This window comes from Corynebacterium sp. AOP40-4SA-5 (assembly GCF_052377355.1).
Taxonomy (GTDB): Bacteria; Actinomycetota; Actinomycetes; order Mycobacteriales; family Mycobacteriaceae; genus Corynebacterium.
In genome coordinates this window covers 1-57671 of record NZ_JBQSWS010000002.1, presented here as the reverse complement: position 1 = coordinate 57671, position 57671 = coordinate 1, and the positions used below count along the sequence as shown (strand labels likewise).

The 57671-nt window shown below is 70.1% G+C and carries 43 protein-coding genes, 1 tRNA gene and 1 other RNA gene (1 of these 45 running past the window's edge); 26 read left to right on the top strand and 19 right to left on the bottom strand.

Features of this window, described 5'->3' with window-relative positions; genetic code table 11:
- The 3 genes in view from ACT3S3_RS01350 to ACT3S3_RS01340 are tightly spaced (at most 48 nt apart) and all read right to left on the bottom strand, a layout consistent with a single transcriptional unit that may run on beyond the window.
- On the bottom strand, positions 1-131 hold the beginning of the coding sequence (locus tag ACT3S3_RS01350) for an ABC1 kinase family protein (RefSeq protein ID WP_301441755.1). Its footprint begins 1561 nt before the window's first position; 131 of the gene's 1692 nt are visible here — the first part of the coding sequence; its start codon is at positions 129-131; its stop codon lies off the left edge, out of view.
- Positions 115-744, bottom strand: coding sequence for a PadR family transcriptional regulator (locus ACT3S3_RS01345; protein WP_301441756.1), 630 nt, complete (start codon positions 742-744; stop codon positions 115-117). Before ACT3S3_RS01345 ends, ACT3S3_RS01350 begins: the two co-directional genes overlap by 17 nt.
- A 48-nt stretch (positions 745-792) precedes the next feature.
- Positions 793-1707 carry a hypothetical protein gene (locus ACT3S3_RS01340; protein WP_301441757.1) on the bottom strand — a complete coding sequence of 305 codons (915 nt, stop codon included), beginning with the start codon at positions 1705-1707 and terminating at the stop codon, positions 793-795.
- Positions 1708-1797: 90 nt separating this feature from the next.
- Between ACT3S3_RS01340 and gluQRS the strand changes: the two genes are divergently transcribed.
- Positions 1798-2709 (top strand): tRNA glutamyl-Q(34) synthetase GluQRS, encoded by a 912-nt coding sequence (gluQRS, locus tag ACT3S3_RS01335; protein WP_301441758.1) that lies wholly within the window; start codon positions 1798-1800, stop codon positions 2707-2709.
- 81 nt (positions 2710-2790) lie between these two features.
- Positions 2791-3438 carry a hypothetical protein gene (locus ACT3S3_RS01330; protein WP_301441759.1) on the top strand — a complete coding sequence of 216 codons (648 nt, stop codon included), beginning with the start codon at positions 2791-2793 and terminating at the stop codon, positions 3436-3438.
- Between the two features lie 18 nt (positions 3439-3456).
- Here ACT3S3_RS01330 and ACT3S3_RS01325 read toward each other — a convergent pair whose 3' ends face one another.
- Positions 3457-4266 carry a crotonase/enoyl-CoA hydratase family protein gene (locus tag ACT3S3_RS01325; protein ID WP_301441760.1) on the bottom strand — a complete coding sequence of 270 codons (810 nt, stop codon included), beginning with the start codon at positions 4264-4266 and terminating at the stop codon, positions 3457-3459.
- A gap of 50 nt (positions 4267-4316) precedes the next feature.
- Positions 4317-5294, bottom strand: a complete 978-nt coding sequence (locus tag ACT3S3_RS01320; protein WP_301441761.1) for an ABC transporter substrate-binding protein — start codon at positions 5292-5294, stop codon at positions 4317-4319.
- Between the two features lie 337 nt (positions 5295-5631).
- Between ACT3S3_RS01320 and ACT3S3_RS01315 the strand changes: the two genes are divergently transcribed.
- The 5 genes from ACT3S3_RS01315 to ACT3S3_RS01295 all read left to right on the top strand — a co-directional run bounded on the left by ACT3S3_RS01315 (position 5632) and on the right by ACT3S3_RS01295 (position 10234).
- Positions 5632-6165, top strand: a complete 534-nt coding sequence (locus ACT3S3_RS01315; protein WP_301441762.1) for a helix-turn-helix transcriptional regulator — start codon at positions 5632-5634, stop codon at positions 6163-6165.
- A 100-nt stretch (positions 6166-6265) separates the two neighbouring features.
- Positions 6266-7330: an iron-siderophore ABC transporter substrate-binding protein gene (locus ACT3S3_RS01310; protein WP_301441763.1), complete on the top strand. Its 1065-nt coding sequence runs from the start codon at positions 6266-6268 to the stop codon at positions 7328-7330.
- Positions 7331-7344: 14 nt separating this feature from the next.
- The gene (locus ACT3S3_RS01305) at positions 7345-8394 is read left to right on the top strand and encodes a FecCD family ABC transporter permease (protein ID WP_441579805.1); all 1050 of its coding nucleotides are present in this window, start codon (positions 7345-7347) and stop codon (positions 8392-8394) included.
- Complete coding sequence (locus ACT3S3_RS01300; RefSeq protein WP_301441765.1) at positions 8391-9437, top strand: FecCD family ABC transporter permease; 1047 nt, start codon at positions 8391-8393, stop codon at positions 9435-9437. Before ACT3S3_RS01305 ends, ACT3S3_RS01300 begins: the two co-directional genes overlap by 4 nt.
- A complete protein-coding gene (locus ACT3S3_RS01295; RefSeq protein WP_301441766.1) occupies positions 9434-10234 on the top strand; it encodes an ABC transporter ATP-binding protein in 801 nt (266 codons plus the stop codon). The genes ACT3S3_RS01300 and ACT3S3_RS01295 overlap by 4 nt, the downstream gene beginning before the upstream one ends.
- Position 10235: 1 nt before the next feature.
- On the opposite strand, the gene ACT3S3_RS01290 is transcribed toward ACT3S3_RS01295, so the two are convergent.
- Positions 10236-11381, bottom strand: coding sequence for an LLM class flavin-dependent oxidoreductase (locus ACT3S3_RS01290; RefSeq protein ID WP_441579804.1), 1146 nt, complete (start codon positions 11379-11381; stop codon positions 10236-10238).
- 134 nt (positions 11382-11515) lie between these two features.
- Between ACT3S3_RS01290 and ACT3S3_RS01285 the strand changes: the two genes are divergently transcribed.
- Together ACT3S3_RS01285 and ACT3S3_RS01280 are read left to right on the top strand one after the other, a co-directional pair.
- A complete protein-coding gene (locus ACT3S3_RS01285; protein WP_441579803.1) occupies positions 11516-11956 on the top strand; it encodes a universal stress protein in 441 nt (146 codons plus the stop codon).
- 32 nt (positions 11957-11988) lie between these two features.
- Entirely contained in the window at positions 11989-14058 is a 2070-nt protein-coding gene (locus ACT3S3_RS01280; protein WP_444626025.1) for an NAD(+) synthase, read from the top strand.
- 32 nt (positions 14059-14090) lie between these two features.
- Here ACT3S3_RS01280 and ACT3S3_RS01275 read toward each other — a convergent pair whose 3' ends face one another.
- Together ACT3S3_RS01275 and ACT3S3_RS01270 are read right to left on the bottom strand one after the other, a co-directional pair.
- Complete coding sequence (locus tag ACT3S3_RS01275) at positions 14091-15386, bottom strand: D-serine ammonia-lyase (RefSeq protein ID WP_441579802.1); 1296 nt, start codon at positions 15384-15386, stop codon at positions 14091-14093.
- Positions 15387-15425: 39 nt separating this feature from the next.
- Positions 15426-16340 (bottom strand): carbohydrate kinase family protein, encoded by a 915-nt coding sequence (locus tag ACT3S3_RS01270; RefSeq protein WP_444626024.1) that lies wholly within the window; start codon positions 16338-16340, stop codon positions 15426-15428.
- 121 nt (positions 16341-16461) lie between these two features.
- Here ACT3S3_RS01270 and ACT3S3_RS01265 point away from each other — a divergent pair, with 121 nt between their 5' ends.
- On the top strand, positions 16462-17241 hold the full coding sequence (locus ACT3S3_RS01265) for a TSUP family transporter (protein ID WP_301441771.1): 780 nt from the start codon (positions 16462-16464) through the stop codon (positions 17239-17241).
- A gap of 63 nt (positions 17242-17304) precedes the next feature.
- On the opposite strand, the gene ACT3S3_RS01260 is transcribed toward ACT3S3_RS01265, so the two are convergent.
- A tRNA-Ser gene (locus ACT3S3_RS01260) sits at positions 17305-17393 on the bottom strand.
- 147 nt (positions 17394-17540) lie between these two features.
- On the opposite strand from ACT3S3_RS01260, the gene ffs reads away from it, so the two are divergent.
- The 3 genes from ffs to ACT3S3_RS01245 all read left to right on the top strand — a co-directional run bounded on the left by ffs (position 17541) and on the right by ACT3S3_RS01245 (position 19761).
- Positions 17541-17637, top strand: an RNA gene (gene ffs / locus ACT3S3_RS01255) — signal recognition particle sRNA small type.
- Between the two features lie 183 nt (positions 17638-17820).
- Positions 17821-19131, top strand: a complete 1311-nt coding sequence (locus ACT3S3_RS01250; protein WP_301441772.1) for an aminotransferase class I/II-fold pyridoxal phosphate-dependent enzyme — start codon at positions 17821-17823, stop codon at positions 19129-19131.
- A 3-nt stretch (positions 19132-19134) separates the two neighbouring features.
- A complete protein-coding gene (locus tag ACT3S3_RS01245; protein ID WP_301441773.1) occupies positions 19135-19761 on the top strand; it encodes a hypothetical protein in 627 nt (208 codons plus the stop codon).
- A gap of 88 nt (positions 19762-19849) precedes the next feature.
- On the opposite strand, the gene ACT3S3_RS01240 is transcribed toward ACT3S3_RS01245, so the two are convergent.
- Positions 19850-21139 carry an HNH endonuclease signature motif containing protein gene (locus ACT3S3_RS01240; RefSeq protein ID WP_301441774.1) on the bottom strand — a complete coding sequence of 430 codons (1290 nt, stop codon included), beginning with the start codon at positions 21137-21139 and terminating at the stop codon, positions 19850-19852.
- A 208-nt stretch (positions 21140-21347) separates the two neighbouring features.
- On the opposite strand from ACT3S3_RS01240, the gene ACT3S3_RS01235 reads away from it, so the two are divergent.
- From ACT3S3_RS01235 to acpS, 9 genes are all read left to right on the top strand, one after another.
- On the top strand, positions 21348-23933 hold the full coding sequence (locus tag ACT3S3_RS01235) for a DNA polymerase III subunit gamma and tau (protein ID WP_444626022.1): 2586 nt from the start codon (positions 21348-21350) through the stop codon (positions 23931-23933).
- An 8-nt stretch (positions 23934-23941) separates the two neighbouring features.
- Positions 23942-24865 (top strand): aldo/keto reductase, encoded by a 924-nt coding sequence (locus ACT3S3_RS01230; protein WP_301441776.1) that lies wholly within the window; start codon positions 23942-23944, stop codon positions 24863-24865.
- A gap of 88 nt (positions 24866-24953) precedes the next feature.
- Positions 24954-25268: a YbaB/EbfC family nucleoid-associated protein gene (locus ACT3S3_RS01225; RefSeq protein WP_301441777.1), complete on the top strand. Its 315-nt coding sequence runs from the start codon at positions 24954-24956 to the stop codon at positions 25266-25268.
- Positions 25269-25280: 12 nt separating this feature from the next.
- On the top strand, positions 25281-25925 hold the full coding sequence (recR, locus tag ACT3S3_RS01220) for a recombination mediator RecR (protein WP_301441778.1): 645 nt from the start codon (positions 25281-25283) through the stop codon (positions 25923-25925).
- Positions 25926-26022: 97 nt separating this feature from the next.
- The gene (locus ACT3S3_RS01215; protein ID WP_301441779.1) at positions 26023-26409 is read left to right on the top strand and encodes a DoxX family protein; all 387 of its coding nucleotides are present in this window, start codon (positions 26023-26025) and stop codon (positions 26407-26409) included.
- Between the two features lie 379 nt (positions 26410-26788).
- Positions 26789-28663 carry an acetyl/propionyl/methylcrotonyl-CoA carboxylase subunit alpha gene (locus ACT3S3_RS01210; protein ID WP_301442873.1) on the top strand — a complete coding sequence of 625 codons (1875 nt, stop codon included), beginning with the start codon at positions 26789-26791 and terminating at the stop codon, positions 28661-28663.
- On the top strand, positions 28660-30228 hold the full coding sequence (locus ACT3S3_RS01205; RefSeq protein ID WP_301442872.1) for an acyl-CoA carboxylase subunit beta: 1569 nt from the start codon (positions 28660-28662) through the stop codon (positions 30226-30228). The genes ACT3S3_RS01210 and ACT3S3_RS01205 overlap by 4 nt, the downstream gene beginning before the upstream one ends.
- Positions 30229-30263: 35 nt before the next feature.
- Positions 30264-39539 carry a fatty acid synthase subunit beta domain-containing protein gene (locus tag ACT3S3_RS01200; protein ID WP_444626020.1) on the top strand — a complete coding sequence of 3092 codons (9276 nt, stop codon included), beginning with the start codon at positions 30264-30266 and terminating at the stop codon, positions 39537-39539.
- Between the two features lie 17 nt (positions 39540-39556).
- On the top strand, positions 39557-40000 hold the full coding sequence (acpS, locus tag ACT3S3_RS01195) for a holo-ACP synthase AcpS (protein WP_441579517.1): 444 nt from the start codon (positions 39557-39559) through the stop codon (positions 39998-40000).
- 770 nt (positions 40001-40770) lie between these two features.
- Here acpS and ACT3S3_RS01190 read toward each other — a convergent pair.
- The 6 genes from ACT3S3_RS01190 to leuA form a co-directional block, all read right to left on the bottom strand.
- Entirely contained in the window at positions 40771-41472 is a 702-nt protein-coding gene (locus ACT3S3_RS01190) for a GntR family transcriptional regulator (RefSeq protein ID WP_301443698.1), read from the bottom strand.
- Between the two features lie 23 nt (positions 41473-41495).
- Positions 41496-42320 (bottom strand): type 1 glutamine amidotransferase, encoded by an 825-nt coding sequence (locus ACT3S3_RS01185; protein WP_301443699.1) that lies wholly within the window; start codon positions 42318-42320, stop codon positions 41496-41498.
- A complete protein-coding gene (locus ACT3S3_RS01180) occupies positions 42317-43579 on the bottom strand; it encodes a MurT ligase domain-containing protein (RefSeq protein WP_301443700.1) in 1263 nt (420 codons plus the stop codon). Before ACT3S3_RS01180 ends, ACT3S3_RS01185 begins: the two co-directional genes overlap by 4 nt.
- An 8-nt stretch (positions 43580-43587) precedes the next feature.
- Positions 43588-45414, bottom strand: a complete 1827-nt coding sequence (locus tag ACT3S3_RS01175; protein WP_441588265.1) for a DNA polymerase III subunit epsilon — start codon at positions 45412-45414, stop codon at positions 43588-43590.
- A gap of 78 nt (positions 45415-45492) precedes the next feature.
- Complete coding sequence (locus tag ACT3S3_RS01170; protein ID WP_301444205.1) at positions 45493-46392, bottom strand: cation diffusion facilitator family transporter; 900 nt, start codon at positions 46390-46392, stop codon at positions 45493-45495.
- A gap of 202 nt (positions 46393-46594) precedes the next feature.
- Positions 46595-48448 (bottom strand): 2-isopropylmalate synthase, encoded by a 1854-nt coding sequence (leuA, locus tag ACT3S3_RS01165; RefSeq protein ID WP_441582499.1) that lies wholly within the window; start codon positions 48446-48448, stop codon positions 46595-46597.
- A gap of 249 nt (positions 48449-48697) precedes the next feature.
- On the opposite strand from leuA, the gene ACT3S3_RS01160 reads away from it, so the two are divergent.
- Positions 48698-49966 (top strand): hypothetical protein, encoded by a 1269-nt coding sequence (locus tag ACT3S3_RS01160; protein WP_301443147.1) that lies wholly within the window; start codon positions 48698-48700, stop codon positions 49964-49966.
- Positions 49967-49969: 3 nt separating this feature from the next.
- On the opposite strand, the gene ACT3S3_RS01155 is transcribed toward ACT3S3_RS01160, so the two are convergent.
- From ACT3S3_RS01155 to fepB, 3 genes are all read right to left on the bottom strand, one after another.
- Positions 49970-50764, bottom strand: coding sequence for a trimeric intracellular cation channel family protein (locus tag ACT3S3_RS01155; protein WP_301443146.1), 795 nt, complete (start codon positions 50762-50764; stop codon positions 49970-49972).
- Positions 50765-50788: 24 nt separating this feature from the next.
- Positions 50789-51643, bottom strand: a complete 855-nt coding sequence (locus ACT3S3_RS01150; protein ID WP_301443150.1) for a DMT family transporter — start codon at positions 51641-51643, stop codon at positions 50789-50791.
- 83 nt (positions 51644-51726) lie between these two features.
- Positions 51727-52800 (bottom strand): Fe2+-enterobactin ABC transporter substrate-binding protein, encoded by a 1074-nt coding sequence (gene fepB / locus ACT3S3_RS01145; protein ID WP_444626019.1) that lies wholly within the window; start codon positions 52798-52800, stop codon positions 51727-51729.
- A 79-nt stretch (positions 52801-52879) separates the two neighbouring features.
- Here fepB and ACT3S3_RS01140 point away from each other — a divergent pair, with 79 nt between their 5' ends.
- From ACT3S3_RS01140 to ACT3S3_RS01130, 3 genes are all read left to right on the top strand, one after another.
- A complete protein-coding gene (locus ACT3S3_RS01140) occupies positions 52880-54955 on the top strand; it encodes an SIP domain-containing protein (protein WP_444626017.1) in 2076 nt (691 codons plus the stop codon).
- A 106-nt stretch (positions 54956-55061) separates the two neighbouring features.
- Positions 55062-56336 carry an aspartate kinase gene (locus tag ACT3S3_RS01135; RefSeq protein ID WP_301443149.1) on the top strand — a complete coding sequence of 425 codons (1275 nt, stop codon included), beginning with the start codon at positions 55062-55064 and terminating at the stop codon, positions 56334-56336.
- A gap of 19 nt (positions 56337-56355) precedes the next feature.
- Positions 56356-57396, top strand: a complete 1041-nt coding sequence (locus tag ACT3S3_RS01130; protein WP_441579730.1) for an aspartate-semialdehyde dehydrogenase — start codon at positions 56356-56358, stop codon at positions 57394-57396.
- The last annotated feature ends 275 nt before the right edge of the window (positions 57397-57671 follow it).

Sequence of the window (57671 nt, the reverse complement as noted above, 5' to 3'; positions counted from 1 at the left end):
TTGCGCTGGCTGAACCTGCGCAGCCCCAGACGCGGCAGCACCAGCTCGAACCACCACATCACCACCATCAGCCGCAGGCCGAAGGTGGTGATGCGCCGGTAACGGCGGCGCAGGTCAGGCGTCTGCGGCACCGTCGGCTTCTTCGGTTTCTTCGGCGAGGATGCCGTAGATCCGGCGGCGCGCCTCGTCCAGCAACGCCGTCGCCCGACGCCGCTGGTCCTCGCTCCCGCCGATACCGACCTGGTGGACCGCCTGGCCCAACTTCACGCCGGCCTTCGGCAGCTCACCCCGGCCCTCGAACAGGCGGGACAGCCCGTCCCACGGGGCGACGGCATCCGCGTCGGTATCGCCGGCGGCCGCGGCCTCGTCGCGTCCTTCCTGGGTCAGGGTGAACGTGCGGCGCCCGTCGGTCTCCGCCACGGTCGCCAGCCCGTCGTCGACGAGCAACTGCAGCTCCGGGTAGATCTCGGCGGCACCGGGGGCCTCGGACGAGTCGTCCTGCGCGGCGATCTCGCGGACGATCTGCCCGCCGTGACGCGGGCCGTCGGCGAGCACGCCCAGCACCAGGGCGTGGACGCTGACCCGCGGCCGCTCCGAACGGGAGGGGCCAGTGGGCCGCGACTGTCGTGATTCGCGGGGGTCCTGCAGCGGGAACGGGAGGTACCCGCGCATGGTGTCGAGCATGGTCCACAGCGCGTCCGGGTCCGGTGCGCCGTCGAATCGGTTGTGGTGGGTGTATCCCATGTCAGCGCCTCCAAGCGCCTGGTGACGAATAGGTGGACCCCACCAACGCTACCCGCGGTTGGCGCGCAGCACCTCGACCGCGCGCACCGTCGCATGACCACGCCACTCCAGGGCGGCGGCCGGGGAATAGCTGGCGAAGTCCACCGGCCACCCGCCGTCGGCGCACTGCGCGCCGGCCAGGCGTTCCAGGTCGGCCTCGACGGCCGCGGCGTCCAGCAGCCTACGCACCGGGCGTCCCGGGAACGGGGCGAAGTCCAGTAGATTCAGCGATTCGTCGCTGGCACCCTCCGCAACAACCGGAACTTTCCCGTCGGCGGGCACGAACCGGGACAACCGGTCGAGCAGGGCGGGGGAGTCCGGGTACTCGGCCACGTCGAGAGCGTCGAGCAACTGCAGGGAGAAGGAGAGGACGTAGGCGAACGGGGGGTCCTGCATGTCGGCGAGGGCGTCGATCGCCTCGAGGCAGTACCGCGTCGCCGTGCGCAGCCACGGGTGGCCGCTCACCCTCGCGTCCGTGCGGGCGAGCAGGTGCGCCTGCGCAGCCACCGCCGCGGTGATCTGCACCGACGACTCCTGCGGGTCCGCCTGCGCCCAGAACGGCGCGCAACCGGTCGGGTCGGCGACGGGTAGAGCGAACGGCAGACCACCGTCGGCCAGGGTGACCGACGCCAGCCAGTCCAGCAGTGCCTCCAGGTGCGGGGAGCGCGCCGGGGCGCAGCTGACCAGCGCCTCCAGTGCGTGCAGGGCCCCGACGGGCTGGCTTTCCGGGGCGCGCAGGTCCGGTTCCAGGCCCCAGCCGTAGCCGCCGTCGTCGTTGCGGTAGGCCTCCAGCGCGCCGAGCACGGCCGTGTGGCCGGTGCCGGTGGTCAGCACCTCGAAGCGTCGGCGGTCGAGGGCGCGGGCATGGGCGGCCATGAAGGTGGTGGCTGCAGTGGCGGCTGAGGCAGAAGCGTCGGGGCTCATGCCGCCCCAGCATGGCACAGCGCGTGGCAACCCCACCGGCTGGTCGCACCGACCAGTGGGGTTGCGACTGCCCGCGATATCCTGGGCGTCATGAACGTCCCCGCCACCAACGGCCGCTACGCCCCCAGCCCCAGCGGCGACCTGCACCTCGGCAACCTGCGCACCGCGGTGCTCGCAGAAGCGTGGGCGCGCTCCACCGGCCGCGGCTTCGTCCTGCGCATCGACGACATCGACGCCGCACGTTCCTCGGAGATCTCCGCCGACCGGCAGCTCGAGGACCTCGAGGCCGTGGGCGTGACCTTGGACGGGGCGGTGGCGCGCCAGTCGGAGTCGGTGGACCGCTACGACGTCGCCCTGGAACGCCTGCAGGATGACGGCCTGGTCTACGAGTGCTACTGCTCGCGCAAGGACATCCGCGAGGCCGCCCGCGCCCCGCACGCTGTCCCCGGCCACTACCCGGGAACCTGCCGTGACCTGCAGGACGACGAGCGGGCAGGACGCCGCGACGCCCTCGCCGCCGAAGGTCGGGTGCCTTCCTTGCGGCTGCGCGCGCAGGTCGGGCAGTGGACGGTGCGCGAGGCCTTCGCCGTCGACGGCGGCACCTACACCGGCGACGTCGACGACATGGTGCTGCGCCGTGGCGGGGTCGGGCAGGACGCCGGCTTCGCCTACAACCTCGCCGTCGTCGTGGACGACACCCTCGCCGGGGTGGACCAGGTGGTGCGCGGCGACGACCTGCTCAGTTCCGCGCCACGCCAGGGGTACCTGGCGCATCTGCTGGAACTTCCCGAGGTGGAGTACGTGCACGTGCCGCTGGTGCTGGGGCCTTCGGGTGAACGGCTGGCCAAGCGCGACGGTGCGGTCACGCTGCGCGAGATGCCGGGCGACACGCTGGAAGAGAAAGGCCGGGCGGCCCGGGAGTGGATCGAGACGTCGATCGGGGCGGCGGCGCTGGACGATCCGCGGTTGCTGTCACATGAGGCGGTGGTGTGGGTCAACTGACAGGGGCGGTGACATTAGGTAACCCTTTACGCCGTGCATACACAGGGATAGTGTGAGGACATGCGCTCATACACTCCACGTGTGGACAAGGATGAGTCGTTGGTGGCGGCTTTCAGTGATGAGAGGCACTCAGCAAGACTCCGGGTGTTCAGCCCCGCCGAGATCGCCGACGATAGGTTTGTCTCCTGGGGAGAGCTGGCGGGTAGAGCAGGATATGTCCTGCATCCCGGCTCCACATGGCGGGAGATGTCGGACCGAATCGGGCCAGGAGAGTCCTCGAAATACCACCCGGCCAGTGGTGGCTGTGACGAAATCAGCCTGGAAACTCTCCTGCATATACTGACCGGGGCGCTGCCGGATTTGCGTGCGTCCACGGAGGTCACCTTCGCCATGTGGCCGGGTTATGCGGGGGAGGTAGAGAATGTCGAGTCGGTCCGGGTTTTCGACTTCACGGCACCGCTGCCCTTTGGCCGTTTCGGGGGATTGGCAGTTGTACAGGCTCCGCTGGATTGGCTGCTCACCTTCGGCTCCGATCGGCCTGGACGGCCCCACATGCCGATCTACGTGTGGCCGCAGGACGGGACCTTCCTGATCAGTTGTCCCATCTACTCCAACTCCCTGTTCATCAGCGCAGATGAGGAACTTGCCTGGAAACTCGAGGAATCCGCTCTGGACGTGGTCCGGCTGGACAGCCACAGTCCGCTGAATTGTCACGACGACCTGGACTGACCCCGACGGCGCGGAGTCTCAGCGCACCGATCGTCCCCGGAACACCGGGGCAGCCTTCTTCGCCGCCGCCTTCTGCGCGACCTGGGTATTCTTTGCCACGAGTAGGCGGAACTGCCGGGCACGCTCCAGCCAGAAGGTGGCGCGCGGGCCGCGGGTCCAGGTCTCGTCGACGAGTTTCTTGGCGTAGGCCACGGAGTCCGGTGAGCGCGTGGCGACGAGTTCGGCCAGCGTCTCAGCGTCGGCGACGGGATCCTCGGAGATCTCGCTGGCCAGCCCGTGGTCGACGGCGGCGGCGCCGTCGAAAACCTCGCCGGTCATGGTGAGGCGCTTGAGCAGGTCCGCCGGAAGCTGCTGCTTGAGGGTCTGCATGCCGGACATGTCCGGGATCAGCCCCCACTTGGCCTCGAGGATGCTCCACTGCGCATCGGCGGTGGTGATGCGCCAGTCGGCGGCCATCGCGAGCTGCAGTCCGCCGCCGAAGCAGTGGCCGTGCACGGCGGCGATGACCGGCACAGGCAGACGCCGGAATCCCCAGCACGCCTCCTGGAACTGGTTGGTGCCGCGCCACGGCCGGGGCAGGAAGGACGCGACGAGCGCCGGCGGTTTCGCCATCGCCGAGGCGAAGTCGAGGCCGGCGCTGAAGGCGCGTCCCTCCCCGGAGATCACCACGGCGCGGATCGTACGGTCGGCGCGGATGCGCCGGGTGATGGCCACCAGTTCGTCGAGGACGCCCAGGGTCAGCGAGTTCAGCTTGTCCGGACGGTTCAGGCGGACGTGGGCGATCCGGGCAGGTCCGTCGGTCACGGTGAGGGTGGGGAGGTCGGTCATGGTGCCAACGCTAGAGGACGCGCCGGGCCGGTGTGAGTGGTTCAGCCGGTTCAGCTCCGGACCTGGTCCACCGCGGCGAAGGTGTCGTCCAGTTCGTCGAGGGACCAGGGCACCGACGCCACCGTCGGCTGGCTCAGCGCCATCGCCGAGGTGGCGTCCGGCAGGTAGGCGGACCCGTTCTCGACGGCGGTGAGCTGGTCCCACCCCTCGAGGTCGGAGGGATCGATCCCGATCGCCCACATCGCCAGGAAGTCCGTGTTCAGCAGGCTGATGTTCTCTTCGGCGATGAAGGCGCGTGCACCGTCGTTGCTGGCGGCCAGGATGTCCTCGGGCAGGCTCATACCCAGGTCGGTGAGGAAGCCGTTGGCGGGGTCCTTGTCGTCGGTGACCACGGCGAGGCCCTGCTCACTGATCTGTCCGAAGGCGGCGGAGGCGCCGTCGAGTCCGGGGTGGGCGTCCTTCGTCTCGTCGAATCGAGCGTCGACCTCCTCGACCAGCCCCGCGGCCTCGTCGGACTTGTCGAGGATCTCCCCGGCCAGCTCGGTGACGGTGCGCCAGTCGTCGGACTGGGTGTTGTCGCCGACCACGGCGACGGTGGGGGCGATGGCGTTGAGCTTGTCGTAGGTCGCCTGGTCGGGGACGTAGCTGACGAAGATCACGTCCGGTTCCACCGCGGCGATCTCCTCGCTCTGGTCGGCGGTGCCCTCCGCGCTCGCGGTGTAGGTCTTGACCGTGCCGGAGTCGCCAGTTGCCCAGGGCCTGTCGTCGTAGCCGTCCATGCGGTACTCCACGTCGACGGGGTCCCCGAGGGCGCTGAAGGCGTCCGTCCAGGCAGGGGAGAAGCTCACCACCGTCTCCGGGGTGGTGGGGACGTCGGTGGTGCCCATGGAGTGGGTGACGGACACGGTGTCCGGGGCGTCGTCGGATCCGGAGGAGTCGTCCCCGTCTGAACAGGAGGTCAGGGCGGCGGCGAGGAAGAGGACGGCGGTGGCGGCGCAGCGGCGTCGAACAACGGGGGAGGCGTTCATGAGAGCGAAGCCTATACTAACTTTCGTCCACGGGGAATGTTTCCGGGGGAACCCGTGGCGGCCCCCACGTGTCATGGTGTTGTGGCCCTGTTCAGTATTCACTAAGTTAATGGCACTATGGGAACGTTGGAGGAGAACCGGAGCCTCCCGGTGTACCGGGCGGGGGAGTTGAGTTTCGGCGTTCGCGCGTTCGGGCGCGACGAGGTCCTCGACCGCGACACCACCTGGGGTGAGCACGCCCACCCCACCCACGAGCTGCTGTGGCACGACTCCGGGTCCGGTGTGGTGCGGGTGGGCGACCGTCTGTGGACGGTCGCCGGGGCCGTGGCAGCGTACCGTGCACTTCACCGTGGACACCCCGTCGCTGGGCTCGGGTCCGGTGGCGGTGGAGCTCACGCCGCTGCTGGGCCTGCTGATCGACCGCCTCGGTACCGGCGGGATCGGTGAGGAGTCCCGTGAGCTGACCGAGCGGATGATCCTGGACGTCCTGCGTCCGTCGGTGCACGAACTCGTCCTCGCCGTCCCGCGGGCGGGGTTGATCAGCCCCATCGTGGAGACGGTGCGCGACGACCCCGCCGACCAGACCACGTTGACCGCGTGGGCGTCGCGGATCGGGGTGAGCAGCAGGACGGTGACCCGGACCTTCGAGGCGGAGACGGGGCTGGGGTTCAGCCGGTGGGTGGCGATGGCGCGGGTGAAGCACGCCGTGGCGTTGCTCGGTGTCGGCCACGAGGTCTCCGAGGTCGCCGAACGGGTGGGGTACCGCTCGGCGAGTGCCTTCATCACCGCCTTCCGGCGGGCGACGGGCGTCACCCCGGGGCAGTTCCGGGCACCGGCGCTCGTGTCCGATCCGAGCAACCAGCTGTCCTGAATGCGTGGTTGCGGGCAGGTCAGGCTCGGGATATTGTGTACAGGCATGCCTAATTTCCGGCATCCCTGACGTTTCATCCCCCGCGAAAGGCCCGTGACCCATGACCCGCACCCTGCGCGTCCCCCTTTCCCAGCTCAGTTCGCTGCGGACCCTGCTCATCGCCCTCGTGGCGGTCCTCGGCCTGGTGCTGACCGCCTGCTCCTCCGACGGTGGTGACGACAGTGACGGCAACGGCGGTGGCTCCGGTGACACGATCACCGTCGAGCACGCCTTCGGCACGACCGAGATCGACGGCACGCCCGAGCGCGTCGCCACCGTCCAGTTCGAGAACCAGGAGGTTCCCCTGGCCCTCGGCGTGGTGCCGGTCGGCATGGCCAAGGCCAACTTCGGCGGCTCCGACGTGCTGCCCTGGGTGCAGGAGAAGCTCGACGAGCTCGGCGCCACCGGCGACGAGACCCCCGTCCTGTTCGACGAGACCGACGGCATCGACTTCGAGGCCGTCTCCGACACCGCGCCGGACGTGATCCTCGCCGGCTACTCCGGCATCACCGAGGAGGATTACGAGAAGCTCTCCGAGATCGCCCCGACCGTGCCCTTCCCGGCGGACCAGGTCGCCTGGGGTACCACCTGGCGCGAGAACATCGAGATCGAGTCGAAGGCCATCGGCAAGGAGGATGAGGGCCAGGACCTCATCGCCGACCTCGAGGAGCAGATCGCCGCGGCCGCCGACGAGCGCCCGGAGATCAAGGGCAAGAAGACGATGTTCCTCACCCACGTCGATCCGACCGACCTGAGCCAGGTCAGCTTCTACACCACCCACGACGCGCGCCCGAAGTTCTTCGAGGACCTGGGCATGGAGGCCCCGGATTCGATCCGCGAGTTCTCCGAGGACAACCCGGACTTCAGCGGCACGATCAGTGCCGAGCAGGCGGATGTCTTCGACGACGTGGAGATCATCGTCACCTACGGTGACCAGGAGATGCTCGACACGATGAAGGACGACCCGATCCTCGGCCAGATCCCCGCCATCCAGAACGACGCCGTCGTGCTGCTCGGCAACGACGAGCTCGGCACCGCCGCGATGCCCACCCCGCTGGGCGTGCCCTACATCCTCGACGACTACGTCGCCGCCCTGGCCGACGCCGCCGCCAAGGGCGAGGACTAAGGCTCCGCACGGTAATGACGAGCACGACCAGTACGAACACAGCCGAGACCACGGCTGAGCGCCTGCGCCGTTCGACGACGCTGCGCACCCTCTGGCTGGTCGTGGCGGTGGTCGTGCTGCTCGTCGTCATGGCGGTCTCCACCGCCGTGGGCTCGCGCGACGTGGGGCTGGCCGACATCCTCGCCGCCTACGGGGGCTCCGCCGACGGATTCGACCAGGCCTCCGTCGCCAAACGCATCCCCCGCACCGTCCTGGCCGTCGTCGCCGGGGCGGCGCTCGGCGTCACCGGCGCGGTGATGCAGGGCGTCACCCGCAACCCGTTGGCCGACCCCGGCATCCTCGGGGTCAACACCGGTGCGGCGCTGGCCGTCGTCATGGGCATGGCGTTCCTGGGCCTGACCACCACCAACCAGTACATCTGGCTGGCGATGGCGGGTGCGGCGGTGACCGCCGTGGTCGTCTACGTCATCGGCTCACTGGGCCACGGCGGGGCCACCCCGCTGAAACTCGCGCTCGCCGGCTCCGCCACGGCGGCGGCGTTGACGTCCTTCATCAGCGCGATCATGCTCACCCGCGCCGACCTCGTCGACCTCGCCCGCGACTGGCAAGTCGGCGGCGTCGGCGGCGGCACGTGGGACTCCATCCGGCTCGTCGCCCCCTTCCTGGTCGTGGGTTTCCTGGTCTGCCTGCTGTCCGCACGCGGGTTGAACTCCCTCGCCCTCGGCGACGAACTGGCCGCCGGGCTGGGCGAGCGGGTGGCCTTGACCAGGGCGTGCGCCGCCCTGGGGGCGGTGGTGCTGTGCGGTGCGGTGACGGCGGTGACCGGGCCCATCGGGTTCGTCGGCCTCGTCGTCCCGCACGCCTGCCGGCTGCTCGTCGGCGTGGACCACCGGTGGCTGATCCCCTTCGCCGCGGTGTCCGGCGCGGTGCTGCTCGTCGCCGCGGACATCCTGGGACGCATCGTCGCCCGCCCGTCCGAACTGGAGGTCGGCATCCTCACCGCCCTGATCGGTGCGCCCGTGTTCATCGCCATCGTCCGACGTCAGAAGGTGCGTGCGCTATGAGTGTAACCAGCACAATTCAGGCCGTCGCGGCGGAACGACGCGGCCGCCACCGGCGGTGGTGGACGCTCGTGGCCGTGCTCGTGACCCTCGTCGTGGCGTCCTACCTGGCGTCCTTGAGTTACGGGCACACCGTGTACCCGCTCGGCGACGTGTGGCGCGTGGCCACCGGGGAGACCGTGCCCGGGGCGAGTTTCACCGTGGGACGCCTGCGCCTGCCGCGCGCGTCGCTGGCGGTGGTCTGCGGCCTGGCCTTCGGCCTCGGCGGTGTGGTCTTCCAGACGATGCTGCGCAACCCCCTGGCCAGCCCGGACATCATCGGCATCAGTTCGGGAGCATCCGCCGCGGCGGTTTTCGCCATCCTCAGCCTGTCGCTGAGCCGGGCCGGCGTGTCCGCCTTCGCCATCGCCGCCGGGCTCGGTGTAGCGCTGCTCGTCTTCGCCCTGGCGTGGAAGGGCGGGGTGGCCGGCACCCGGCTGATCCTGGTCGGCATCGGGGTCTCGGCGATCCTCACCAGCCTCACCAACTGGCAGCTCTCCGGGGCACAGACGTGGGACACCCAGACGGCGATGCGCTGGCTCACCGGCAGCCTCAACAACGCCGTGTGGAACGACGTCCGTCTCGTCCTGCTCGCCCTGGTCGTGCTGGTGCCGGTGCTGCTGGCGCAGTGGCGCAACCTCTCGGTCACCCAGCTCGGCGACGAGACCGCCGGCGCCCTCGGCGTACGAGTCACCCTGACGCGGCTGGTCCTCGTCGTCGCGGCGGTGGGGCTGATCGCCTTCGCCACCGCCGCGGCCGGGCCGATCGCCTTCGTCGCCTTCCTGTCCGGGCCCATCGCCGCACGGCTCGTGGGGCCGGGCACGAACCTGCTCATCCCCGCCGCCCTCGTCGGCGCGTTGCTGGTGCTCATCGCCGACTTCGCCGGCCAGTGGGCCTTCGACGCCCGCTACCCGGTGGGTGTCGTCACCGGTGTGCTCGGCGCGCCGTACCTGATCTACCTCATCATCCGCACCAACCGGCGCAACGCCACTGGAGGCGCACTGTGACTCGTGAACACTCCCTCGCCGTCGAGGACCTGAACCTGGGCTACGGGGACCGCGCGGTGATCCGCGGCATCGACCTCAGCGTGCTGCCCGGCAGGGTCACCGGCATCATCGGTGCCAACGCGTGCGGCAAGTCCACGCTGCTGAAGTCCATGTCCCGGCTGCTCAAGCCCACGTCGGGCCACGTCCTGCTGGACGGCAGGGACGTGCACTCGCGTCCGGCCAAGGAGCTCGCGCGCACCCTGGGGCTGCTGCCGCAGTCGCCGATCGCCCCGGAGGGCATCACCGTGGCCGACCTGGTGGGACGCGGACGCCACCCGCACCAGGGCATCATGTCGCGCTGGTCGGCCGCCGACGACGAGGCCGTGGCCTTCGCCCTGGACACCACCGGCACCGCCGCGCTGGCCGACCGGGCCGTCGACGAACTCTCCGGCGGGCAGCGCCAACGCGTGTGGATCGCCATGGCGCTCGCACAGCAGACCGACCTGATGCTGCTGGACGAGCCGACGACCTTCCTCGACATGGCCCACCAGGTCGAGGTGCTGGACCTGCTCACCGACCTGAACGAGGCGTCCGGCATCACCATCGTGATGGTGCTGCACGACCTCAACCTCGCCGCCCGTTACTGCGACCAGGTCGTGATGATCGCCGACGGGGGAGTGGAGGCCGTGGGAGCGCCGGCGGAGATCTTCACCGAGGCCCGCGTGGAGAAGGTGTTCGGGCTGCACTCGCGCATCATCGACGACCCGGTGTCCGGCACGCCGCTGGTGCTGCCGATCGGACGGCACCGGGTGCTGTGAGCTAACCGGTCGCACCCGTGTTCATCCCCAGGTTCATCCCCAGGTTCGCCCGCAACGTGGAGTGCGTGGGGAGCCCCGACGGGGACGGTCGGGCGCCGAGGGACACGAGCTCCGGCACGACCTCGTCGCACAGGAACCGGAGGTCCTCGGGGATGAGCCGGGGCATCAGGATGAACCCGTCCAGGCCCGTCTCCTCGACGATGCGCACCAGGTGCCCGGCGACGTCCCGGCCGGACGGCGCACGCCCGCCGGTGGTGGGGGTGTGGAAGTGCAGTCCCGCCGGGCCCGGCTCGCCAGGGGAGCCGAACTCGGGGAACCCGGCGGCGGAGACGAAGTAGCCCGGCATGAGCCGCGGGGCGTCCTGCCCGGTACGTCCCTCCTCCCCGGCGAAGGTGCGCAGGGTTCCGACGGCCCGGCGGGCGTCGTCGGCGTCCCTGAGTGCGGTGAACACCACGTCGGCGTCGCGCGCCGCGGTGCGCAGGAAACCGTCGGACGCCCCGGCCATCACCACCGGCGGGTGGTCCTGCACTGACCGGTGCAGGGTGAGCGGGCCGGCGACGTCGAAGTACTCGCCGTGGTGGTCGACGGGGCGCACCGTACCGGGGCGCGTCCACCGCCGGGCGTCGGCGTCGGCGACCACCGCGTCGGCGTCCCAGGACGTCCACAGCCGTTTCACGAGGGACACCGCCTCGGCGTGGCGGGCCTTCATCCCCTCACGCGTGTCCTCCGGGCGGTGCGCGAAGTTCGGCTGCTCCAGGCCCGGGTGCGAGGACACCGCGTTCCAGCCGGCGCGTCCCCCGGACAGGTGGTCGAGGCTGAGGATCTGGCGGGCCAGCGGGAAGGGCTCGTACCAGGTGGTGGACAGGGTGGGGACCAGGCCGATGCGGGAGGTGACGGCGGCGAGGTAGCTGAGCAGGGTGAGCGGCTCGAACCAGCTGTCCACCATCGACGGGTCGGCACGCCCGGGCGGGGCGGCGTTGGCGACGTGCTTGTCGGGCAGGAAGAGGAAGTCCATGCCGGCAGCCTCGCAGTCACGGGCGAGCCCGGCGTACAGCGTGGGGTCCATGGCGCGGGAGGTGAACTCCGGGGACTCCGGCCAGGCGTTCTGGAGCTGCCACGGGCTTGCGGGGAGGACGCCGAGGTACATGGGGGTGAGCCTAGCATTACCTCATGCCGTTGGGTCGCCCTCCGGCCCGCGCACACACGGCCTATGATGGTTCACGACGCGAAGTACACCGGCAGGAACGGGAGATCAAGATGGTCAAGGTAATGGTCACAGGCGTGGACTCGAGCGAGACGGCGCTGCGGGCCGCACGGAAGGCCGCCGAGCTGGCGGAGGGGTTCGGTGCGGAGCTGCACGTCGTCACCGCCTACGCGGCGAACGACTCCTACAGTATCGAGACCGAGGGCGGCAGCGACGGCAGCAGCCCCGCGGCGTCCTCCACGACCTCGGACGGTCTGGCGACCAACGCCCGCAGCAGCGCGGACGCCGTCGCCGCCGAACTGCGCGCGGCGCACCCGGAACTCACCGTCGTGGCGTCCGCCGGGGTGGGCTCCCCGGCGGAGGTGCTCGTCGGCAAGGCCGAGGCGCTGGACGCCGACCTGATCGTGGTGGGAAACAAGCGCGTCCAGGGGCTCGCGCGGATCCTGGGCAGCGTGGCGCGCAAGGTCACCGCCGAGGCGGGCTGCAACGTCTACATCGTCAACACCGTGCACCGATAGAAGGGCCGGCACCCGCCTGGCACACTGGACGCATGCCTGAACAGCAGCCCACCGCAGGGGCCTACGCGCACGGGTTCGCCCGCGTCGCCGCCGCCACCGTCCCGGTCGCCGTCGCCGACCCTGCCACGAACGCCCGCACCATCCTCGACACCGCCCGTGACCTGCACGGGCGTGATGTCGCCGTCGCCGTGTTCCCCGAGCTCAGCCTCACCGGCTACGCCATCGAGGACCTGGTGATGCAGGACGTCCTCCTCGACGCCGTCACCGACGCGCTCGCCGACATCGTCGCCGCGTCCGCCGACCTCCTCCCCGTGCTGGTCGTCGGCGCGCCGCTGGTGCACGGCAACCGGCTGTACAACTGCGCCGTGGTCGTCCACCGTGGCCGCATCCTCGGTGTGACCCCGAAGTCCTACCTGCCGACGTACCGGGAGTTCTACGAGCGCCGCTGGTACGCGCCGGGCGACGACGTGCGCGCGGCGAGCATCAGCATCGGCGGGCAGGACGTCCCCTTCGGCTCCGACCTGCTCTTCGAGGCGTCCGACGTGCCCGGGCTCACGCTGCACGCGGAGATCTGCGAGGACATGTGGGTGCCGGTGCCGCCGTCGTCGCTGGCGGCGCTGCAGGGGGCGACGGTGCTGCTGAACCTGTCGGGCAGCCCGATCACGGTGCAGCGCGCCGACGACCGTCACCTGCTGGCGAAGTCGGCGTCGGCACGCAACCTGGCGGTGTACGTGTACGCCGCCGCCGGTCAGGGCGAGTCCACCAACGACGTCTCGTGGGACGGTCTGACGATGGTCCACGAGCGCGGCGTGCTGCTCGAGGAGACGGAGCGTTTCCCCGACGGCCCGCGCGTCAGCGTCGCCGACGTGGACGTCGCCGGGCTACGCGCCGCGCGCCTGCGCCAGGGCACCTTCGACGACAACCGCCGGAGCGTGCAGGACGCCGTGGGCACGCGGGACGCGGCGTTCCGCACCGTCTCCTTCACCCTCGGCGCCCCGCGCGGTGACGTGGGACTGTACCGCGACGTGGCGCGCTTCCCGTTCGTGCCCGGCGACCCGGCTCGTCTGGCGCAGGACTGCTACGAGACCTTCAACATCCAGGTGTCCGGCCTGGTCCAGCGGCTGCAGGCCATCGGGAACCCGCGGCCGGTGATCGGGGTGTCCGGCGGGCTGGACTCCACCCACGCGCTGCTGGTCGTGGCCCGGGCGATGGACCGTACCGGGCGTCCGCGCTCCGACATCCTGGCCTACACGATGCCTGGCTTCGCCACGAGCGACCACACGAAGTCGAATGCGGTGAAGCTCGCCGAGGCGATGGGGGCGACGATCGAGACCCTGGACATCCGGCCGGCGGCCACCGAGATGCTGCGGCAGATGGGGCATCCCGCCGGCGACGGCGAGCCGGTGTACGACGTCACCTTCGAGAACGTGCAGGCGGGCCTGCGCACCGACTACCTGTTCCGCCTGGCCAACCACCTCGGCGGGGTGGTGGTGGGCACCGGTGACCTCTCCGAGTTCGCCCTGGGCTGGTGCACCTACGGTGTCGGCGACCAGATGAGCCACTACGCGGTGAACTCCGGTGTGCCGAAGACGCTGATCCAGCACCTGATCCGCTGGGTCATCGCCGACGGGACCGTGGTCGGGGAGGACGCCGCGGTGGTGCTGCGCTCGGTGCTGGACACCGAGATCAGCCCGGAGCTCGTGCCCGCCGGGGCGGACGGGCAGGTGCAGTCGACCGAGGACACGATCGGGCCGTACGCGCTGCACGACTTCACGTTGTGGCACGTGCTGCGCGGGACGCGGCCGTCCACGATCGCCTTCCTGGCGTGGCACGCATGGCGCGACGCCGACGCCGGCGAATGGCCCGCGGGGTTCCCCCCGCAGGACCGCTACACCTACGACCTGGCCACGATCGTGCGGTGGGAGCGCACGTTCCTGCAGCGTTTCTTCGGCTTCGCGCAGTTCAAGCGCACCGCGGTGCCGAACGGGCCGAAGGTGTCGCCGGCGGGTTCGCTGTCGCCGCGGGGCGACTGGCGGGCCCCGTCCGACGGCAACGCCCGCGCCTGGCTGGCGGAACTCGACGCCGCGTACCCGCCGGAGTAGTCGCGTCCCGGAGAATCCCGCCGAACTGTCGACTAGAACGCCGCGGAACTGTCGAGCAGCGCGGCGAACTCCTCGTCGGGCATCAGGGAACCGCCGGTCAGCCACGCGATGTGCGTGCCGCCGTCCCCGTCACCGTTCCCGAGACATCCTGCTGCGCGCAGCCCCGCACAGGCGGACGGCTCAAGCTTCATGCCGGCGACGTCGTGCGCCAGGCGTAGGACGCGCATCAGGTCGTCGTCGGTGACGGTGGCGTACCCGGCGACGAGGTGGCCGACGGTCGCGCCGACGAATCCGGAGGGACGCCCGACCGCCAGGCCGTCGGCGAGTGTCGCCTCGCCGCGTCCGATGTCGGTGACGGCGACGGCGTCGTCGCGCCCGGTGAGCCGGCCCAGCAGGAAGGCGGGCATCGCCACGGGTTCGACGAACACGCAGTGTACGGCGTCACCGAAGGTCTCCCACAGCCCGTAGGTGATGCCGCCGGGTGCCCCGCCGATACCGCACGGCAGGTACACGGTCAGCGGGTGCCCGGCGTCGACGACGACGGAGGACGCCGCGAGCTGGCCGGCGAGGCGGCGTCCTGCGACGGCGTAGCCGGCGAAGAGGCTGCGGGAGTTCTCGTCGTCGATGAAGTGGGCGTGCGGGTCGGCCTCGGCGGCGAGACGTCCGGCGTGCACGGCCTCGGTGAAGTCGGTTTCGTGCTCCACGACCTCGACCCCGGAGGCGCGCAGGCGCTCCTTCTTCCACTGTTTGGCGTCGTGGGACATGTGTACCGTCACGGAGAAGCCGAGCACCGCGCCCATCAGCCCGATGGACATGCCCAGGTTGCCGGTGGAGCCGACGACGATCCGCCGGGTGGCCATGCGTTCCCGGGTGGTCTCGGAGAGGAAGGTCAGTGGCCCGTCGGCAAGGTCGATGCCCAGCTCGTCGGCGGTCTCCACCGCGGTCTGGAGGACCTCGTGGATGCCGCCGCGGGACTTCACCGAGCCACTGACCGCCAGCGAGTCGTCCCGCTTGACCCACAGGTTCGCCGGCACGGGTGCGTCGAACCCGGTGCCCAATGCCTCGCTGAGCGCGGTGACCTTCGTCAGCTCCGACTCGATGATGCCGCCGCGGCCGCGGGTGTCGGGGAAGAGCTCCTCGAAGAGCGGGGCGAACCAGCGGAAGCGGTCCTCCGCGGCGTCGACCAGCGGGGCAAGCGCGCTGAGTGCGCTGTGGTCAGGCGCCGTCCCACCACGGTGGGGACGCCACACGGTGGGGCGTCCGGCGACGAGGTCGTCGAAGACGGCCCGGTCGGCGTCGGTGGTCAGGGCGTCCCGAAGTGAGTGCATGGTGGCCGAGTCTAGAGGTGCACGTCCGGAGGTGGTCGCTCACACCAGTTCATCGCGGTGCGGCGGTTGCGCCCCGGCACGCGACACCGCCACCGCGGCGCTGGCCACCGCGGTGTCCAGTGCGCGGGCCACCCGGTCGGTGCCAAGGGGCTCACCGGCGACGAGCAGCCGGTCGCTGCCGTCGCTGACCAGGGCGAACAGGAGGCCGGACATGAAGGCGTCGCCGGCGCCGATGGTGTCGGCGACCTCCACCTTCCGCCCGGGCACCTCGTGGGTGACGCCGTCGACGACGGCGGTGCAGCCGTCCGCGCCGCGGGTCATCACCGTCACCCGCGTGCCGGACGCCGCGACGTCCGCCAGCACCTCGTCCGCGGTGCGGCCGTCGCCGAGCCAGGCGGCGTCCTCGTCACTGAACTTCACCACGTGGCAGGACGCCGCGAGGTCGCGGATCACGCGGCGCGCGGTGCCCGCGTCGCCCATGATGTCGGAGCGCACGTTGGGGTCGTAGGTGCGCAGGACGCCGGGGCCGGCGGTGGCCACGGCCGTGCGGGCCACCGTCCCGCCCGGCTCGAGGACGGCACCGATCGAGCCGGTGTGCACCACCGTGACCCCGGAGGTGTCCGAGACGTCCGGCACGGGGAGGTCCCAGACGAGGTCGAAGTCGTAGCTCGCGCCACCGTCGTCGGCGAGGGTGACCGTGGCGGTGGACGTCCGGTCGTCGACGAGCGCGCCGTCCGGCACGGCGACGCCCTCGTCCGCCAGTCGTCCGGCGACCATCTCTCCGTAGCCGTCGCGTCCGATGCGGGTATGCAGCGTGGCGGGGAGCCCGAGGCGGGCGAGGCCGACCGCGACGTTGAGCGGCGACCCGCCGACGTAGCCGTGGCGTTCCTGCGTCGGGCCCTCCTGGACGACGTCGACGAGGGACTCGCCGATCACGGCGATGCGGGTGGTCATCGGTGGGGCTCCTGGGATGCTCTCGGGTTCTACGTTTTCCGGGTTCAACGTTTTCCGGGGCCAGTGTAGGCGCGGTGCCGGTACGCTCATACCGGTTGGTAGGAGACGGAGGAGGTGCGCGGTGTCTGTGACGGTGATCGGGGTGCTGCTCGTCGGGTCGTTGGCGGCCGGGTGGGTGGACGCCGTGGTCGGTGGTGGGGGACTGATCCTCATCCCGCTGGTGATGATCCTGAACCCGGGGATGTCCAACGCCCAGGCGTTGGGCGTGAACAAGGTCGCCGCGATCTTCGGGACCGCCAGCTCGGCGGCGGTGCTGGCGCGCAAGGTGCCCTCGGCGCGTAAGGCCCTGCGTTTCGCGCCGGTGGCGTTGCTCGGTTCGGCGGGTGGGGCGATGATCGCCTCCTCGGTGGACAAGCAGGTCATGCGCCCGGTGATCATCGTGCTGCTCGTCGCCGTGGGGGTGTTCATCGCCGTGCGGCCCTCGTTCGGGCAGGGGTCGGGGACCGGCGGGCTCGCCGGGACAGGCCCCGGGGTGCGCACCTGGCTCAGCCTGACCGCCCTGGTCGCCGCGATCAGCGTGTACGACGGCACGTTCGGCCCCGGCACCGGGCTGTTCCTGATCCTGGGCTTCACCTCCCTGTTGGGCGGGGACTTCATCACCAGTGCCGCGTGGGCGAAGGTGATCAACGTGTTCACCAACCTCGGCGCGCTGGTCACCTTCGCGCTGCAGGGCGAGGTGCTGTGGCTGCTGGGCCTGGGGCTGGCGGTGACGAACGTGGTCGGCGCGCAGATCGGTGCCCGGATGGTGCTCGGCAGGGGGACCGGGTTCGTGCGCGTGGTGATCCTGGTGGTTGTCGTCGTGATGTCCGCGAAGCTGGGGTACGACCTGATCGCGGGGTGAGCGGTGGTGAGCGGTGGTGAGCGCACGACGAAACCCCCGGTCCGAGGACCGGGGGTTTCGTGTTGGCGGAGGATAGGGGATTTGAACCCCTGAGGGATGTGACTCCCGCACGCGTTCCAGGCGTGTGACATAGGCCGCTAGTCGAATCCTCCGCCGAGAAATATACACACGACGGTGTCGCAGATGCAAAACGCGGGTGAATTCCCAGGTGGGAGGGCGAAAACGGGGTGACGCCGGCATGTGGCGGCGCTGCCGGGCGACCGGTCTTGGCTCCGCGGGGCCCGGCTTGCTACTATGAGGACCGGACGCCGCGCGGCGTGCATCTTGTGAACTCCCCCAGGGCAGGAATGCAGCAAGGGTCAACGAGCTCTGGCGGGTGCGCGGTGTCCTCTTACTTTTTCGCGGTGGTGACACCGTAGGGCGGTGGGGGCGTCCTGCCCGGGGGCGGACGTCCTGGAGGACGGGTTCAGCGCGGAACCGGTGGTGCTGACGGGTGGGGCGCACCCTGTCGGTTCCCGTCGCCGCCAACTACACTCGGACCGAACCCACCCGTTGAAGTCGAGGAGGTCCTGCGGGACTATGAAGCTCACCCACGCGAACACCGCGAACGCCGAGAACACCGACGTGATCGAGAACCTGAGGTCCCTGAGGGGCGAGGCCGACAAGGCCTACCGCGAGCTCAAGGAGCGCAACCTGACGCTCGACCTCACGCGTGGAAAGCCTTCCGCCGAGCAGCTCGACCTCGGCATGGACCTGCTCAGCCTCCCGGGCGTGAACTACACCTCCGAGGACGGCGTGGACACCCGCAACTACGGTGGCGGCGACGGCCTCAAGGAGATCAGGACGCTGTGGGCCGAGCTCCTCGGCGTGGACCCGTCGCTGCTGATCGCCGGCGACTCGTCCAGCCTGAACATCATGTTCGACCTGGTGTCGTGGTCGCACACCTTCGGCAACAACGACTCGCAGCGCCCCTGGTCGGCCGAGGAGACCGTGAAGTGGATCTGCCCGGTGCCCGGCTACGACCGCCACCACACCATCGCCGAGACCTTCGGCTACGAGATGATCACCGTGCCGATGACCGAGCAGGGCCCGGACCTCGACGCGGTGCGTGAACTGGTCAAGGACCCCGCGGTCAAGGGCATGTGGACGGTGCCGGTGTTCTCCAACCCGACCGGCTGGTCGGTCTCCCGCGAGGTGGCCGAGGGTCTGGCGTCGATGGAGACCGCCGCCCCGGACTTCCGTGTGGTGTGGGACAACGCCTACGCGGTGCACACCCTCACCGAGGAGTTCCCCGAGGTCATCGACATCGTCGCGCTGGCCGCGGAGCAGGGCAACCCGAACCGTTTCTGGGCGATGTCCTCGACCTCGAAGATCACCTTCGCCGGTGCCGGTGTGGCGTTCTTCAACTCCTCGGCGGCGAACCTGGACTGGTACCGCAGCTTCGCCTCGGCGCGTGGCATCGGCCCGAACAAGGTCAACCAGCTGGCCCATGCCCGCTACTTCGGCGACGCGGAGGGCGTGCGCGTGGTGATGCGCAAGCACGCCGGGATCATGGCGCCGAAGTTCACGGCGGTGACCGACATCCTGCAGCGCCGCCTCGGTGACCTGGGGATCGCCGAGTGGACGAACCCGGACGGCGGCTACTTCATCTCCGTCGACGTGGTCGACGGCACCGCTTCGCGCGTCGCCGAGCTTGCGAAGGACGCCGGCATCGCGCTGACGGGTGCGGGTGCGACGTTCCCGTACAAGAAGGACCCGGACAACCGGAATCTGCGGCTCGCCCCGTCGATGCCTCCGCTGGAGGAGGTCGAGGTCGCGATGGACGGCGTGGCGACCTGCATCCTGCTCGCCGCGATCGAGGCCGCGGAAGCCGCGGCCGCCGGAGAGTAGCCTGTGAATCTCGAGGAGACGACGTACTGGGTCGGTGACCTGCTGCCGGGTGAGGTCACGACGTCGCGGCGCCGGGTGAGCCAGAGCTTCCCGGAGTTCACGGTCGCCGAGATCCACCTGGGTGGGGAGGATGAGGCGGCTGACGCGGAGACCGTTGCGGCGACGCTGGACGCTGCGCGCATCGAACCGTTGCTGGTCACGGAGGACGGTTCGGACCTGCGGGTCGAGTTCATCACCGTGACCACGGGTCACGGCCGTGCGGCGGCGGACCTGGTGATGGCCGCGGCGACGATGATCTCCCGTGACCCGATCCAGCTGTCGCCGCAGCCGGGGCTGCTCCTGCCGAAGCTGGGGTGGCACGTGGACGACACGATCACCGCGCAGCACGGTCTGCTCGTCCCGCCGTTCCTGTGGGAGGACGGGGTGCCGAACGTCCACGAGGTGAACTTCGGTGGTCGTCACGGTGGCGGGTCGCAGCACGAGTACACGCATCCGGGACGGATGACGGTGTTCGCTCAGTTGGTGATGCTCACCGAGGACGAGTACCGCGTGGCGGTGGACGGTGGTCCTGGTGCGGTGCAGCAGATGCTGGCGACGTCGCAGGCGAATCTCAACGACGTGTGGCGCTGAGCCTCCGGGGCAATTCTGGTCCTGGCCGCACATCCGGCCCCTGCACCTGTGAAGGTGCGGGGGCTTTCGGCGTAGCTGCGGCCGGCTTCTAGTCCGGCGGATCCTCGGTGGTGGCGGGGCCGTCCGGTTCGGTTGGTTCTGCAGGTTCAAGCGGTTCGTCGGGATAGTCCGGGTAGTCGGCGTACGGGTCGTAGGCCTCGGCCAGGGGGCCGGTGGCGTACGTGGCGTAGCGCCTGCCGTTGGGGCCTTCCCAGTCGATGGTGAACCCGTCGTCTGCGGTGGAGCAGGACCACACCCCCTCGGTCTTCAGCCGGTGGTGCGGTCGGCACAGCTTCTGTCCGTTGCTCGGATGAGTGGCGCCGTCGCTGGTGGGGTCGGTGTGCGGGGAGTTGACGATATGGTCGTTGTCGCACAGCGTGGCAGTCACGTCGCAGTTCGGGAACCTGCAGGTCCCGTCGCGGCCGTCGAGGTAGGCCTTCTGCGCGGTGGTGAACGCGTAGGCGTCCGTCTCCGGATACTTGTCGGGGTCGGTGTGCAGCACCCGTACGTAGGAGGACTCGTGCTCCAGGCGGTCTGCGGTGGCCGGGTTGATCCACCCCACCCCGGTGACGTAGCCGGCACCGGTGCCGTGGATACCGTCGAGGGTGGCGCGGTAGAGGTTCACGCGGATGGTCATGCTCGTAGGGTTGTCGCCGAGCTGTTCGAGCAGTACCTGGGCCTTGAGTTCCGAGCGAGTCGGCAACTCGGTGCGTTCGTCCTCGGGCAGCGCTTCCTGGCGGCGTCGGGCATCGGCGAGCAGGACGAGGGCCTGCTTGTCGAGTTTGTCGTCGATGGCGGCCAGGGTGACGCTGTTGCCGGAGGTGAAGACCATTTTGTTGCCCCGGCGCTTCAGTGTGGCGGTGTCCTCCTGGGCCAGGGCGGTGTCGTTGGCGAGTTCCGGTGCGGCGTCGAGGATCGCCGCGGTGACCCGGTCCTCGATCTCGCGCAAGGTGACCAGGCGGGTGGTTTCGCGGAGCCAAGGGGTGACGTGCGCGTTCACCGCCGCGTCGAGATGCCCGGTGATCTCGTCGTGGTGTGCCTTGGGCACGGTGGAAAGTTGGGCGTGGATCAGTCGGCGGATCAGTGCGAGGTGGTCGGCGGCGAGGATGCCGGTGGTGATCACCGCGCAGAACAGTTCGAGGTTTCGAGCGGCGAGTTCGCCTGCGTGAGCGAAACACATTGCGTCGCCGCGGGAGCGTCCACGAAGTGCCAGTGCGGTGGAGAGGCGCTCGGTGGCGGCGATGTCGCGCAGTTTGGCGATGAGCAGCATCTCACCGTGGTTGAGGTGGCGTTGGATGTCGTCCATGCTCATGACGGGAGTGGTGTTGTCGGTGGTCATGGTGCCCGTGTCCCCCCTGTGGTTGGCCGTCCTTGACGGAAGTGTACTACAGGCCACGGACATGGTCAACAGTATGTTCGAATAATGGCCCTATTCCGTGGTGTGCGCACTCGAGAGGCGGGCTCTTTCCGGGATGTGCCGGACGATGCCTTCCCCCGGTCTCGACGGTGGGGCAGACCATGTCCGTCGCGCCTTGTAGGCTGGGTCCGTGGCTCTTTACAGGAAGTACCGGCCGGCGTCGTTTGCCGAGGTCGTGGGGCAGGAACATGTGACCGAACCGTTGTCGACGGCACTGGACAGCGGGCGGATCAACCACGCCTACTTGTTCTCCGGTCCGCGGGGCTGCGGCAAGACCTCGTCGGCGAGGATCCTCGCCCGCTCGCTGAACTGCGAGCAGGGGCCCACGTCCTCGCCCTGCGGCGAGTGTGCGTCCTGCCGTGCCCTGGCGCCCGGCGGGCCGGGGACGTTGGACGTCACCGAGCTGGACGCGGCGACGCACAACGGTGTCGAGGACATGCGCGAGCTGCGCGACCGGGCGTTCTACGCCCCGGCGGACTCTCGCTACCGGGTGTTCATCATCGACGAGGCGCACATGATCTCCTCGGCGGGTTTCAACGCGCTGCTGAAGATCGTGGAGGAGCCCCCGGAGCACCTCATCTTCATCTTCGCCACCACGGAGCCGGAGAAACTGCTACAGACCATCCGGTCGCGGACGCACAACTACCCGTTCCGGCTGCTGACCCCGCCGGCGATGCGTGGCTTGCTGGGCCGCGTGTGCGAGGACGAGGGGGCGGTTGTCGAGGACTCGGTCTACCCGCTGGTCATCCGTGCGGGAGGGGGCTCCCCGCGTGACTCGCTGAGCATCATGGACCAGCTGCTCGCCGGTGCCGGTGAGGAGGGCGTGACCTACAACCGTGCGGTGGCCCTGCTCGGGTTCACTGACACCTCGCTCATTGACCGGGCGGTGGACGCGCTGGCAGATCAGGACCAGGCGGGGCTGTTCGGCTGCGTCAGCGACGTGATCGACGCCGGCCACGACCCGCGCCGGTTCGCGATGGACCTGCTGGACCGGTTCCGGGACCTGCTGGTCGTGCAGGCAGTGCCCGAAGCCTTCGACACCGGCCTGGTGGACGCCCCCACCGACCAGCGTGAGGTGCTGACCGCGCAGGCGAACACCCTCGGGCAGGCGACGCTGACGCGGTGCGCCTCCCTGGTGAACGAGGGCCTGGCGCAGATGCGTGGCGCCACAGCGCCCCGACTGCTGCTGGAGATCCTCTGCGCCCGTATGGCCCTGCCCGCCGCGGGTATGACGGTCGAGGCGCTCGCGCAGCGTGTCGAGGCCCTCGAGGCAGGCGGCGGCACGGGCGGAGTGGGCGCCGGTACCGGGAATGCCGCGCCAGCGGGATCCGGACGTCCCTACGTGCGCAAGTCGAAGAGGGAGGCGGAGGCTGCTCAGCAGGCGCAGCAGACGCAGCCGGCTCCGTCGACTACGCAGGAAGAATCGGTCCAGTCTGCGCCGATGCCTGCCCAGCCCGCGGCGCAACAGACGCCGGACGCAACGCCGACACCTGCTCCCGCTCCGGCTACGGCGCCGGAGACCTCTCCCGAGGACGACCGCAGGGCCGAGGCCGAGCGTGCCCGCGAGATCATGCGACGTCGCCGGCAACCGGCCGCGGAGCAGACACCAGAACCCGAACCCATCCCGGAGCCGGTTCCGGAGCCCACACCGGAACCTGAACCGGCTCCCGAGCCTGCACCTGAGCCTGAGCCCACGCAGGAACCCACGCCTGCACCTGAGCCTGAGCCCACGCCCGAGCCCGAGCAGGCACCTGAACCCGCGCCAGAACCGGCGCCCGAGCCAGCGCGGAGCGCCCACCCCGTCGACAAGTGGGGCGAGGTCCTCGAAACGCTGAAGGACGCCAACCTCGCCGCATGGATCGCCGCGCGCGATGCCACGGCGCAGGAAGGTGCCGTCGGCGAGGACGGTGCACCGACGATCTACCTCAACCACCACACCGGAGCCTTGGCGAACTACGTCAACGCTCCCGACCATGCCGCCATCTACGCGGAAGCGGTTCAGAAAGTCACCGGCGAGTCCGTGCGTGTGACTGCGGGTGTCGGTGTCGGTGCCGGTGCCGGTGTGCCCCAGGAGTCGCCGGGAAAAGCTGAGGCTGCGGCTGACCCGCAGCCGGAGCCCACACCATCGCCGGAGCCGGAGCCGGAGCCGGAGCCGGAGCACGAGCAGGCGCCAGCGCCTGAACCTGCACCAGAGCCGGCCCCTGCGCCCGAGCCCACCCGACCGGCGGACCCCGTCGACATGGCACTGCAGCGGGCCCGACAGGCCGAGTCGGTGGCTCCGGCGCAGCCTGAGCAACCCCGCCAACCGGCTCAACCCCAGCCCCAGAGCTCCTTCCAGAACACCGCCCCGTCGCCCACCGCCAGGAACGAACGTCCCGCCGAGGAACTCTCCGGCTGGCGTGCCCGTCGCGCGAAGATCGACGCACGTCGCAACACCGGTGGTCCTGGCGGGTTCGGCGGCCCGGGAGCAGGTCCCGCCGACAACGGCGGATTCAACGGTGTCCCGCTGCCGGACGAACCGTCCGAGCCCTGGGACGACGGCCCCGGTGCGGTACCCCCGGATCCGGAGGGGCAGCAGGGTGTCGACCGGGCGGAGGCCGAGGAGGCCATGGCGCAGCTCAACGACCTGTCTTCGGCCAACATCGACCACCGCAATGCCATCGAGATCGCCGGCGAGCTGTTGGAGAAGCACCTCGGGGCGGAGCGCACGCGGTAAGGAGAATGATGAGTACAGCCCCGTCAGTCATCGCCGGGATGATGCGGATCGCCGAGAAGACCGACGCCGAGATCCGCGCGCTCTACGACACGGCCCGCGGACGCGGCGTCACGTACTTCGACCACGCCGACCTCTACGGCGTCGGCGCGCCCGGCGGCGGTTACCACCGCTGCGAGAGCAGGTTCGCCGGTGCGCTGAACCTCAGTGCGTCCGCACGCGACGAGATCGTCCTGCAGTCCAAGGTCGGCATCGTCACCGACGGTCCGTACTACGACTCGTCCTATGAGCACATCATCGCCACGGTCGAGGAGTCGCTGACGGCGCTGCGCACCGACCGTCTCGACGTCCTGCTGCTGCACCGTCCCGACGCGCTCGTGGAGCCCGACGAGGTGGCCCGGGCATTCGACGAACTCGAGGCCACGGGCAAGGTGCGGGCCTTCGGGGTCTCCAACCACACGCCCCGGCAGATCGACCTGCTCAGGACCGCGGTCCGGCAGACGCTGGTCGTCAACCAGCTGCAGTTGTCGATCACCCACGCGCCGGTCATCACCCAGGGACTCACGGCGAACATCGTCGGTGAACCCGGTGCGGTGGACGTCGACGGCGGTGGCGTCCTCGACTACTGCCGCCTCAACGGCATCACGGTGCAGGCGTGGTCGCCGTTCCAGAAGGGGACGGAACGCGGGGTGTTCCTCGGCGACCCCGGCTACGCCGAACTCAACGCCGTGCTCGGGGAGGTCGGCGACGCCCACGGCGTCGCCCCCGCGGCGGTGGCGACCGCCTGGATCCTGCGCCACCCCGCACGCATGCAGGTCGTCCTCGGCTCCACCGATCCGTCCCGTTTCGCCGAGGCGTCCGGCGGTGCGGACGTCGAACTCTCCCGCCGCGAGTGGTACCGGTTGCTGCGCGCCGCCGGGCACCGTCTTCCCTGAATCAGTTGCGGACGCCGTCAGCAGGTAAACTCCGACGGGGTAGAAGACCAGAACGATCGACCTGAACCTACAGCGAAGGGAACACACCGTGAGCCAGCCCGACATGAACCAGATCATGGCCCAGGCCCAGCAGATGCAGCAGCAGCTCCAGGAGGCGCAGGCCGAGATCATGGCCTCCACCGTCGAGGGCACCGCCGGCAACGGCCTGGTCAAGGTCGCCCTGCGCGGCTCCGGAGAGGTCGAGAGCCTCTCCATCGACCCGTCCGTGGTGGACCCGGAGGACGTCGAGACCCTCCAGGACCTCGTCATCGGCGCCTACCAGGACGCCGGGGAGAACCTCAAGAACCTCTCCAACGAGAAGATGGGGCCGCTGTCCCAGGGCCTCGACGGCCTCGGCTTCTAGGACGAGTCCACCGTGTTCGAAGGTCCCCTCCAGGACGTGATCGACGAGTTCTCCCGCCTCCCCGGGGTGGGGCCCAAGAGCGCCCAACGCATCGCCTTCCATCTCCTCCAGGCAGAGCCGGAGGAGCTGGACAGGCTCGGCGGCGCGCTGTCGCGCCTGCAGAACGGCGTGCGTTACTGCCGGATCTGCCACAACGTGTCCTCCGAGGAGGTCTGCCGGATCTGCGCGGACTCCACCCGCGACGCCACCATCGTGTGTGTCGTCGAGGAGTCGAAGGACATCCAGGTCATCGAGCGCACCGGTGAGTACGACGGGCGCTACCACGTCCTCGGCGGCGCCCTGGACCCGCTCAACGGCGTCGGCCCGAAGGAGCTCAATGTCACCGCGCTGGTGCAGCGTATCGGCGGTCGGGTGGACGACGTCGTAGCCGCCGACGGCACGGTGGCGGACGCCCCGGACATCTCCGAGGTCATCATCGCCACCGACCCGAACACCGAGGGCGAGGCCACGGCCGCCTACCTCGGGCGACTGCTCAAGGAGTTCCCCGGGCTGACCGTGTCCCGCCTGGCCTCGGGAATCCCGATGGGCGGCGACCTCGAGTTCGTCGACGAGCTGACGCTGTCGCGGGCCTTCGAGGGCCGCACCGCGATCCGGTAACGGGCGCGCGAGCCACATAAGCGGCATTTACCTCACCGGGGTGTCCTTGCCCACGAAAGCGCTGACAGGGGGTCGGCGTCGGCGTAGCGTGAGGGCCATGACCACACGAAACAAGAACCTCGCGAATGCCAGGGCAGCAGTCTGGGCCACCGTCTTCGGCGGAGCCGGGGTGCTGCACTTCGCGCAGCGACGCTTCTTCGACTCCATCGTCCCGGAGGAACTCCCCGGGGAGCAGAAGTACTGGACGTGGGGGAGCGGGGTCATCGAGCTCGCCCTCGCCGCGGCGATCGCCAACCCGTCCACCCGGGCGGCCTCGGCGAAGCCGGCATCGCTGTTCCTGCTCGGTGTGTGGCCCGGCAACATCAAGATGGCGATCGACTGGCAGGCCTCGGACTCCAAGAGCACACTGTTCAAGGCCGGCGCATGGGCTCGCGTCGCAGGTCAGGTGCCCATGATCGTGTCCACGAGCAGGCTCGGGGAGTAGGACAGAACATCCCCTACGGGGAAGTTTTGTCGGGGGGATGACAATCTTGTAATCACTATGTCGGTAAAGGTGTCCGCATAGAGTGACGCAAGGCACATGTCGACGGGGTGGGGTCCCGTCAGGGGTCGTGCGGGGGTGGGCGGACCGCGGGGTCGTCCGGGTCGGCAAAAACACTTGTTGACCTAAGGAAAGCCCGTCCGGTGGAGCCGGTTTCCGGCGGGGTGTGGGGGTAGAGCACATATATGTGCAGAACAGAACGGGTCGGAGCTGTCCGTAGCGGTTCCTAGAGTTCATCCCCATTCACGCGCACCGTGCCCGAACGATCTCGGGCGCGCGTCGCGTTGAGCCCTTCATGAACCGACTCTCCGAAAGGAGCCCGATGCCGACCACCATCCTCGTGGCCAATCGTGGCGAGATCGCCGCACGTGTCGTCCGTACTGCCCGTGACCTGGGACTTCGTTCCGTTGCCGTGTACTCCGACCAGGACATCGACTCACCTGCCGTCGCCCTGGCAGATGACGCGTACTCGCTGGAGGGCACCACCCTCCAGGAGACCTACCTCGACATCGCCAAGATCATCGACGTCGCACAGCGTGCCGGGGCGGACGCCGTCCACCCCGGCTACGGTTTCCTCTCCGAGGTGCCGGACGCCGCCCAGGCCGTCGCGGACGCCGGACTGACCTGGCTCGGCCCGGCCGCGGACACGATCCGCCAGCTCGGCGACAAGATCAGCGCCCGGCGCACCGCCCTGGCCGCCGGCGTCTCGCCGGTGCCCGGCACCACCGACCCGGTGCAGTCCATGGAGGAGGTCGACGACTTCGTCGCCGCCCACGGATACCCGATCGTCCTCAAGCGCTCGGACGGAGGCGGCGGACGCGGCATCGAGGTCATCCGCACCGACGAGGACCTGAAGACCTTCGCTGCGGGCCACGCGATGGCCGGCGGCGACCTGGACAAGTTCTTCATGGAGCGTTTCATCGTCTCCGGCCGTCACATCGAGACCCAGTGCATGCGTGACTCCCACGGCAACTTCGCCGTGGTCACCACGCGCGACTGCTCGGTGCAGCGCCGCCACCAGAAGGTCATCGAGGAGGCCCCGGCACCGTTCCTGCCCGAGGGTGCCGACGAGACCCTGCAGACGTGGTCCAAGGCCCTGTTCGACCACACCGACTACGTGGGTCTGGGGACCTGCGAGTTCATGCTCACCGAGGAGGGTGAACTCTTCTTCCTGGAGGTCAACCCGCGCCTGCAGGTCGAGCACACCGTCTCCGAGGAGGTCACCGGGCTCGACCTCGTGGAGGCGCAGTTCACCATCGCCGACGGCGGCAGCATCCCCGAGGTTCCCGAGATCCGTGGCCACTCCATCGAGCTGCGCCTGACCTCGGAGGACCCCGCCAAGGACCTCACCCCGACCGCGGGCAAGATCAAGGAACTCGAGTGGCCGGCCGGCCACGGGGTCCGCATCGAGACCGGTGTGCGTCTCGGCGACAAGGTCTCCCCGGAGTTCGACTCGATGATCGCCAAGCTGATCGTCACCGGCCCGGACCGTCCCCGCGCGATCGCCCGGGCACGCCGCGCGCTCGGCGAGCTGTCCATCAAGGGCATCGCCACCTCCACCCCGGTGCTGGACCTGATCATGGCCCACCCGGACTTCGACGCCACCAACGACCACGGTGACCTGCGGGTGCGTACCCGCTGGCTGGAGACGACCTTCCTGCCGGCCGTGGACATGGAGAACCTCGGTTCCGACTCCGACGGGGAGGACGACGAGAGCAGCATCGCCGCGGCACTGCGGACCTTCACCGCGCAGATCGACGGCCGTCGCCACCGCATCACCCTGCCCGACGGGCTGGCGAACCTCGGTTCGATGATGCAGAGCGGGCTGGGCAACCTGGGCGAGATGGGCCAGGAGATCGGCTCGCGTGTCCGACGCAGCCAGCCGCGTCGCGGTTCCCGGCGTCGTGGCGGCGAGGCCGCCGCCGGTGCCGCCCCGGTCGGCGAGTCGCTGACCGCCGAGGGCGCGCTGAAGTCGCCGATGCAGGCCATCGTCGTGCGCATGGGCACCGAGCCCGGTGCGTCCGTCGGGGAGGGTGACGTGGTCATCGTCCTGGAGGCGATGAAGATGGAGAAGTACATCCACGCCCCGGCCGGGGGAACCGTCGCGTCCATCGACGTCGCGGTCGGCCAGAACGTCAACGCCGGCGACACGCTGCTGCACATCAACGCCGAGAGCACCGAGGAGGCCGCAGAATGACCGCCGCCGAGAAGACCGACAAGATCGAGAAGATCGCCGCGAAGGCCTCCGTCGACTACGACGCACTCGCCGCCGCCGCGGACGAGAAGGCCCAGAAGTTCCAGCACGGCAAGGGCAAGTACACCGCGCGTGAGCGCATCGCGATGCTCTGCGACGAGGGCTCGTTCGTGGAGTACGGCCGTTTCTTCGGCGGCGACCCCGCCGAGGGCTTCCTCGGTTCCGCCGTGGCCACCGGCTTCGGCACCATCGACGGACGCACCGTCGCCATCTACGCCCAGGACTTCTCCATCCGCGGCGGCACCCTCGGCAAGGTCGAGGGCCAGAAGATCACGGACATCATCGACCGGGCGATCGCCGAGCGGGTTCCCTGCTTCGGCCTGCTGGACTCCGGCGGAGCCCGGATCCAGGAGGGCGTCGCCGCCCTGTCGTGGTACGGCCGTATCTTCCGCAAGTCCTGCGAGGCCTCCGGGTTCATCCCGCAGATTTCACTGATCCTCGGCCCGTGTGCCGGCGGTGCGGTGTACTCCCCGGCGCTCACGGACTTCGTGATCATGCCGCGCGAGAACTCGCACATGTTCGTCACCGGCCCGGACGTGGTCAAGGCCGTCACCGGTGAGCAGATCAGCCTGGACGACCTGGGCGGCGCGGAGATGCACAACAGCGTCTCCGGTGTGGCCCACTACCTCGCCGAGGACGAGGAGGACGCGATCGACTACGCCCGCGCCCTGCTCAACTACCTGCCGCAGAACTGCAACGACGAGACCCCGTCCTACGACTACGTCCCCACCAAGGAGGACATCGAGGCCTCCCGCGGTGTCGGCGACATCGTCCCGGCGGACAACCGCATGCCCTACGACGTCGTCGAGGTCATCGAGTCCCTCGTCGACCACGGTGAGTTCGTGGAGGTCCAGGAGCACTGGGCCCGCTCGATCGTCATCGGCTTCGCCTGCATCGAGGGCAAGCCGGTCGGCATCGTCGCCGACCAGCCCATGCACAACGCCGGCACGCTGGACGTCGAGGCGTCGGAGAAGACCGCCCGTTTCGTGCGCTGCTGCGACGCCTTCGGCCTGCCGGTCGTCACCCTGGTCGACGTGCCCGGCTACCTGCCCGGCGCCGAGCAGGAGCGCGCCGGCATCATCCGCCGTGGCGCGAAGGTGATCTACGCCTACGGCAACTGCACCGTGCCGGTGGTCACCATGATCACCCGCAAGTCCTACGGCGGCGCCTACATCGTGATGGGTTCCAAGGGCATCGGCGCGGACTTCGCCTTCGCCTGGCCGGACGCCGAGATCGCCGTGATGGGTGCCGAGGGTGCCGTGCAGATCCTGCGTCGCCGCGACATCGCCGCGGTCCCCGACGAGGAGAAGGCCGACTACACCAAGCAGCTGGCCGACGAGTACCAGGCGGAGAACATCAACCCGAACTTCTCCGTCGAGACCGGTGAGATCGACCGCATCGTCGTCCCCGCGGACACCCGCGACACCCTGGCCTCCGCGCTGCGTTCCCTGCGCACCAAGGACCGCGACCGCCGCCACTTCAAGTTCCACTCCAACGGGCCCCTGTGACCCCTGCAGAGAACCGTCGGACAACTAAGGACATCATGACTGACTCTTCCTCCAGCTTCCTCTCCCGCCTGAACGGCGGCGACGAGAAGACCACCCTGCTCTTCGGCGGTCAGGCCACCCCCTGGCGTCCCGCCTGCGCGCAGCTCGCCGAGGACCCCACTCTGGCCGGCGAGATCCGTGCGCTGATCACCGCGTCGGACGACCTGCTCGCCCCCGTCGCCGCCGAGCTCACCGCCGCCACGGCCGGCGCCCTGACGCTGGAGCGTCTCGCCGGTGACGCGACGACCTCCGCCGGCCCCGTCTCCGCGGCGCTGTCGGTGCCCGGCATCACCGCCGTGCAGTACGCGCAGCTCTCCGCGCTCAAGGGTGCCGGCTTCGACGCCGTCGCCGCCGTCGCCGACGGCCGCGCCACCGCCCTGGGCCACTCCCAGGGCGTGCTGGGCGCCGCCTTCGTCGCCGGGGACGGCCCGTCGGACGCCGAGGTCTTCGCCGTCGCCAGGCTGATCGGTGCCGCCGCGGCGCGCACCACCCGCTCCGCCGGCTTCGCCGTCGGCGAGCACACCCCGATGCTGTCCGTGCGTGGTCTGGAGAGCTCCCACCTCGACGCCGTCATCGCCGATGCCGGCGTGGACGTCGAGGTCGCCATCCACAACGGCCGTCGCCGCTTCATCCTCTCCGGTACCCCGGAGGACCTGGGTGTCGTGGAGCAGACCGTGCTGCAGCTCGGCGAGAAGGACGCCGCCGAGCTCACCGCGAAGACCCGCGGCGGTGCGCCGCTGGCCCCGCAGACCGAGTACCTCGAGGTCACCGTGCCGTTCCACCACAGCTCCATGGAGCCCGCGGTGGAGCAGGTCGTCGCCTGGGCAGGACGCTGCGGCCTCGCCGCGGACACTGCAGGTTCTGTCGAGCGCTTCGCCCGCGCCGTGCTGACCGACCACGTCGACTGGGTCGACCAGGTCGCCGCCGCCCGTGATGGTGGCTCCGCATGGTTCCTGGACGTCGGCCCCGGCGTCGTCGCCTCGAAGATCTCCGCCGAGGTCATCGAGGGCTCCGGCGCCGGCATCGTCGCCGCCGGCAGCCTCGACGACGTCGACGCGCTCGCCGCACCGGGCCCGGACCCGGAGCGCACCGTCGACTGGTCGTCCTACGCCCCGCGCCTGCTCGACCTGCCCACCGGGCAGGTCGTGGAGACCGCGTTCTCCCGCCTGACCGGCCGTTCCCCGGTGCTGCTCGCCGGCATGACGCCGACCACCGTGGACCCCGAGATCGTCGCCGCCGCCGCCAACGCCGGCTACTGGGCCGAGATGGCCGGTGGTGGACAGGTCACCGCAGAGGTCTTCGACGCCAACCTCACCAAGCTCAAGGGACTGCTCGAGCCGGGCCGTGCCGTGCAGTTCAACGCCATGTTCATGGACCGCTACCTGTGGAACCTCCACTTCGGCGGCCAGCGCGTGGTCTCCAAGGCCCGCGAGTCCGGCGCACCGCTGGACGGCGTGGTCATCTCCGCCGGCATCCCCGAGCCCGACGAGGCCCCGGAGGTCATCGGCGCGCTGCGTCAGTCCGGCTTCTCGCACATCGCGCTGAAGCCCGGCACCGTCAACCAGATCCGCGCGGGCCTGGGCATCGCCCGCCAGATCGAGGACACCGGCACCAGCATCATCCTGCAGGTCGAGGACGGTCACGCCGGTGGACACCACTCCTGGGAGAACCTCGACGACCTGCTCACCGCCACCTACGCCGAGATCCGCCGCCAGAAGAACGTGGTGCTCTGCGTCGGCGGCGGCATCGGCACGCCCGAGCGCTCCGCCGACTACCTCTCCGGTGACTGGTCGGTGGCCCTCGGCCTGCCGTCCATGCCGGTCGACGGCGTGCTCGTCGGCACCGCGGCGATGACCGCCAAGGAGGCCAAGACCACCGACGAGATCAAGCAGCTGCTCGTCGACACCCCCGGTGTCGCCGATGCGTCCGGCGCGGCCTTCACCGCCCCCAACGGCGGCTGGATCGCCCCCGGCAACTCCGCCGGTGGCGCGACCTCGGGCCTGTCGCACCTGCGTGCCGACATCCACGAGATCGACAACTCCGCCGCCAAGTGCATGCGCCTGATCCAGGAGGTCGGTGGATCGCTCGAGGCCGTCAACGCCCGCCGCGACGAGATCATCGAGGCGATGGACAAGACCGCCAAGCCCTACTTCGGTGAGCTGGAGAAGATGACCTACGCACAGGTCGTCCGCCGCTTCGCCGAGCTGAGCTTTCCGTGGGTCGACCCGTCCTGGCTGCAGCGCTTCCAGGAACTCCTGCAGCGCGTCGAGGCCCGCCTGACCAGTGCCGAGCACGGCCCGGTGGAGACCCTGTTCCCCACGGTGGAGTCCGCCGAGGACCCCACCGCCGCGGTGGAGACCCTCGTGGCCGCCTACCCGTCCGCCGAGGTCGACACCCTGACCCCGCTGGACACCGCCTGGTTCATCGCCCTGTGCCGCAAGTACCCCAAGCCCATGGGCTTCGTGCCGGCCATCGACGAGGACCTCCTCGCATGGTGGGGCAAGGACTGCCTCTGGCAGGCGCAGGACGACCGCTACTCCGCCGACCAGGTGCGCATCATCCCCGGACCGGTCTCGGTCTCCGGCATCACCACCGTCGACGAGCCCGTCGCCGACCTCCTCGGACGTTTCGAGGAGGCCTGCCGCGCCCGCATCGCCGACACCGAGCCGGTCACCGCGTGGTCGCGCACCGAGGACGCCGTGGACGTGGAGTCCCTGCTCAAGGCCGTGCCCTACATCTCCTGGACCGGCCACCTGATGGACAACCCGGCCCACGTCATCGACGAGGACCGCTACGACCTGGTGGTCACCAACGACGGCTCCGACGGCAACCCCGTCACCGTCACCATCGACCTGCACCTGGACACCTTCTGGGACGACACCGCCGCCGGTTCCGGCGACGCGCAGGTCCACGCCGTGCGCAGCCTGCCCGTCCCGCTGATCCTGGACACCACCAGCATCACCGGCGGCATGCCCGTCGTCGACGAGGAGCGCCTGCCCGACACCATGTACGGGCTGCTCGCCGGCACCGCCGGTGTGGGCAACACCGCCGTCACCGGCGATGAGATCACCGCGATGCCGACCAAGGTCGCCGGTTCCACCACCGACGAGACCCCCTTCGGCACGTTCAGCTACGACTTCACCCTCACCGGCTCCCTGGGCTCCGAGCACGCCGGTGTGACCGGCGACGACCTCGGCGACCTCTCCGCGGTCGGCGGCGGCGCCACCCGCGCCTCCATCGTGCCCGACGCCCTGCTCGGTACCTGCTGGCCGGCGATCTACGCGGCCCTGGGTTCGGCCACGGTCAACGAGTACCCCGTCATCGAGGGCCTGCTCAACGCCGTGCACCTGGACCACACCGTGGCCCTGGAGGTCTCCGCCGAGGAGCTCGCCGCCCGCGCCCCGCTGACCGTCACCGTGTCCAGCTGGGCCGCCGGCATCGAGGAGTCGTCCTCCGGACGCGTCGTCACCGTGCACCACCACATGCACGACGCCGAGGGCGTCCTGCTGGGACGCCAGACCGAGCGCTTCGCCATCCGTGGCCGCGCCTTCGGCACCACCCCGCCGGCCGAGCCGGCCGCCGCCGGCGGCACCGGCGCGGAGGTCACCGACACCCCGCGTTCCACGCTGCTGCGCACCCGCGTCAACGCCCCGGCGGAGATGACCCCCTTCGCCTGGGTCTCCGGCGACTTCAACCCGATCCACACCAGCCACGTCGCCGCCCGCGTCGCCGGGCTGCAGGCACCGCTGGTGCACGGCATGTGGCTCTCGGCCACCGCCCAGCACGCCGCGTCCGCCGCCGGATCCGGCCACCGCATCCTCGGCTGGACGTACCGCATGTTCGGCCTCGTCCAGCTCGGTGACCCGGTGGACATCCAGGTCGAGCGCACCGGACGCGTCGCCGGCGGCGGACTGCTGCTGGAGGTGACCTGCCGGATCAACGACGAGCTCGTGTCCCAGGGCACCGCCGTCACCGCCGCCCCGTCCACCGCGTACGTCTACCCCGGCCAGGGCATCCAGTCCAAGGGCATGGGCCTGGACGAGCGCGCCGCCTCGAAGGCGACCGCCGCTGTCTGGGAGCGCGCCGACGCGCACACCCGCGCCACCCTGGACTTCTCCATCCTCACCGTGGTCCGCGACAACCCCACGTCGCTGACCGCCAACGGTGTGACCTACCAGCACCCGGACGGCGTGCTGTACCTGACGCAGTTCACCCAGGTCGCCCTGGCCACCCTGGCGCTGGCGCAGACCGCGCGCCTGCGTGAGGCCGACGCCCTGGTCGCCGACGCCTACTACGCCGGCCACTCGCTCGGCGAGTACACCGCCCTGTCGGCCTACGCCGGCACCATCGAGCTGGAGACCGTGCTGGAGGTCGTGTTCCACCGCGGCTCCACCATGCACCACCTCATCCCGCGTGACGAGAACGGCCGCTCGGACTACCGGATGGGTGCCCTGCGCCCCAACCAGTTCGGCGTCGACGACGACCACGTCGTGGAGTACGTGGAGTCCGTGGCGGAGGAGTCCGGCGAGTTCCTGGAGATCGTGAACTTCAACCTCGCCGGCGAGCAGTACTCCGTCGCCGGCACCGTCGCCGGCCTGGACGCCCTGCAGAAGGACGCCGCCGAGCGCACCGCCGCCGCCGGCGGCAAGGGCTCGTTCATGATGGTCCCGGGCATCGACGTGCCCTTCCACTCGCGCGTGCTGCACCCCGGTGTGCCCGACTTCCGCGAGAAGCTCGACGACCTGCTGCCCGCGACCATCGACCACGAGGTCCTGGTGGGACGCTACATCCCGAACCTCGTGGCCCGCCCGTTCGAGCTGACCCGTGAGTTCGTGCAGTCCATTCTGGACGTGGTGCCCGCCGAGCCGGCCCAGGCCGTGCTCGACGACTGGGACGCCCGTACCAAGGACGAGGCAGGACGCGCCGAGGTGGCGCGCACCCTGTTCATCGAGCTGCTGTGCTGGCAGTTCGCCTCCCCGGTGCGCTGGATCGAGACCCAGGACCTGCTCCTGGCCACCGACCGCCTGGACATCGACGAGCTCGTCGAGGTCGGCCTCGGCGCCGCCCCGACGCTGGCGAACCTGGCGACCAAGACGCTGCGCCTGCCCCGCTTCACCGGCGCCGACGTCGCCGTGCGCAACGTGCAGCGCGACGAGAAGGCCGTCTACCACGAGGACGTCCAGACCATCGAGGCCCCGGCAGCGCCGGCGGACCCGGCTCCCGCAGAGCAGGACGCCGTGGCCACCGGCGACGTCGTCGCCGAGGCGCGTCCCGACGCGTCCGCACCGTCCCCCGCCGTCGACGAGGGCTACGCCACCCCGGAGCCCCCGGCACCGGCCGGCTCCGTCGAGCGTCCCGCGGACCTGCCCTACAAGGCGTCCGACGCGATCAAGACGCTGCTGGCCTACGCCAACAAGCTGCGTCCGGAGCAGATCGGTGGTGCCGACACCACCGGCACGCTGACCAACGGTGTGTCCTCGCGGCTCAACCAGCTGCTCATGGACATCTCCGCGGAGCTGGGACTGTCCAGCGTCGAGGGTGCAGCCGAGGCCGACGTGACCACGCTGTCCGCCACCGTGGACGCCGCGGCGCACAACTACTCCGCGTTCGGCCCGGTGCTCAGCGAGGCCGTCAAGGACCGGCTGCGCAAGCTCTTCGGTGCCGCCGGGGCGAAGGCCACCGCCATCGCCGACCGCGTCACAGGCACCTGGGAGCTCGGCCCCGGCTGGGTCGACCACGCCACCGCGCAGATCCTGCTCGGCTCGCGTGACGGCGCCTCCGCCCGCGGCGGCGACCTGTCGACCCTGCCGACCTCGGCGACGTCGATGGCCGACGTCAACGCCATCGTCGACGAGGCAGTCACCCAGGTCGGTGCCGCCCACGGCATCCCCGTGGCCAAGCCCAGCGCCGGCGGTTCCGGCGGCGGCACGGTGGACTCCGCCGCGCTCGACGCCTTCGCCCAGGAGGTCACCGGCGACGAGGGTGTGCTGGCCAACCTGGCCCGCCACATCCTGCACGACCTCGACCTCGACGTCCCCGCGTCCTCGTCCTTCGGCGACCCCGAGGCCGACGAGACCGCCGCGGTGCTGCAGGCCGTCAGCGAGGAGCTCGGCGCCACCTGGCCCAAGCAGGTCGCGCCCGTCTTCGACGAGCGTCGCGCCATCCTCGTCGACGACCGGTGGGCCACCGCCCGTGAGGACATCTCCCGTCTGGCCGAGGGCGGCGAGATCGCCGACACCGCCACCTTCCGTGGCACCGGCGAGACCGTGGCCAAGCACGCCGACTGGTGGGCCGACCACGTCTCCGACGCACAGCTGGCGTCCCGCTTCACCGGCATCGCCGCCGAGGCCCGCGACGAGGAGACCACCGGTGACTTCGCCGGACAGGTCGCCGTCGTCACCGGCGTGACCCCGGCGTCCATCACCGGTGGCGTGGTCGGCGACCTGCTGTCGCAGGGGGCCACCGTGGTGATCACCGCCTCGCGCATCAGCCCGGCCCGCCTGGAGTTCATCAAGAAGCTCTACCGCGAGCACGCCTGCGCCGGTGCGAAGATCTGGCTGGTCCCGGCGAACCTGTCGAGCTACCGCGACATCGACGCCCTGGTCGACTGGATCGGCAACGAGCAGACCGAGACCGTGGGATCCGAGAAGAAGCTGGTCAAGCCGGCACTCGTCCCCGACCTCTTCCTGCCCTTCGCCGCACCCACGGTGTCCGGCACGGTCGAGGATGCCGGCGGAAACGCCGAAACCCAGGCCCGCCTGCTGCTGTGGAGCGTGGAGCGGTCCTTCACCGCCCTGTCGCGCATCGGCCACGAGGCGAACCTGGCCCACCGCCTGCACGTCGTCCTGCCGGGTTCCCCGAACCGCGGAACCTTCGGCGGCGACGGCGCCTACGGCGAGACCAAGGCCGCCTTCGACGCGATCTGCAACAAGTGGTCCAACGAGCCGTGGGCCGAGCGCGTCACCATCGCGCACCCGCGCATCGGCTGGGTCGCCGGCACCGGTCTGATGGGCGGCAACGACCCGCTCGTCGACGCCGCCGTCGAGGCCGGGGTCCGCGTGTGGACGCCGTCCGACATCGCCGGTGAGCTCGTCCGCCTGTGCTCCTCGGAGATCCGCGCCGCCGCGTCCATCGGGCCGGTCGACGCCGACCTGACCGGTGGGCTCGACAAGATCAACCTCACCGAGCTGCGCGAGCAGGCCATCGCCGACGGTGCCTTCGACACCGTCGCCGCCGGTGCCGACGCCGAGGCCACCCAGGCCCCGGTCACGGTCAACGCGCTGCCGTCGCCGGTGCGCGCCGCCCAGCCCGTCGCCGTCGACGGTGACGAGGCCTGGGGCGAGGTCAGCGCCGACCTGGACGACATGGTCGTCGTCGTGGGTCTCGGCGAGGTCAGCGCCTGGGGCTCCGGACGTACCCGCTTCGAGGCGGAGTACGGCGTGCAGGCCGACGGGTCCGTGGACCTCACCGCCGCCGGTGTGCTCGAGCTCGCCTGGATGACCGGCCTTCTGACCTGGAAGGACACCCCGGTCGCCGGCTGGTACGACGCCAAGGGCGAGATCGTGCCCGAGGAGGAGATCTTCCCGCGCTACCGCGACGAGGTCGCCGCCCGCGCCGGTGTGCGCACCTTCGTCGACGACGTCGCGCTCGAGGACGTGCACACCCCGCAGGCCGCGGAGATCTTCCTCGACCGCGAGGTCACCTTCTCGGTGGACTCCGCCGAGGCCGCACAGTCCTTCGTCGAGGCCGACCCGGACTTCACCCGGGCGACCGTGGACGAGGGGACCGGCGAGTGGTCCATCACCCGACTGCCCGGTGCCCGTGCGCGGGTGCCGCGCCGTGCCACCCTGGCACGCAAGGTCGGCGGCCAGTTCCCCACGGACTTCGACCCCACCCGCTGGGGCGTGCCGGCCTCGATGGTCGAGGCCATCGACCGGATCGCCGTGTGGAACCTCGTCGCCACCGTGGACGCCTACCTCTCCGCCGGCTTCACCCCGGCAGAGATCCTGCAGGCCGTGCACCCCTCGGATGTGGCGATGACCCAGGGCACCGGCTTCGGCGGCATGACGTCGATGCGCAAGCTCTTCGTCGACCGCTTCCTGGAGGAGGACATCCCGTCCGACATCCTGCAGGAGACGTTGCCCAACGTCGTGGCCGCGCACACCATGCAGGCCTACGTCGGCGGCTACGGTGCGATGATCCACCCGGTCGGCGCCTGCGCCACCGCCGCGGTCTCCGTGGAGGAGGGTGTCGACAAGATCAAGCTCGGCAAGGCCGACTTCGTGGTCGCCGGTGCCACCGACGACATGTCGGTGGAGTCCATCAGCGGGTTCGCCTCGATGAACGCCACCGCCAACTCGGACGCCATGGCCGCCAAGGGCCTCAACGAGCGCTTCTACTCCCGGGCCAACGACCGCCGTCGCGGCGGTTTCGTGGAGGCCCAGGGTGGCGGAACGATCCTGCTGACCCGCGGTTCCGTCGCGGCGAAGCTGGGTCTGCCGGTGCAGTCCGTGGTCGGCTACGCGGCGTCCTTCGCCGACGGCGCGCACACCTCCATCCCCGCCCCGGGCATGGGTGCGCTGGCGGCCGGACGCGGCGGGCAGGGCTCGAAGCTGTCGAAGGAGCTCGCCAAGCTCGGTGTCTCCGCCGACGACATCTCGGTGGTCTCCAAGCACGACACGTCCACCAACGCCAACGACCCGAACGAGTCGCGCCTGCACACCCGCCTGGCGGCGGCGATGGGCCGTACCGAGGGCAACCCGATGTACGTCGTCTCCCAGAAGACGCTCACCGGGCACGCCAAGGGTGGTGCCGCGGTCTTCCAGACCGCCGGCCTGGGCGACATGTTCCGCACCGCGCGCATCCCGGCGAACCGCTCGCTGGACTGCGTGGACCCGGAGATGGCCTCCGCGCCGAACCTGGTCTGGCTGCGTGAACCGCTGCAGCTCAACCGCACGGTCCGTGCGGGTCTGCTGACCTCGCTGGGCTTCGGTCACGTGTCCGCGCTGATGGCGCTGGTGCACCCGGAGGCCTTCCGGATCGCCGTGGCCAACCAGCTCGGGGAGGACGCCGCGACGGCGTGGGTGGAGACCGCCTCCGCCCGCCTGCGCGCCGGCGTGCGACGCCGCGAGGCCGGCATGCTCGGCCACCGCGCCCTGTTCGAGGAGATCGGGCACCGTCGCTTCGCCGAGGACGTCGACATCGACGCCGCCGAGCCGGCGATGCTGCTCGACCCGCAGGCCCGTGCCGGTGAGGACGGTCTGCTGCGGTGACCGGTTCCTCCTTCGTGATGGGTGTCGGTATCGACGTGGTGGACATCCCGTCGTTCGCCGAGCAGCTCGACCTGCCGGGGTCGCGGTTCGCCGCGTCCTTCACCGGTGCCGAGCGGCGCGCCTGTGCCCGTCTCGCCGAGACGAGCGGGAACGAGGCGCAGCACCTGGCGGCCCGGTGGGCGGCGAAGGAGGCGTTCTACAAGGCGTGGACCGCCGCCGAGGCCGGCGACGAGATCCCCGGTGCCAAGATGGACTGGTCACGGATCGAGGTCGTCAAGGACCGGTGGGGTCGGCCGTTCATCCGGCTGCACGACCCGTTGGACTCCGTGGTCACCGGTGCGCTGACCCGCCACTTCGGTGGTGGGGCCCCGGAGAACGGGCACGCCGTCTGGCATCTGAGCCTGTCGCACGACGGCCCGGTGGCCCAGGCCTTCGTGGTCGGGGAGTGGCGGCGCATGTAGCGGCCCGGGTTCCCCCGGAGTGAGCGAGCAACCCCGCAGGTCGGTGTGACCGACCTGCGGGGTTGCTGCGCGTGGGCACTCCCACCATGTTGTGATCGGACGCTACGCGGCGTGCCATCGTGGTCCCACGGTTGTCGCATGCGTGCCGGGCACGCTGGGGTGATGATGAGGACCAGTGGAAGTGACCGCCGTCGGCTACCGGGATTGCGCGGCAGATTCCGGTCGGGAGGACGCCGCCGCCTGCTCGGCGACACCGTCGGCCACCGCAGGGAGATCGGGTGTGAGGCGAGCGAGCCCTCCAGTCCGAAGAGCCGGCGGTCCCGGTGATGGTGCCGTGTCGGTGTGCCGGATCTATCCAGCCTCTCGGCCGAGCTCATGCTCGGCTGCGCGCCGGATCCACGAGGACACCGAGCGGTCGTCCTTCTCGGCGGCATCCCGGATCCGGTCCAGGAGCGGCTGCGGAAAGCGGACCGGGACCGGAGCCCCGTACTTGGACTTTCTCCTTACCGGCGGACCTTGGGGTTCCTGGTTCTCGGGTCGGGAGTAGAACTCGTGCTCTTGCGCCTTGTTCATGCTGTTAGTCACCGGTCCTGCTCGTAGGGGGGGGGGCAGTCCTCCAGAAGCCTGAAAAGAAGCGGAGCGTAATGGCGAACCGGATGGTCTATCCAACCAATCCTATATCTCCTGTATTACAGATGGCTACTGCCGATGAAATCCGTGCCGGAAGGAGTGGACAACCGGGTGGTGTGGATAGCGGGGGAGGAGACGTCTCAGCCCAGTGCGCCGCGGATGCGTTCCATCGCGGAGGTCAGCGAGGCCTCGGTGACCCGAGCGGCGGCACAGGCATGCCCTGCGGCGACCGCGTCGATGAGTTGACGCTGGTGGGTGAGGATCCCGGCGGGCGTCCGGGACTCCAGTTCCTCGCGCACACCGACGATCTTGTAGTGCCGGCACTGTGCCCACAGGCTGCGGATCGACTCACACAGCACCTTGTTGGCGGAGGCCTCGTAGACGGCGGACAGCAGTTCTTCGTCGGCGGTGAGGTGACCGAGGACGTCCCCGCGGCCCAGCGCGTCGAGCATCCGGTCGTACAGGGGCTCCAGTCCGCCCGCGGTCACGGCAGCCTTCCCGGCATCATCCCCCTCCTCGGCATCCCCACCCAGCGCAGCGACGCCCAGCTCCGTGGCGCGGACCTCGAGCACACGCCGCACGTCGTAGATGTCCAGGAGCTCGGCGGGGGAGAAGGAGCGCACCACGGCACCGCGCCGGGGACGCGTCTCGACCAGGCCGTCCTCCTCCAGGCGGGTGATGGCCTCCCGCACCGGCATCACGCTGATGCCCAGCTCCGCGGCGAGGTCCCTGATCTGCAGGCGGCGTCCGCCCTGGTACGTGCCGTCGACGATCGCGGCATGCAGCGCCGCGTAGGCCTGGTCGCCCACACGGGTCGCCGCGGGAAGAGGGCTGAGGGACATGCCGACCACTCTACCGACGGGACCTACGCCTTCAGTCGCTCCGCGCGCAGCTGCGCGACCTCGCCGTCGAGCTGTGTGGCGAAGGCGCCGGTCAGCGGCGGCAGCTCGGCCAGCGTCGTGTCCATCGCCGAGGCCAGCAGCAGGTCCGCCAGCTGCGGGTTACGCGCCAGCACCGGCCCGTGCATGTACGTCGCCACGATCGATCCCTGCACCGCGCCCTCGAAGTAGACCTCCTTGCCGGCACGCTCGGGGGTGAGACCGGCGGTCAGCGCACCGTGGGCGTCGGTGTTGCCCACGCCCTCGGTCACGTACCCCAGCGGCGTGGCGTCGGCGCCGAGCAGGGTCGCGCCCTGGTGGTTGGCGAAACCGGTCAACGGCTCGGTCAGCACACCGGCCGCACCCAGCGAACCCGCGGTCAGGCCGAAGCCCTTCAGATTCGGGTCCGACCGCAGCTCACCGATGGTGCGGTTCTGCAGCGAGGACGTCGTCGCGTCGATCAGCCCCAGGCCGTCCACCATGCGGTCGGACGCCCGGAAGGACGTCCCGAAGACCTGCAGGCCGGCACAGATGGCCAGGACGGGACGTCCCGCCTGCACCGCACGCGCCATCGCGCCGTCGGCGGCGAGGTGCTCGGCGGCGAGGATCTGGGCGACGTCCTCGCCACCACCGACGGTGTACACGTCGAGGGTCTCCGGCACGCCGTCGTGCAGGGTGATCGGGTGGATCTCGGCGGTGATGCCGCGCATCCGCGCACGTTGGCGCAGGACGAGGGCGTTGCCGTCGTCGCCGTAGGTGCCGAGCACGTCCGGCAGCACCAGACCGATGTTCAGGGCCGCTTCTCTACTCACTGGGAGATCTCCTTCTGCAGGTCCTTACGCAGGTCACGGAAGGCCGTGTAGTTCGCCAGCACCTCCACGCGCCCGGGCGGGCAGGCGCGCACCGCGGCGACGGTGTCCGCCACGGTGTCGTGCTCCACCCCGGCGTAGCCGAGGCGTACGGCCAGGTCCGAGGACCGCTCACCGGCGGCGACGACCTTGAGGTCGTCGAGGTTCTCGAACTTCACGTCCCACAGCCAGGACAGGTCCTGACCGTCGGCGACCTGCCCGTTCACGGCGATGACCAGGCCGTCGGCGGCGCGGTCGACCATCGACAGGGCCTCCTGCCAGCCGGCCGGGTTCTTGGCGAGCAGCAGGTGCACCTCGCGGCCGTCGAGGTTCACCGTGGAGTAGCGTCCGGCGACGTCGTCGACACGCTCGGCGGCGGCCAGGGCGGACGTCTCGTCCACGCCGAGGGCCACCGCCGCGGCGATCGCCTGCGTGGCGTTGCCCCGGTTGGCGTTGCCTGGCAGCTTCAACGACAGCGGCAGCAGCTCGCCCGAGGGCGTGGTCAGCCCCTCGGGCGTGACCGTCCAGGTGGGTGTGGGACGGCGGAACTCGCGGCCGTCGGCCAGCGGCTTCACCGCGTACCAGTCCGGGGAGCCGTCCTGCTCCTCGGTGCGCACCACCGCACCACCGGTGCGCGGGCAGGACGTGGAGTCGCCGGTGAACCCGACGCCGGCGGACACCCACACCACGTTGGGGCAGTCCCACGCCACGGACGTGACCTGCACGTCGTCGCAGTTGGCGACGACGGTCATCCCGGGGCGCGCCTCCACGCACTCGCGCAGCACCCGCTCGATCTTGTTGATCTCGCCGACCCGGTCGAGCTGGTCGCGTGAGAGGTTCAGCAGCACCAGGACGTCGCAGTCGAGCTTCTTGGCGATGGCCGGCACGTGCAGCTCGTCGACCTCCAGGACGATGCGCTCGCGGTCCCGGCCGGCCAGCAGTGCGGAGATCACCCCGGCGTCCATGTTGTCGCCGCCGTCGTTGGTGGCCACCGTGCCGAGGGCGCGGACCGCCTCGGCGAGCATGCGGGTCGTGGTGGACTTGCCGTTGGTGCCGGTGACGATGGTGCAGGGGCGTCCCGCGCCGAGCTGCTCCATGAGCTTCGGGTCGATGAAGTTGGCGACCAGGCCGCCGATCATGCCGCCGGAACCGCGGCCGGTCTTCTTCGACGCCCAGGTCGCGGCGTCCGCCGCGCGGACGGCCAGTGAGGTCAACATTCCCATTGCTTTATTCACCCTTGGTTCTGGTTCTGCTTCTGGTTCTGCTTCTGGCCCTGCTGCTTCTGGCTGCCGGAGCCGCGCCGTCGACGCCGCCGGGACGACGACCGGCCGGAACCGTTGCCGCCGCCGTTGCCGCCGCCGTTGTTCTTCCCGCCGCCGGACGTGGCGTCCTTGGCGGGGTCCTTCGACGCATTGCCGGAGTTGCCGCCGCCGGAGTTACCGCCACCGTTGCCACCCCTGCCGCCGTTCTTGCCGCGGGCCTGGTTGCGGTTGCGCGACTGGTTGCGGTTTCGTCCCTGGTTACGGCTCTTGCCGCGTTGCGGGGCGGGGATGCGCGGGGTCGCCGGCCGGGCGTCCGGCACGGCGATGTCGGTGGAGCCCGGCTCCACGTCCTCCAAGGCGGCGAGGAACTCCTCGTCGGTGAACAGGGGGATGTTCTTGCGCTCCCCGTGCATCGCCTTGCCGCGCAGCTCGTGGCTGCGGTTGCACACCACCAGGCTCGACGTCCTGTTCAGCTTCTCGCTGTACACCAGTCCGGCCTTCGTGGCGGTGCTGATCAGCAGGTCCGGGTCGTCGCCCACGTCCGGGCTGACCACGAACTCCATGCCCTGGCGCAGGGTGTGCCCGTCGGGCGTGCCCGGGTTGCCGAAGGGACGCGGCGAGGTGGTGGCGTCCACCCGCACGGTGCTGCGTTGCAGACCGAACCGGTCCGCCGTCAGGTCGGACGGATCGGCGACCGACAACCCGCCGGGCGTGTTGTCGGCGGCACCGTCGGCGACCTCGCGCTGCGCGAGGTGGAGAGGGTGCAGGATGCGGGTGTCGGCGAGCAGCAGCTCGTCGGCGAGCACGTCGGCGCGCTGCAGGCTGGACGCCGGGCCGAGGGACGCCAGGGCGTCCTGCGGCAGGTCCAGCCCGTGGGCGTGCGTGTAGTAGGACGCGATGCTGCGCAGGCGCGGATCCTCCACCGGTACCCCGGCACGTCGGGCCGAGGCCAGGGTGTCGATGATGCGCGTGGGCGTGGGCACCGAGATCTTCTTCGGCCGACGCTGCCCGCGCCGCCGCCCGCGCGGGTTGTTGCGCTGGGTGCCGCGGTTCGCCGCACGCTGGGCGCGCCGGTACTCGAACTGGATGAACCCCCACGTCAGCGTGGTGTTGTGGCAGATCAGGGTGCGTCCCTCGATCAGGTCGAACAGCAGCGGGGCGACGGTGGCGAAACCGGGCGCCTGGCCCAGGTCGGCCTCCGTGTAGCCGTGCAGGTGCCACGGGCCCGGGTCCTCGCCGGGGTTGATCTGCTGGACGAAGCCGGTGAGCTGCGCGGCGGGGTCTGTGTTTTCGGTGCCGTCGGTACCGTCGGTCTGCGCCGAGGCGGGACGGTTGCCGCTGAACACGGCACGCTCCCCGTCGGCGGTGTGCAACGTCGCGGCGAACGCCACCATCCGTGAGGTGCTGGGGTGGATGCCCGACGTCGCCACCGTGATCTCCACGAACGGCGCCTCCTGCGCACTCGGCAACGAGCCGTGGAAGGTCTTCGGGAGGTTACGGGCGGGACGCGGCGCGGCCTGCGCCGCGCCGTCCTGCACCGGAGCGTCCTGCGTGCCCGGTGCGTCCTGAACGGAGGGTGCGGACGCGGCAGGCACGGCAGGCTCGGCAGGCACGGCGGCCGGGGCGTCCTGTATCTTCTGTTCGGCCTTCTTGTCTGCCTGCTCGACGGTCCGTGCCGACGGGGGAGCGGAACGGCGGTGGACCTGGCGGCGGCGACGCCGGGAACGGCCCTGTCCGCTGCGCGGGGCACCGTCTGCGCCGTGGGTGGCGTCGGGGCCGGAACCGGGGGAAGTCATGGGGGACATCATACGTTCCGTCGAGCCGCCGGTGCTAAGGACACCGGTGACTCGCCGCGCCGGAGCTCCACGTCTGCGTCACTCGTCGGTGGTGAACCACACGGTGATCCAGCTGTCCGGGTCGTCGCCCCCGAGCTCGCCGGCGACCCGACGACGGATGCCGTGCCACTGCGTCAGGGGGCGCGGGGGTGTGTCGGGGGAGACGTGGAAGACGATCTCCAGCTGGCGCGAGCGGCCGACCTGCGCGGCATGCACGTCCGCGGACAGGAAACCCTCCTCGGCGACGACCCGGTCGGCGACGGCGCGGGCCTCGGCGTGCAGTTCCGGCGGGGTGACCAGCGCGATCTCGGACAGTGCGCGCAGCAGGGTGCGCACCGGCACCGGGATCAGCACGGACGCCACGACGATCAGCACCACCGGGTCCACGTACGGCAGCAGGTGCTCGTGGGAGGTCCCGTCGATGACCATGCCGACCAGGAACGCGATCAACAGCGCACCCGTCACCCCGGCGCCCATGAGCCACCCCTTGACGTCCATGGCCACCAACGCGGAGCCGATCCTCCGGTTCGCCCGGTGCTCCAGGGCCGCGGTGGTGCCGGCGAGCAGCAGGACGACCACGGTGTAGACCACGGCCGGGCCGAACTCGACCTCGCGTCCGCCGTCCAGCAGCGCGGTGACGGCCTGCAGCAGCGCATAGCCGGCGACCGCCATCATCACCAGGGCGTTGAGGCACAGCACCAACGGTTCGAAGTGCCAGAACCCCATGCTGAACCGCCGCGGCAGCCCCTCGGACCTGGATTTGGCGAGCAGCCCGGCCAGGATGATGGAGATCACCGACATCAGGGCGTCGACGAGGGAGAAGACGCCGTCGAACAGGATGGCCGCGGACCCGGACACCAGGCCGAAGCCGATGCCGAGCGCGGAGAGCAGGAGGACGGCGACCAGCGACACGCGCAGGGCCTGTTGTTCGGTACGCACCGTGAAAAAGACTCCTCGGAGGTCACGCAGGGACAGGGCGTTCACTGTCGCACGGGCGTGCCGCACCGGCCAACCACCGGGTTAGGAAGCGGATTCCGGTGCCCCTGCGGGGTGGTGCCAACTGGGTCGTCCCCCAGGCCACGAAACCCACTGTTTCGTTACCTGGGGGACGACTCAGATGACACAGCTGACCCAGCTGGGACTAGACCCCGCCGAGCACACCCTGGGCGACCGGCTCCTTGGAGTGCGCGCGGTTCACCCCGGAGGTGATGGCCTTCAGCGAGGCGTAGGTGATCGAACCGGCGATGCCGACACCCCAGACCTGCTGGCCGTCGATCTGCGCCAGGACGTAGGCCGCGGCCTCCGCGTCGTCGCCGGCGGTGCGGGCGTGCTGGGAGTACTCCTGGACCTCCACGTCCACGCCCAGGGCCTCCAGGGCGTTGCAGTACGCCGCGATCGGCCCGTTGCCACGGCCCTGGATGGTGCGGGTGTCGCCCTTCCACTCGATCTCGGCGGTGACCTTGGTCTCCGACCCCTCGGTCTGCGGGCCGTCCACCGTCACGGAGATCTGCTCCAGCGGGGAGGTGCGCTCCAGGTACTCGCCGGTGAAGATGTCCCACATGGCCTTGGAGTTCACCTCGCCGCCCTCGGCCTCGGTCACGGCCTGGACCACGCCGGAGAACTCGACCTGCATCGGACGCGGCATGTCGATGCCGTGGTCGGTCTTCATGATGTAGGCCACGCCGCCCTTGCCGGACTGCGAGTTCACCCGGATCACGGCCTCGTAGCTGCGGCCGATGTCCTTCGGGTCGATCGGCAGGTAGGGGACCTCCCACTGCACGCGGCGGAAGTCCTCCTCGGAGATCTCGTTGGCGTGGTGGCCCGGGGAGACGGAGTCCGCCAGGGCGTCGATGCCCTTGTTGATGGCGTCCTGGTGCGAACCGGAGAAGGCGGTGAACACCAGGTCGCCGCCGTAGGGCTGACGCTCCGGGACGACCAGCTGGTTGCAGTACTCCACCGTGCGGCGGATCTCGTCGATGTCGGAGAAGTCGATCTGCGGGTCCACGCCCTGGGTGAACATGTTCAGCCCCAGGGTCACCAGGTCCACGTTGCCGGTGCGCTCACCGTTGCCGAACAGGCAGCCCTCGATGCGGTCGGCGCCGGCCATGTAGCCCAGCTCGGCGGTGGCGACACCGGTGCCGCGGTCGTTGTGCGGGTGCAGCGACAGGATCACCGAGTCGCGGCGGGCGATGTGGCGGCTCATCCACTCGATGCCGTCGGCGTAGACGTTCGGGGTGATCATCTCCACCGTGGACGGCAGGTTGATGATGATCGGGTTCTCCGGGGTCGGCTCCATGATCTCGATGACCGCGTCGCAGACCTCCTTGGCGTACTCGACCTCGGTGCCGGTGTAGGACTCCGGGGAGTACTGCCAGCGCCAGGTGGTGTCCGGGTAGTCCTTGGCGACGTCCTTGATCAGCTCGGCGGCGTCGGTCGCCAGCTTCTTGATCGCGTCCCGGTCCTTCCGGAAGACCACGCGGCGCTGCAGGATCGAGGTGGAGTTGTAGAAGTGCACGATCACGTTCTTCGCGCCCTCGCACGCCTCGAAGGTGCGGCGGATCAGGTGCTCGCGCGCCTGCACCAGCACCTGGATGGTGACGTCCTCCGGGATCATGTCGTTCTCGATGATCTCGCGGACGAAGTCGAAGTCGACCTGGGAGGCGGACGGGAAGCCGACCTCGATCTCCTTGTAGCCCATGCGTACCAGCAGGTCGAACATGCGGCGCTTGCGCTCCGGGCTCATCGGGTCGATCAGGGCCTGGTTGCCGTCGCGCAGGTCCACCGCGCACCACTGGGGTGCGGTGTCGATGACCTTGTCCGGCCAGGTGCGGTCGGGCAGCTGGAAGCGCTCGACCTCGGTGAAGTGCGGCTGGTAGCGGTGCGCCGGCATCTGGGAGGGGCGCTGCTTGTTCCAGGCCTTCTGGCCCTCGGGGATCTCGCCGGCAGGGGTGGAGATGCGGGCGGGGGCGGAGATGAAGGAATCAGAGGGGGTCATGATGGTGCTCCTTGGATCGGTGGAAGGAAATAATGGTCATCACCGACCGGCACGACTCAACTCCGCGACGGGGAGCCGGTCGGTTTTTCAGAACCTGACCCCGCCGCGGCAGAGAAGGAGGAGCTGCGCGCGCGAGTTAATCATGGCGACCACTGTAACACGGTGACGCGGACGCGGGGAAAGTGGGAGTGTGACCGGGCTAACGTCGACCGGGTTCGCCATGGTGGTGGGGCGCTAGGATGGACGACCGTGGAACGAAGAGCAACGGCTGGCGTGACGGCGGTGACCGCAGTGGTCTCGGGCGTGGTGACGGTGCTGACCGCCGTCGTGCAGATGGTCGTGATGACCGTCCGGGGCAACCGCAACGGCCTCAGCCTGCGCGAGGTCCTCACGCAGTGGGACGCGCACTGGATGATGATGATCTCGGAGCACGGCTACTCCGGGTTCGTCATGTCGTCCGAACCGTCCGGCCCGGTGCAGTGGGAGTCGGTGGCGTTCTTCCCCGGGTACCCGGTGCTGGTGCGCCTCGTCGCCGCCCCGATGGCGGTGCTGGACGTGGCGGACGCGACGTTCCTCGCCGCGATGTTCACCTCCGCCGTCGCGACGTTGTTCCTGGCCTGGGGTGTCAGCCTGCTGGCCACCGAGCTGTGGTGTCCTCCGGACCGCCGGACGTTGGTCGTGCTGACGGCCGTGGTGACGGTGCTCGCCGTCGGTGCGCCGATGGGTGTCGTCTACTGGATGCCCTACTCCGAGAGCCTGTTCACCGCCCTGACGGTGTGGGCGCTGTACTTCCTGCTGCGCCGCCGCCACCTCGCCGCCGGTGTGCTGACCCTGTTCGCCGGGCTGACCCGGCTCACCGCCGCGGCACTGGTGCTCACACTGTGCGTCGCCGCCGTGGTCGAGGTGTGGCGCTGGTGGCGGGCGCGCCAGGCAGGACGAACACGGCAGGACGCTGCGCTTCCTGCCTTCCCGGCGTCCGCCGTCACCGCGCCGGTGCTCGGCGCCCTGGGGATCGGCGCCTACCTGGCGTGGGCGAACCGGACGGTCGCCGAGATCGGCGGGTACTTCGCCGCGCAGGAGCGTGGCTGGCACTCCGGGGTCGACCTGGGGGCGGCCACGCTGCGGTGGCTGGCGGACAACCTGCCCGGCCAGATGACCGGCTACACGATCTCCAGCTGGTCGATGATCCTGGTGGCGTTGCTGTGCGTGGCGTCGCTGTGGATGCTGTGGGCGGGGTGGATCCCCTGGCAGCTGTGGCTGCCGGCGGTGGTCCTGGCGGGCATCGTGCTGGGGTCGGACGGCATCATGCACTCACGTCCGCGGCTGCTGCTGATCCCGGTGCTCCTGCTGTGCCTGCCGCTGGTCGTCCGGGCGGTGCGTGGCTGGCGGACTGCCGGGGCGGTGGGTCCGGTCCATGTCGTGGCCGGCGCGGCGATCGGGGTCGCGGCGGTCCTGTGGTGCACCCTGGGATTCTGGGTGTCCGCCGAGATGCTCATCGGCTTCGAGTACGCGATCTGAGGATCACTCGCCGCGCTCTTCCTCGGCCTTCTCCTCTGCCACCTCTTCGGCCTCCTCTCGCCGTCGCAGGCGGATACGGCGCAGTTTCATGGCCCGCGCCATCGTCATCGGCTGGCGCAGCCTCTTCTGCGCCGCCCACGACAGGTCCTGCATCCCAGGTAGCACCCAACCCCGCCAGTAGGCGGCGATCATCAGCCCCGCGCCGATGAAGGGGGACACGATCAGCCCCACCAGGAACACCGGGAAGTCACCGGCGACCCCGGAGTCGTCCAACGACTTGATCCCGACCATCACCGCCGCGGTGAGCAGTGCCGGGGTCGCGTACAACGTCGCCCCGCCGAAGATCGCGGGCACCGACCCGGTCATCACGTCCCGGATCATGCCGCCGCCGACCACCGTCAAGACCCCGAGGAACAGCGCCGACGACCACGGCAGGTCGTTGGCCAGCGCCTTCGTCGAGCCGGTCGCGGCCCACACGCCCAGGACCACGGCGTCGCCGTGGACGCGGAAGATCTCCCACCCGCGGGAGTTCATGTGGATCATCGTGGAGATCACCGCCCCGACCAGGGCGAGCCCGAAGTAGCGCATGTCCTGCATGGCGGCCGGCGGCCCGTTGTCGATGAGCACGTCGCGGATCATGCCGCCGCCCAACGCGGTGATGATCGACAGGAAGAGGATGCCGATGAAGTCGAGGTTGCGGGCGCGGGCGATGATCGCCCCGATCATCCCGTAGAGAACCACCCCGATCAGGTCGAGTGTCTCGTAGACCGCCCTGATCGACGGGTCGACAAAGTCCATGGCGCCGAGGATATCCTTTTCCACTCACTCCACGCCGCGGCGCGAGAGCACCACCGTGGACACGATCATCACCACCAGGGCACCGGCCATGATCAGCCACTGGGTGCCCTCCACCTGGAACCGCTCACCGAGCACCAGGTAGCCCAGCACGAACGCCACGATCGGCTCGGTGATCGTCATGGCGGGCAGCGAGTTCTTCAACGCGCCGGCGTTGAAGCTGGCCTGCTGCACCAGTGTGCCGATGATCGCCGCGGCGATGACCCCGTAGAGCTCCCAGGTGGTCAGCAGGGCGGCCACGCCCTCCTGGTTGAAGATGTTGACCACCGACTTCGACAGCACCGCCAGGTAACCCATGATCGCGCCGGTCACGGCGCCGAGGATCAGGGCTCGGGTGCGCAGCTGCTGCCGGGAGGCCAGCCACATCAGGGCCAGCAAGACGATCGCGCCCACCCCGAGGGTGGCCATCCACGTGCCCAACGTCGGGAAATCGTTGCCGGGCAGGGGACGTCCCCACACCACGACCACGCCCACGGCGACGGTGAGCAGCGTCGCCCACGCCATCTCCATACGCGACACCCGGCGTCCGTCGAAACGGGCGGCCAGCGGCAGGGTGAACATCAACGAGAGCACCAGCACCGGCTGGACGACCAGCAGCGTGCCGAACCCCAGCGCCACGATCTGCAGCCCGTAGGCCGCCAGCGCGCAGAAGACGCCCGCCCACCAGCGTGGACGGGCGACGGCCGCGAGGACCGGGGTGCCGTGGGCGTTGTCGCGGTCGCCCGACGTCTGTTCGGCGACCTGGTGGCGCAGGATCGTTCCCCAGGCCACGGTGAGGGCAGAAAGAAGGGCGAAGACGACAGCGAGCAGGTTGCTGTGCATCATCAGAAACTCAGACTAGTCGTCCGCCGCCGAGGATGTATCAGAGGGCTTTATTACCCGATTACCCCACGATCACGTCACGATCACTTCGCGAAGTACTCCTCGATCTGGTCGAGCATCACCATCGCGCTGTAGTAGTCGATGCGGAAGGTCTCGGCACTGAACTCGAAGATGCGGTCGTTCTCCACGGCGTAGGTGTTGCGCGCGGTGGGCTTCTCGGCCATCTGCTCGCTGACGGGGTTGTCGGCGTCGGCGTTCGTGGCGAAGATCGTCCGGCCGGTCAGGCCCTTGTCCAGGTTCTCGTCGGTGACCTGCACCACGTCCGTGCGTCCGGCGTAGTCGCCGTCGGTACGTGCCACACCCTCGCCGGGGACGTCCAGGTCCCAGCCGAGCTCCTCGATGATGCGGCCCTGCGCGGACTCGCCGGTCATGAAGTTCACGCCGCCGTCGGTCGCCGGCAGGATGAACTGCACGGGCTGCTCGGGCTCCTCGATGTTCTCGGTCACCTCGGTGGCGCGGTCCTTGAACTCCTGAATGGCGTCGGCGGCCTCCTCCTCGTGGCCGGTGACCTCACCGAGCTGCGTGGTGACCTCGGTCCAGTCCTTGTCGGAGTAGTCCAGGACCACGGTGGGGGCGACCTCCGACAGGCGCTCGGCGAGGTCCGGGGCGGCGTCCGCGCCGAAGGCGGAGACGATGATCAGGTCGGGGTCCTGGGCGGCGATCTTCTCGAAGTCCGGCTCCAGCTGGCCGATCTCCTCGACACCACGCTCGTCGGCGACGTCGGCCCACTGCTTGAAGAAGCCCTTGTCGTCGTAGGTCGGGCCCGGGCTCGCTGCACCGGAGGCGATGACCGGGGCGTCCATGGACAGCAGGCTGCCGGTCAGGGTCACCGACGTCGACACGATGCGCTCGGGCTGGGCGGGGATCTCCACCTCCTCGGTCTCACCGGTGGGGGTGCCGTCGTCGACGCCGATCGAGTCGACGGTGCGCGGCCACTCGCCGTCGCTCTGGGACGCGGCGGAGGTGTCGGTGCTGTCGGAGCCGTCGGACGAGCTGCTGTCGTCGCTGTCGTCGGAGCAGGCGGCCATGGCGAACACGAGGCCGGAGACGACGACGGCGCCGGCGATCCGGCGGCGCATGGTGGGCAGATGAGACATGTGATTCTCTCCTCGAGAATACGAAAGGGTGGTTACGCTCAGTAATCGTATCGGCACCGCCCGTCCACCGGTAGGGGGTATGTCAGGTGATGCTAACCTCGTGGCGAAGCGGTTCGACCGCCACCCCCGCACCCAACGTGAGGAGCACTTCGCCGTGCCACGAATCAGCCGCGACACCGACATCTACCCGATCACGATGCGCGAGCTGGAGGTGCTCGGGGTCGAGGACGTCTCCCCGAACATGCGCCGCATCGTCTTCGGTGGTGAGGGGCTGCGCGCCCATGAGCGCGACGGTGAGACCGTGCCGGCCATCGTCTCCGACGGTTTCGACGACGACATGCGGATGATCTTCCCCCACCCGGAGACCGCCGAGCGTCCCTACCCGGTGTCGCTGGGCGACGGCCGCCTGGACTGGACCGCCGAGGTCAACGAGCTCTTCCGTACCTACACGGTGCGCCGCTGGTCGCCGGACGCCGGGGAGCACGGCGAACTCGTCGTGGACTTCGCCCGTCACGGCGCGGGCCTGGCGGAGGGGTGGTCGTCCACCGCGGGCGTCGGCGACAAGGTGTACGCCGCCGGCCCGAAGAACTGCGCCTCGCTGCCGGTCCACACCGACTGGCTGCTGCTCGTCGGCGACGAGACCGCCCTGCCGGCGATCGGCCGCTGTCTGGAGGAGGTGCCCGCCGGGCACCGCGTGCTCGCCATCGTGGAGGTCCCGGACCAGGCCGACATCCAGGAGGACCTGGGTCAGGTGGCCTGCGCGGACACCCTGGACCTGCGCTGGGTCGTGCGCGCCGAGGGCGGGGACTTCACCGCGGAGGTCGACGCCCTGGCGTCCGGCGACACCGCACTGCCGGAGGGCACGCCCTTCGTGTGGGCCGGTGGTGAGGCCGGACGGCTGAAGAAGGTCCGTTCCTTCATCAAGACCGCCGGGGTGCCGCGCGAGCACGTGCAGGTCACCGGCTACTGGCGCAAGGTCGACGCCCCGCAGCCGGCCGCCCAGGAAGAGGGCAACGGCGAGGCGGGGGAGGACGCGACCGGTGCCGCCGCCGCAGCCGAGGCACCGTCGTCGAGCATCTCCGTGCTCATGCAGCTCCACGAGCTCACCGAGATCGCGCCGGGCCTGGCACTGCAGGCGGCTGCACGGCTGGGCCTGTTCGAGGCCGTCGACGTGGCTGCCGAGGCGGCGGGCGGACCGGCGGCGCCCCTCGCCGAGGTCGCCGGCGCGACCGGGGTGGACCCGGACCGGCTCCTGCGTTTCCTGCGCTACCTGCAGTCGCTCGACCTGCTCACCATCGCCGGTGACGCTGAAGACGCTGAAGACGCAGAGGCGCCGACCGTGCAGCTCACGACCCTGGGTAACGAGCTCGCCGATCCGGAGGGCGTCGTCGCACGCCTGACCGGGCCGGGGGCGGTCCAGTCGCTGGCCTGGCTGCATCTCGACGAGACGCTGCGCACCGGCACGCCGGCAGCCATCGGCTCGCGCGGGGCCGACTGGGCGTCCGTCCGGGCCGAGAATCCCGCCCTGGGCGAGACCCTCGCCGACGGCGAGGCCACCCGCGCCCAGTGGGTCGCCCCGGCGCTGGCGAAGAAGCTGGACGCACTGCCCGGCGGTGCGCCGACGCACGTCGCCGTGGCCGGAGCGTCCGAGGGCGTGGCCGCCGCGGTGTACGCCGACGAGCTCGTCCGTGCCCGTGGCGACCTCAACGTCACGGTGCTCGACCTGCAGGAGTCACAGGACGCCTCGCACGAACGGGTGCTGCGCGAGGTCGCAGCCTCGCGCCGGGACCGCGTCGAGGTGCGGGACTGGGCGGAAGGCACCGGGGACGCTGGAAGTGCGCCGGACGCGCCGGGCGTCCTGATCCTGTTGGACCCCTTCGCACTGCGCACCGCGCAGGACGTCCCGACGTTGCTCGCCGAGGCGGCCTCGATCGTCGGGCCGTCCGGCAGTGTCGTGGTCGTCACCCGGCTGCTCGCCGAGAGCGGGGAGGAGGACCACGACTACGAAGAGGACCTGACCCGCATGCTCGTTGACGGGCACCGTCTGCCCACGGCCCGTGACCTGGCGTCCGCGGTGGCGGAGGCGGGTCTCACCGGGGTGGCGGACATGCCGGTCGGGTGGGGTAGCCACGCCGTGGTCGTCGCCGGAAAGTGACCTGCGACACCGGCTTCCGGGAGCAGTGAAGGCTCAGGTACGCTGGGGAGGTCTGAGCAATTATAACGAGTTATCCCGTCAACACGGGAAGGTGGAGCTGGGAACCGTGGCCTTGATCGTGCAGAAGTACGGCGGATCGTCGTTGGAGAGCGCCGAACGTATCCGGCGCGTGGCGCAGCGCATCGTGGAGACCAAGAAGCAGGGCCACGACGTGGTCGTGGTCTGCTCCGCGATGGGTGACACCACCGACGACCTGCTCGACCTGGCGAACCAGGTCAACCCGGTGCCGCCGGGCCGTGAGATGGACATGCTGCTCACCGCCGGTGAGCGCATCTCCAACTCCCTGGTGGCCATGGCCATCGACTCCTTCGGCGCCGAGGCGCAGTCCTTCACCGGCTCCCAGGCCGGGGTGATCACCACGGAGCGTCACGGCAACGCCCGCATCGTGGACGTGACCCCGGGCCGGGTGCGCGAGGCGCTGGACGAGGGAAAGATCTGCCTCGTCGCCGGCTTCCAGGGCGTCAACCGGGAGACCCGGGACATCACCACCCTGGGCCGTGGTGGCTCGGACACCACCGCCGTGGCGCTTGCCGCCGCACTGAAGGCCGACGTGTGCGAGATCTACTCCGACGTCGACGGCGTGTACACCGCCGACCCGCGCATCGTGCCCAACGCCAAGCGGCTGGACACCATCTCCTTCGACGAGATGCTGGAGATGGCCGCCGTCGGCGCCAAGATCCTGATGCTGCGGTGCGTGGAGTACGCCCGCGCCTTCAACGTCCCGATCCGTGTCCGTTCATCATTCAGCAACGAAACCGGCACCCTGGTGTCCGGCTCTTTGGAGGATATCCCCGTGGAAGAAGCAGTCCTTACCGGTGTCGCCCACGACCGTTCCGAGGCGAAGGTCACCGTGCTCGGCATCCCCGACAAGCCGGGCGAGGCCGCCCGCGTGTTCCGCACCCTGGCGGACGCGGAGATCAACATCGACATGGTGCTGCAGAACGTGTCGTCGCTGGCGGACAACCTGACCGACATCACCTTCACCTGCCCGCGGGAGGACGCACCGCGCGCCGTGGAGCTGCTCAAGGGCCTGCAGGGCGCCGAGGAGCACCAGAAGTTCGGGCAGCTGCTGTTCGACGACCAGGTCGGCAAGGTGTCGCTGGTGGGTGCGGGCATGAAGTCGCACCCCGGCGTGACCGCGGACTTCTGCGAGGCGCTGCGCGACGCTGGCATCAACATCGAGCTGATCTCCACCTCGGAGATCCGTATCTCCGTGCTGATCCGCGACACCGACCTCGACGCGGCCGTGGCCGCCCTGCACGAGCGTTTCAAGCTCGGTGGCGAGGAGACCGCCACCGTCTACGCCGGCACCGGCCGGTAGAAGGGACACCGAGAAAACCATGACCACCCTCGCGATTGTGGGCGCCACCGGCCAGGTCGGCCGCGTGATGCGTGACATCCTGGAGAACCGTCCGGCCGTGCTGGAGAAGCTGGACTCGGTGCGTTTCTTCGCCTCGGCCCGCTCGGCGGGCACCGAGATCGAGTTCAACGGCGGACGTGTCGTCGTCGAGGACGTCGAGGCGACCTCGACGGAGGACCTGCGTGGCATCGACGTGGCCCTGTTCTCCGCCGGTGGTGCGACGTCCAAGGTGCAGGCCCCGCGTTTCGTGGAGGCCGGCGCCACCGTGGTGGACAACTCCTCGGCGTGGCGTAAGGATCCGGAGGTCCCGCTGATCGTCTCGGAGGTCAACCCGGACGACGCGAAGGACGTGCCGAAGGGCATCATCGCCAACCCGAACTGCACCACCATGGCGGCGATGCCGGTGCTGGGTGCCCTGCACGGTGTGGCCGGTCTGAAGCGCCTGCACGTGTCGAGCTACCAGGCGGTGTCCGGTTCGGGTCTGGCCGGGGTGAAGGCCCTGGCCGACCAGGTGCGGGCCAACCTGGAGGTGCTGGAGAACCTGGCGACCGACGGGTCGGCGCTGCAGGTCGAGGACTTCGGCCCGTACGTGGCCCCGATCGCCTTCAACGCGCTGCCGATGGCCGGCAGCATCGTGGACGACGGCTCCGGGGAGACCGACGAGGAGCAGAAGCTGCGCAATGAGTCGCGCAAGATCCTGCACATCCCGGAGCTTCCCGTGGCCGGCACCTGCGTGCGTGTTCCGGTGTTCACCGGGCATACGATGACGGTGCACGCGGAGTTCGATTCCGCGATCACCCCGGAGCGTGCCGAGGAGGTCCTGTCCGCGGCGCCGGGTGTGGAGCTGACGGACGTGCCGACGCCGTTGGCTGCCGCGGGTGTGGACCCGTCCCTGGTGGGGCGTATCCGCCAGGACCAGTCGGTGGAGGACGGCCGTGGCCTGGTCCTCGTGGTCTCCGGTGACAACCTGCGCAAGGGCGCGGCGTTGAACACGATCCAGATCGCGGAGCTGCTGCTCTAGCGGTTCTCGTCCCGCACGTCGGGGCCGGTGAGCCTGTGCCGGTGTATTCCTCCTCTCGAGGAGGGTGCACCGGCGCAGGCTTTTGTGTCCTCGCAGGTCAGTGACACCGTGGAAGCCGCTAATGTGACGCATGCTACCGTGTTTCCCGTCCAACTTATGTGATCACAGATTTCACGAGTGCCGGGCCGCCAAAACCTGGGGAACACCACCCCAGCACACTGCACCACAGCGACAACCTGTCCGCAGCTGGCGTCCCGGCACCGGATAGGGAGAGC

What these genes read in the sequence shown, in the direction of transcription:
- ACT3S3_RS01345 (WP_301441756.1), bottom strand. Translation starts at nt 744, where the DNA reads ATGGGATACACCCACCACAACCGATTCGACGGCGCACCGGACCCGGAC.
- ACT3S3_RS01340 (WP_301441757.1), bottom strand. Translation starts at nt 1,707, where the DNA reads ATGAGCCCCGACGCTTCTGCCTCAGCCGCCACTGCAGCCACCACCTTC.
- gluQRS (WP_301441758.1), top strand. Translation starts at nt 1,798, where the DNA reads ATGAACGTCCCCGCCACCAACGGCCGCTACGCCCCCAGCCCCAGCGGC.
- ACT3S3_RS01325 (WP_301441760.1), bottom strand. Translation starts at nt 4,266, where the DNA reads ATGACCGACCTCCCCACCCTCACCGTGACCGACGGACCTGCCCGGATC.
- ACT3S3_RS01320 (WP_301441761.1), bottom strand. Translation starts at nt 5,294, where the DNA reads ATGAACGCCTCCCCCGTTGTTCGACGCCGCTGCGCCGCCACCGCCGTC.
- ACT3S3_RS01310 (WP_301441763.1), top strand. Translation starts at nt 6,266, where the DNA reads ATGACCCGCACCCTGCGCGTCCCCCTTTCCCAGCTCAGTTCGCTGCGG.
- ACT3S3_RS01305 (WP_441579805.1), top strand. Translation starts at nt 7,345, where the DNA reads ATGACGAGCACGACCAGTACGAACACAGCCGAGACCACGGCTGAGCGC.
- ACT3S3_RS01300 (WP_301441765.1), top strand. Translation starts at nt 8,391, where the DNA reads ATGAGTGTAACCAGCACAATTCAGGCCGTCGCGGCGGAACGACGCGGC.
- ACT3S3_RS01290 (WP_441579804.1), bottom strand. Translation starts at nt 11,381, where the DNA reads ATGTACCTCGGCGTCCTCCCCGCAAGCCCGTGGCAGCTCCAGAACGCC.
- ACT3S3_RS01280 (WP_444626025.1), top strand. Translation starts at nt 11,989, where the DNA reads ATGCCTGAACAGCAGCCCACCGCAGGGGCCTACGCGCACGGGTTCGCC.
- ACT3S3_RS01275 (WP_441579802.1), bottom strand. Translation starts at nt 15,386, where the DNA reads ATGCACTCACTTCGGGACGCCCTGACCACCGACGCCGACCGGGCCGTC.
- ACT3S3_RS01270 (WP_444626024.1), bottom strand. Translation starts at nt 16,340, where the DNA reads ATGACCACCCGCATCGCCGTGATCGGCGAGTCCCTCGTCGACGTCGTC.
- ACT3S3_RS01250 (WP_301441772.1), top strand. Translation starts at nt 17,821, where the DNA reads ATGAAGCTCACCCACGCGAACACCGCGAACGCCGAGAACACCGACGTG.
- ACT3S3_RS01240 (WP_301441774.1), bottom strand. Translation starts at nt 21,139, where the DNA reads ATGACCACCGACAACACCACTCCCGTCATGAGCATGGACGACATCCAA.
- ACT3S3_RS01230 (WP_301441776.1), top strand. Translation starts at nt 23,942, where the DNA reads ATGAGTACAGCCCCGTCAGTCATCGCCGGGATGATGCGGATCGCCGAG.
- ACT3S3_RS01215 (WP_301441779.1), top strand. Translation starts at nt 26,023, where the DNA reads ATGACCACACGAAACAAGAACCTCGCGAATGCCAGGGCAGCAGTCTGG.
- ACT3S3_RS01210 (WP_301442873.1), top strand. Translation starts at nt 26,789, where the DNA reads ATGCCGACCACCATCCTCGTGGCCAATCGTGGCGAGATCGCCGCACGT.
- ACT3S3_RS01205 (WP_301442872.1), top strand. Translation starts at nt 28,660, where the DNA reads ATGACCGCCGCCGAGAAGACCGACAAGATCGAGAAGATCGCCGCGAAG.
- ACT3S3_RS01200 (WP_444626020.1), top strand. Translation starts at nt 30,264, where the DNA reads ATGACTGACTCTTCCTCCAGCTTCCTCTCCCGCCTGAACGGCGGCGAC.
- acpS (WP_441579517.1), top strand. Translation starts at nt 39,557, where the DNA reads ATGGGTGTCGGTATCGACGTGGTGGACATCCCGTCGTTCGCCGAGCAG.
- ACT3S3_RS01190 (WP_301443698.1), bottom strand. Translation starts at nt 41,472, where the DNA reads ATGTCCCTCAGCCCTCTTCCCGCGGCGACCCGTGTGGGCGACCAGGCC.
- ACT3S3_RS01180 (WP_301443700.1), bottom strand. Translation starts at nt 43,579, where the DNA reads ATGGGAATGTTGACCTCACTGGCCGTCCGCGCGGCGGACGCCGCGACC.
- ACT3S3_RS01175 (WP_441588265.1), bottom strand. Translation starts at nt 45,414, where the DNA reads ATGACTTCCCCCGGTTCCGGCCCCGACGCCACCCACGGCGCAGACGGT.
- leuA (WP_441582499.1), bottom strand. Translation starts at nt 48,448, where the DNA reads ATGACCCCCTCTGATTCCTTCATCTCCGCCCCCGCCCGCATCTCCACC.
- ACT3S3_RS01155 (WP_301443146.1), bottom strand. Translation starts at nt 50,764, where the DNA reads ATGGACTTTGTCGACCCGTCGATCAGGGCGGTCTACGAGACACTCGAC.
- ACT3S3_RS01150 (WP_301443150.1), bottom strand. Translation starts at nt 51,643, where the DNA reads ATGCACAGCAACCTGCTCGCTGTCGTCTTCGCCCTTCTTTCTGCCCTC.
- fepB (WP_444626019.1), bottom strand. Translation starts at nt 52,800, where the DNA reads ATGTCTCATCTGCCCACCATGCGCCGCCGGATCGCCGGCGCCGTCGTC.
- ACT3S3_RS01140 (WP_444626017.1), top strand. Translation starts at nt 52,880, where the DNA reads ATGTCAGGTGATGCTAACCTCGTGGCGAAGCGGTTCGACCGCCACCCC.
- ACT3S3_RS01130 (WP_441579730.1), top strand. Translation starts at nt 56,356, where the DNA reads ATGACCACCCTCGCGATTGTGGGCGCCACCGGCCAGGTCGGCCGCGTG.